The sequence below is a fragment of the Paenibacillus sp. V4I5 genome (assembly GCF_030817255.1).
Taxonomy (GTDB): domain Bacteria; phylum Bacillota; class Bacilli; order Paenibacillales; family NBRC-103111; genus Paenibacillus_E.
The window spans coordinates 5676884-5734554 of record NZ_JAUSZB010000002.1 but is presented as its reverse complement, the minus strand read 5'-3'; the positions used below and the strand labels follow the sequence as shown (position 1 = coordinate 5734554).

42 protein-coding genes (2 of these 42 running past the window's edge) are annotated in these 57671 nt (G+C 45.7%); 5 read left to right on the top strand and 37 right to left on the bottom strand.

The features are described 5' to 3' along the window. The 12 genes from QFZ78_RS28180 to QFZ78_RS28125 form a co-directional block, all read right to left on the bottom strand. A protein-coding gene (locus QFZ78_RS28180) for a glycosyl hydrolase family 28 protein (RefSeq protein ID WP_307552441.1) crosses the window boundary here: on the bottom strand, positions 1-617 show its 5' portion. The gene continues 823 nt to the left of window position 1, outside the view; 617 of the gene's 1440 nt are visible here — the first part of the coding sequence; its start codon is at positions 615-617; the stop codon falls past the left edge of the window. A 596-nt stretch (positions 618-1213) separates the two neighbouring features. Next, on the bottom strand, positions 1214-3061 hold the full coding sequence (locus QFZ78_RS28175) for a glycoside hydrolase family 97 protein (protein WP_307552439.1): 1848 nt from the start codon (positions 3059-3061) through the stop codon (positions 1214-1216). Positions 3062-3275: 214 nt separating this feature from the next. Next, positions 3276-5480, bottom strand: a complete 2205-nt coding sequence (locus tag QFZ78_RS28170; protein WP_307552437.1) for an RICIN domain-containing protein — start codon at positions 5478-5480, stop codon at positions 3276-3278. A 213-nt stretch (positions 5481-5693) separates the two neighbouring features. Then, entirely contained in the window at positions 5694-6581 is an 888-nt protein-coding gene (locus QFZ78_RS28165; protein ID WP_307552435.1) for a helix-turn-helix domain-containing protein, read from the bottom strand. A 169-nt stretch (positions 6582-6750) separates the two neighbouring features. Continuing rightward, a complete protein-coding gene (locus tag QFZ78_RS28160) occupies positions 6751-11484 on the bottom strand; it encodes a discoidin domain-containing protein (RefSeq protein ID WP_307552433.1) in 4734 nt (1577 codons plus the stop codon). Beyond that, positions 11441-12667, bottom strand: coding sequence for a hypothetical protein (locus QFZ78_RS28155; RefSeq protein ID WP_307552431.1), 1227 nt, complete (start codon positions 12665-12667; stop codon positions 11441-11443). The genes QFZ78_RS28160 and QFZ78_RS28155 overlap by 44 nt, the downstream gene beginning before the upstream one ends. A gap of 38 nt (positions 12668-12705) precedes the next feature. Further along, on the bottom strand, positions 12706-14130 hold the full coding sequence (locus tag QFZ78_RS28150; protein WP_307552430.1) for a glycosyl hydrolase family 28 protein: 1425 nt from the start codon (positions 14128-14130) through the stop codon (positions 12706-12708). 87 nt (positions 14131-14217) lie between these two features. Then, a complete protein-coding gene (locus QFZ78_RS28145) occupies positions 14218-15816 on the bottom strand; it encodes an extracellular solute-binding protein (RefSeq protein ID WP_307552429.1) in 1599 nt (532 codons plus the stop codon). Between the two features lie 77 nt (positions 15817-15893). Then, positions 15894-16757 carry a carbohydrate ABC transporter permease gene (locus QFZ78_RS28140; protein ID WP_307552428.1) on the bottom strand — a complete coding sequence of 288 codons (864 nt, stop codon included), beginning with the start codon at positions 16755-16757 and terminating at the stop codon, positions 15894-15896. A 28-nt stretch (positions 16758-16785) separates the two neighbouring features. Continuing rightward, entirely contained in the window at positions 16786-17760 is a 975-nt protein-coding gene (locus QFZ78_RS28135; RefSeq protein WP_307552426.1) for an ABC transporter permease, read from the bottom strand. Positions 17761-17989: 229 nt separating this feature from the next. Beyond that, on the bottom strand, positions 17990-19567 hold the full coding sequence (locus QFZ78_RS28130) for an extracellular solute-binding protein (protein ID WP_307552424.1): 1578 nt from the start codon (positions 19565-19567) through the stop codon (positions 17990-17992). Between the two features lie 79 nt (positions 19568-19646). Beyond that, the gene (locus tag QFZ78_RS28125) at positions 19647-21857 is read right to left on the bottom strand and encodes an AraC family transcriptional regulator (protein WP_307552422.1); all 2211 of its coding nucleotides are present in this window, start codon (positions 21855-21857) and stop codon (positions 19647-19649) included. 404 nt (positions 21858-22261) lie between these two features. Between QFZ78_RS28125 and QFZ78_RS28120 the strand changes: the two genes are divergently transcribed. From QFZ78_RS28120 to clpP, 3 genes are read left to right on the top strand one after another with little or no spacing between them, the layout of a single operon-like run. After that, positions 22262-22846 (top strand): ArsR/SmtB family transcription factor, encoded by a 585-nt coding sequence (locus QFZ78_RS28120; protein ID WP_060649270.1) that lies wholly within the window; start codon positions 22262-22264, stop codon positions 22844-22846. A 13-nt stretch (positions 22847-22859) separates the two neighbouring features. Then, complete coding sequence (locus QFZ78_RS28115; RefSeq protein WP_307552419.1) at positions 22860-23153, top strand: hypothetical protein; 294 nt, start codon at positions 22860-22862, stop codon at positions 23151-23153. 33 nt (positions 23154-23186) lie between these two features. After that, the gene (clpP, locus tag QFZ78_RS28110) at positions 23187-23768 is read left to right on the top strand and encodes an ATP-dependent Clp endopeptidase proteolytic subunit ClpP (protein WP_307552418.1); all 582 of its coding nucleotides are present in this window, start codon (positions 23187-23189) and stop codon (positions 23766-23768) included. A 101-nt stretch (positions 23769-23869) separates the two neighbouring features. Here the strand turns inward: clpP and QFZ78_RS28105 are convergent, their stop codons facing one another. The 25 genes from QFZ78_RS28105 to QFZ78_RS27985 all read right to left on the bottom strand — a co-directional run bounded on the left by QFZ78_RS28105 (position 23870) and on the right by QFZ78_RS27985 (position 55094). Then, positions 23870-24694, bottom strand: coding sequence for a carbohydrate ABC transporter permease (locus QFZ78_RS28105; protein ID WP_307552416.1), 825 nt, complete (start codon positions 24692-24694; stop codon positions 23870-23872). Positions 24695-24718: 24 nt separating this feature from the next. Beyond that, complete coding sequence (locus QFZ78_RS28100; RefSeq protein ID WP_307552414.1) at positions 24719-25594, bottom strand: carbohydrate ABC transporter permease; 876 nt, start codon at positions 25592-25594, stop codon at positions 24719-24721. 71 nt (positions 25595-25665) lie between these two features. After that, positions 25666-26991 carry an ABC transporter substrate-binding protein gene (locus QFZ78_RS28095; protein ID WP_307552412.1) on the bottom strand — a complete coding sequence of 442 codons (1326 nt, stop codon included), beginning with the start codon at positions 26989-26991 and terminating at the stop codon, positions 25666-25668. A 115-nt stretch (positions 26992-27106) separates the two neighbouring features. Next, positions 27107-28567: a response regulator gene (locus QFZ78_RS28090; RefSeq protein WP_307552411.1), complete on the bottom strand. Its 1461-nt coding sequence runs from the start codon at positions 28565-28567 to the stop codon at positions 27107-27109. Then, on the bottom strand, positions 28539-30326 hold the full coding sequence (locus tag QFZ78_RS28085) for a cache domain-containing sensor histidine kinase (protein WP_307552409.1): 1788 nt from the start codon (positions 30324-30326) through the stop codon (positions 28539-28541). Before QFZ78_RS28085 ends, QFZ78_RS28090 begins: the two co-directional genes overlap by 29 nt. A gap of 108 nt (positions 30327-30434) precedes the next feature. Beyond that, positions 30435-31619 (bottom strand): M24 family metallopeptidase, encoded by a 1185-nt coding sequence (locus QFZ78_RS28080; RefSeq protein WP_307552407.1) that lies wholly within the window; start codon positions 31617-31619, stop codon positions 30435-30437. 52 nt (positions 31620-31671) lie between these two features. Beyond that, a complete protein-coding gene (locus QFZ78_RS28075; RefSeq protein ID WP_307552405.1) occupies positions 31672-32154 on the bottom strand; it encodes a hypothetical protein in 483 nt (160 codons plus the stop codon). 17 nt (positions 32155-32171) lie between these two features. Then, a complete protein-coding gene (locus QFZ78_RS28070) occupies positions 32172-32597 on the bottom strand; it encodes a hypothetical protein (RefSeq protein WP_307552403.1) in 426 nt (141 codons plus the stop codon). After that, positions 32594-32740 carry a hypothetical protein gene (locus QFZ78_RS28065; RefSeq protein WP_164484208.1) on the bottom strand — a complete coding sequence of 49 codons (147 nt, stop codon included), beginning with the start codon at positions 32738-32740 and terminating at the stop codon, positions 32594-32596. Before QFZ78_RS28065 ends, QFZ78_RS28070 begins: the two co-directional genes overlap by 4 nt. 16 nt (positions 32741-32756) lie before the next feature. Beyond that, entirely contained in the window at positions 32757-32906 is a 150-nt protein-coding gene (locus QFZ78_RS28060; protein ID WP_164484210.1) for a hypothetical protein, read from the bottom strand. 15 nt (positions 32907-32921) lie between these two features. Further along, a complete protein-coding gene (locus QFZ78_RS28055) occupies positions 32922-33821 on the bottom strand; it encodes a hypothetical protein (protein ID WP_307552400.1) in 900 nt (299 codons plus the stop codon). A 13-nt stretch (positions 33822-33834) separates the two neighbouring features. Next, positions 33835-34767: a hypothetical protein gene (locus QFZ78_RS28050; RefSeq protein WP_307552398.1), complete on the bottom strand. Its 933-nt coding sequence runs from the start codon at positions 34765-34767 to the stop codon at positions 33835-33837. Positions 34768-34769: 2 nt separating this feature from the next. Next, entirely contained in the window at positions 34770-36338 is a 1569-nt protein-coding gene (locus QFZ78_RS28045; RefSeq protein ID WP_307552396.1) for an ATPase, T2SS/T4P/T4SS family, read from the bottom strand. 25 nt (positions 36339-36363) lie between these two features. Beyond that, complete coding sequence (locus QFZ78_RS28040; RefSeq protein WP_307552394.1) at positions 36364-37599, bottom strand: CpaE/TadZ family protein; 1236 nt, start codon at positions 37597-37599, stop codon at positions 36364-36366. Positions 37600-37752: 153 nt separating this feature from the next. Then, positions 37753-38460 (bottom strand): CpaB family protein, encoded by a 708-nt coding sequence (locus QFZ78_RS28035; RefSeq protein ID WP_307552392.1) that lies wholly within the window; start codon positions 38458-38460, stop codon positions 37753-37755. Positions 38461-39222: 762 nt separating this feature from the next. Beyond that, a complete protein-coding gene (locus QFZ78_RS28030) occupies positions 39223-40182 on the bottom strand; it encodes a PfkB family carbohydrate kinase (RefSeq protein WP_307552390.1) in 960 nt (319 codons plus the stop codon). A 4-nt stretch (positions 40183-40186) separates the two neighbouring features. Next, a complete protein-coding gene (locus QFZ78_RS28025; RefSeq protein ID WP_307552388.1) occupies positions 40187-40783 on the bottom strand; it encodes a TetR/AcrR family transcriptional regulator in 597 nt (198 codons plus the stop codon). 27 nt (positions 40784-40810) lie between these two features. Next, positions 40811-41974, bottom strand: coding sequence for a YhgE/Pip domain-containing protein (locus QFZ78_RS28020; protein ID WP_307552386.1), 1164 nt, complete (start codon positions 41972-41974; stop codon positions 40811-40813). A gap of 406 nt (positions 41975-42380) precedes the next feature. Next, positions 42381-46175, bottom strand: a complete 3795-nt coding sequence (locus tag QFZ78_RS28015; protein ID WP_307552384.1) for an S-layer protein — start codon at positions 46173-46175, stop codon at positions 42381-42383. Between the two features lie 443 nt (positions 46176-46618). Next, positions 46619-48379, bottom strand: coding sequence for a heparinase II/III domain-containing protein (locus QFZ78_RS28010; protein WP_307552382.1), 1761 nt, complete (start codon positions 48377-48379; stop codon positions 46619-46621). A gap of 16 nt (positions 48380-48395) precedes the next feature. Further along, the gene (locus tag QFZ78_RS28005) at positions 48396-49994 is read right to left on the bottom strand and encodes a response regulator (RefSeq protein WP_307552380.1); all 1599 of its coding nucleotides are present in this window, start codon (positions 49992-49994) and stop codon (positions 48396-48398) included. Continuing rightward, positions 49991-51748 (bottom strand): cache domain-containing sensor histidine kinase, encoded by a 1758-nt coding sequence (locus QFZ78_RS28000; protein WP_307552378.1) that lies wholly within the window; start codon positions 51746-51748, stop codon positions 49991-49993. Before QFZ78_RS28000 ends, QFZ78_RS28005 begins: the two co-directional genes overlap by 4 nt. A gap of 87 nt (positions 51749-51835) precedes the next feature. Beyond that, positions 51836-53185, bottom strand: coding sequence for an ABC transporter substrate-binding protein (locus QFZ78_RS27995; RefSeq protein ID WP_307552376.1), 1350 nt, complete (start codon positions 53183-53185; stop codon positions 51836-51838). Positions 53186-53307: 122 nt separating this feature from the next. Continuing rightward, positions 53308-54144, bottom strand: coding sequence for a carbohydrate ABC transporter permease (locus tag QFZ78_RS27990; protein WP_307552374.1), 837 nt, complete (start codon positions 54142-54144; stop codon positions 53308-53310). Between the two features lie 20 nt (positions 54145-54164). Continuing rightward, positions 54165-55094: a carbohydrate ABC transporter permease gene (locus QFZ78_RS27985; protein ID WP_307552373.1), complete on the bottom strand. Its 930-nt coding sequence runs from the start codon at positions 55092-55094 to the stop codon at positions 54165-54167. A 243-nt stretch (positions 55095-55337) separates the two neighbouring features. Between QFZ78_RS27985 and QFZ78_RS27980 the strand changes: the two genes are divergently transcribed. Together QFZ78_RS27980 and QFZ78_RS27975 are read left to right on the top strand one after the other, a co-directional pair. After that, the gene (locus tag QFZ78_RS27980; RefSeq protein ID WP_307552372.1) at positions 55338-56450 is read left to right on the top strand and encodes a glycoside hydrolase family 88 protein; all 1113 of its coding nucleotides are present in this window, start codon (positions 55338-55340) and stop codon (positions 56448-56450) included. Continuing rightward, positions 56450-57671 carry the 5' portion of a DUF2264 domain-containing protein gene (locus QFZ78_RS27975; RefSeq protein ID WP_307552369.1) on the top strand. 641 nt of this gene lie beyond the right edge of the window, so 1222 of the gene's 1863 nt are visible here — the first part of the coding sequence; the start codon lies at positions 56450-56452; the stop codon falls past the right edge of the window. The genes QFZ78_RS27980 and QFZ78_RS27975 overlap by 1 nt, the downstream gene beginning before the upstream one ends.

Here is a 57671-nt window from a genome sequence, read left to right as displayed (position 1 = left end):
TCGCTGACGGAGTCGCAGACCATAGAGCCCGCGACCGCCGCTCCGCCGGCTATGTAAACCGTCTTCCGCGACGGGATGCGCAAAATCACTTCCTCCAAATGATGCATGCCCGGCCCGAAATAGAGCGTATGCGTCTCGCAGCCGTCTGTTCCCGCAGCCGTCAGCAGCGCAAGAAGGTCCTCGGTCCGGTGGATGCCCGGCTTGACGAAAGCGACACCCGGCTCGTCAGGGGACGGCGCATCCTGCTCGAGCGGATTGGCAAACAGATGCAAATTATGGAACCTGTCACCGTTTACTTCCACCGACAGCTTTTGCGGGCCGTCAATGGTAAAAGTGATCGTGTTGCCGTTAAGCGTGTAAGAAACACCGCGCGACAACGGACGAATCACGCAGTCGTTTACTGTCCTCTCGTTCTTCGTAACCTCAATCTCAGTCGTACCCGAGCAATCGAACATCGCCATGGAGGCATGCCGGACCTGATGCATGTCGACTTTGACATCATAGACGAAGAGCTGCTCCCATTCGCCGCCCGCCGGTCTTGCCCTGACCGTGAAATCGTGATTTTCCGCTAACCCCGAGGGGCCCGGATACGTAATTAGCTTTGTTTCCTTTGACATGTTGGTACCTCCAACTGAGTTCATTTTGATGTATGGCGACAATGCCCACGCGATCCGCAATCATGATTATTGGATTTTCACGTTGAAAGTCGGCTCGGATGGCGCTTATTATATTTTTTAGGTTCCCTTATTGGGGGCCTTTTTTATATGACAGCATATGGTCCAGCAGAGAAGCCACTCATCCCCAATCGGAAATGAGCGGCTTAAGCTCAATCAATTATCTTAGTTTAATGTTACGATCTTCCACTGCTGGTTGGTGCTGTTGCTGTCGTTGAAAGAAGCGGCCTGACGACCGTTTCCGTAACCTTTAGTCTAACGACAAAACCTTCACACCGGAAGGAGCGAGGTTCAGTTCCCCCTCAGACTCAGGAAATAGTTCCGCCCACCCTGCTGCTTTGATTGTAGTGGCATCTCTTTCCATGATTGTACTACTCTGTTGTCACGGAAGCCGAAGCTTTCAAAAAGCTTTTTGGCAGAAGTTATTGGTCCCATAAGGGATCCAGCAATAACGTGCAGATCCAGCAGGAGCATTGTAGATACCGGTTTTATTGAATATTCCTCCAAATAGAGAAAATGCTTTAGGTTATCTTTGTACATTACATAGGTTTTAAATAAATAGCTGATCCTCCCGAGCTTTCCAAATGAAACTCAAGTATGGAATCCTTGGTAACCTCGACAGATCTAATCCCCACCTTTGTGCGAGTATCAAGTTCCAATACATCTTCATAAATCTGTGCAGTATATTTCTTCCCGGCATCCAGAAAATGTAGAGGAATTTTCACAGCACGGGCTTTCTCATTATTAATGCATCCAATAAACCATTTGCTGTCCTTGCGTCTTGCAATAATTGCATACTCTCCGATCTCACCCGATATTCCGACTGACTCATCCCAAGTTACCGGCATTTTCTCCCAGAATTCAATTTCCTCCTCACCATTCCAATCCGACGGCTTATCATACCAGAACATCATCTGCATAGGACTATACACAATAACGCCCATAGCCAGCATATGTGCATGCGTTACTTTTATCCGTTTATCAAAATAGCAAAGCGTATAATCACCGGCACCTGCCTGAAAACGTACAAAAGGTAAAGTTGTGTTATGTGTAGCCGTGGGAAAATGCTCGTTTCCCCGAATACCCTCCTGTGTAAGCACATTAGGATAGGTACGTGAAAGGCCTGTCGGGCGGTAGGCATCATGTATATTTACCATCAAACCATATTCATGACACTTTTTTACTGCATCTACCAACCAACGTGTCCACTCTTGAGGTCCTACTTTCACAAAACCCAATTTAATGCCCGCTACCCCCCATTCTTTCCATACAGGCAGTGAAGCATCCAAATACGGTTCTGCAGCCGTTCTATCAACATAAAGGAATATCCCTATGCCTTTCTCCTTACCATACGAAATGACATTCCTTAGATCCAGGTCTCGCTCGGGGTCTTCCCTTCTGGGATCGATTGCCTTATTTTCCGAATCAAGCGATCCATACCAGCCTCCATCAAAAAGAACATATTGGAACCCATGGTCTGCACAAAAATCAATACAGTTAAACGCACTTTGGGTAGACAGCAATACATCCCTTAATGCTTTTCCGGGCTTTACATAAGTAAAATCTTCAGCCTTGCAGGGCTCACTTAGATTAAGTACCATATTGCTCCGACATAGCAATTCCGCTGCGTGATCTGCAAGTATGAAAGTTCGCCATGGTGTTGCAAAGGGCGCTTTTCCTTCTACATTTGAAACTAGACTATCCGTTTCGTCTTTGTTTAAAGTAAACCCATATCCTACATAATCATTCTCACTGAAAAGCCCACACAAATGTCCTGACAAATGCACTCTTAATGTGTTTTCGGCTTCTTCATCCTTTACAATCAACATTCTTGCGTAATCTGTCAGCCCTGCTTCATGAATAAGAACATATCCGCCTTCCGGTAATTGCACAGCGAATGGACGTTCACAATAGCCGCTCACATCACCAACTCGTTTTACAGCATATTCCCCTTCTACTCCATGCTCTTCCCATGCAAGACTTCCTTCCGGAAAGGCAAAGCTTGTATCCTCTTGAATAATGGTAAAATTATTTAACTTTTCCTGCTCCGGTATAAAGTATTGCAATGCAGTACCTTCAAAATAGGCACGTAAACGGATTTCCATTCTCCGTCCCAGGTCATCTTCCACGCAAACAGTTGCCTCTTCGAAACTCTCATCAATCTCAGCCCGCTCTCCGTATATAGGTTTCAACGCACCTACCACATTTCTTTTGGTTACTTTTGTTATAGTAAACCTGTCATATAATGGACGGGAATTGGCAAAGTGCAGTCCAAGCCTTGAAGGCAGAACAACCTCAGCTCCGTTACGCTTAACGGTATACCATATTTTTCCGCTACTATCTAAACTTAAGCAAATACTATTCTCTCCATATGATGCTTCTACCATCGTACTTTCACCTCAAAATATATATTCATTCCGTGTTTGAGTAGATCGGATTAACCAAAGGAATGTGGCAGGCTTAGCTTAGCAAATCATGCTCATTTCATCAATTTCAAAATCTTTAATTTTATTTTGATTTCTTTAGAATCTCCAGTTGAAGCATACAAAACCGCTCACCCCGAACGGAAATGAGCGGCATAATCTCAAGCAGTCCGTATACTTAGTTTACAATCTGCCACCTTTGGTTAACGCTGCTGCCTCCTCCATATTGGCCCAAGTCCTCCCCGTTGGTCGTGCGGCCCATCCCGTCCAGAAATAACCCCGTTGCACGGTTTTGGAGCCGTACATTGTTGCCATCTATCGTGACGGACCATTGCTGATTGGTGCTGGTGCTGTAGCTCCATTGTCCGGCAGCGGAGCCGTTGGTAGTGCGGCCCATGCCGTCCAGGTATAGTCCGGTTGCGACATTCTTAAATCGCACATAGCCCCCGCTGATTTCCTCAATCCACCGCTGATTATTGCTGGTGCTGGAGCTCCATTGTCCGGTTACGGAGCCGTTGGTCGTCCGGCCCATCCCATCGATATACAAGCTGGTGGCGGCGTTACTGAATCTAACCGAAGCAGTCCCCGAAGTTCCTCCTGTAGCTGCAGATACGGCAGCGGATTTCGATCCTCCGGCTACTTCTACCTGATAATAGTAGGTCGTATCCGGGGTCAAGTTTGTATCTCGATATAATGTCGCTGCAGTGGGGGCGCTGCTAATCTTTGTAAAAGTGCCATTCGGATCTGTAGACCGGTAGATGTTATAACCCAGCGCATTCGGCACACCCGCCCAGCTTACGTAGATCGTATTCGCACCGGCCGCCGTTGCCGTCAATCCCGTTATAGAGCCTAACGTGATCTTGTTGCTCAAGCCGACCGTCTTGGCCGCATCGGGCGTGTACAGGAGCATGAAAAGCGGATAATCTTTTCCCGCAACCTCAGGCATTCTCGTTTCGTAGGCATAGGCCAAATATTTGTACTTCTCTTGGGTCATATCCCTATTTTCGATATATTTGTAATAGTTATATAACACACTGTAGAACGCATCGATTCTCCCTCTGCCGTCTGCGTTGATCGTATCAAAATATTGAATCGTACTGCTTTGGTTTGCCCATGCAGGCGTCCATAACACATCGTAACCCAGATGATACTTGAGCAGATAAGTTGTTCCTGCCAGCAGCCGGTCGTTCATGAAGTTGAACACATTCACCGCATTGGAAGCCGTAGACCTCGCTCCGGTGACCGGGTCAACCTTCGTGTCTTGGGCATAGATGGTCCGCACCAATGTGGACAGTCCGCCGACATTGCCGTAGGAATGCCCTACATCGCGCCCCATTTCGATGGCCTGCACATGGTAGTCCGCCGGATCCAATGCTTCTCCTGTTCGCTCATTTTGCGTCATCCACCGCATCTGATGCTTAATGGAACCGTTTCTTCCCCCTTGATCGCCTGCGGCATTTACGGTGGCAGCTTCTACAGCCTCATCGTAAAGCTGCAGATTATTGGTGAAGATAGCTCTTCCCATCGTTCCCATTACCGTAAACTGATGCTGATTCATAAAGAATCCATGAGCGTTATAAGTGACGGAAACGATGTCCATGAGATGGGTAAGATTCGCTGTATCCGCATCCGTCCATTTCTCACTCGCCGTAGGCGTATCGGAATAGCGCAGGATTTCCGCCGCTGCCGAGAGCAGATAACTCATCGTAGCAAGACGGAAGTTCGTATGGGTAACGCAATCCACTGCGGCAGAATAACTCCTGATAATTTTCATGGCATTGGCGCGATACGTTTCATCGCCGGTTATATACCACATGATCGCCTGCATGAAAGCGGTTTCGGAATCGGTATTGGCACGCGTTCCTACATATTCGCTGGGATTACTGTAATACTTACCCGTCTCGGGGTCGGTAAACCCCCAAGGTCCTTGAATGTGTTTAAAGATGTAATTATTTTCATAATAGATTCTTGGCGTTTTACTGGATTGGGAGTCGGCGGCAAAGGCATTAAACGCCGTATTCCAAGGCTCATCCCCCGCTCTTACGTGATCGCGCATGTTGTCCAAATCCGCCAGTCTCATCGCGATGCCCGGATGGTGGATGGTTCCCGATACCGTGTTCCCGGAGGAATCGGTATAGGACAAATTTGCAGACGTACTTACTACCTGCGGCTTATAAGAAGTAATCAGCGGCGAAATCGCCGCCTTTGCCGTTTGGCTGCCGATACTGAGGAAGACCGACATCATCAGTGCCAGACAAAGAATGCCGGAAACAATCCTGTGGGAGTTGATTTTCGTCTTGAAGAGATTCATGACATTTCCTCCTTTTTTTAACTGCTCATTGTGGCCTGTTTTGTCTCCGCAGTTTACAAGCGCTTCCTCCATCGCATCCCCCCTTTCAAACGCATTTTAAAATCATTTACAAATATATGGCTATCGTTGGATTGAAAAGCGATGGATGAAAATTCGTCTTATGCTGGAAAAACGTCTTCCTCCTTAAACGGGCACAGGTGTCTTGCCGCCTCCCCGACAGTCTCTCTTCGCGTATTATACCTTTACTTTGAACGCAATAATGGCAAAACAATGTGTAAAAAATGTTTATTTTTTGGTTTGGATGAATCCGGTGCGATACTTCAGCGGTGTAGTTCCGACTTCTTGCTTGAATACTTGAACGAAATAGGATGGATTGGGAATACCTACTTCGGCCCCGATCTGTTCGACCGATTTCGCCGTCGTCTCCAGTAATCTGCAAGCTTGTCTCATACGTTTGGCTGTAAGGTAGTCCTTGAGCGTGGTGCCTGTTACATCATGGAAAAGTTTCGACAAATAAAACTTCGACAAATGCAAGGCTTTGGCGAGATCGTCCATGTGAAACGCTTCCTGATAATGTTCGTCGATCCACTGCATGGCTTTCTGCGCATACTCTTCTGATTTCCTTTCAACCATTGCGGACGACTGCCGCCTCTCTGCGGGGGAACTGCGGATCATACTATCTATCAGGCGGAGAATCAAAATGGCAATCTCTTCAATATCCTCGCCCTTCCCGTCCATTCCCGCAAGATGATAATCTTCGTAATTTTGCTCCACCGCCTCTTCGTAAGAGAGCAGATCAAACGCCTGCATTTTGTGATGACCGCGCCATAAGGCGTTAAAAAAGGCGTAACGCTTGACAAAAGGCCGCAAGAACTTTTCCGCAAGCTCAGGATCGAAGTGAAGTATGGTGCGCGTGTAGGGCTGACTTGGACTCACATTCGCATAGACATGGTGCAGTTGATACGGCCGAAAGAAAAACAGCATGCCCCGGCGGATCGGGAACTTTTCGCCGCCGATGACGACAAGCCCCGTTCCTTCATGAACGTACAACATTTCACAGCATTGGTGCCAATGATAATATCCTTTATAATGGCTCGTGTTGTTCAGCTTGTAATCCCAAAACAGCTTGTTGCCTCCAAAAATAACAGTCTCGAACACGCGTTTCAGTAGCATTCCTCCATACCCGAGAAACGTTCGATAGAGCGTTCCGCTGAAATTCACTATAGCAACGCTTCCATTTTAATTCCGATTATGCTGTACATGGGAATTACCGCCACAAAATCCAATGCCGGCACTGACGTCTTGCTGCCTGTGCCGGCTCGGAATGAATACCTTTTGCTTATTATTTTTGATTGTTCAACAAATACTCAGCATCCCGAAGCAAGTAATCAGCGGCTTTCTCGGTAATATGCTTTCCCCTAAGCGCCTGTACTTGATTCACAAAGGCTGACAGTTCATTCGCAGCCAATTTGCTCTGCAAGCTCTTAGCGATACCCGTGTTATCGATCCAGATATAATCGCCATCGATCCATTTGGCATCCGTAAAGCGTGTGACCAGGGCCTGCATGGACTCTATGCTGGTGGTAGTCTGGAAGACGACCGTTTGAATACCCGTATTACCTGCCATATCACTAGCAGTTACGACCAACGTATGCGAACCGAGCGGCAGGGTGAAGAGCGGAATGCTAGCTCCTGCCTTTACGCTATACGTATCCAACGTGACCGTTGTCTTGTTGCCGTCAACTCCGGACAGAAGATCATCAAGCGCAACGATCGGTGTGATATCCATCGAATCGACGTACGTGCCGTATACCAGACCGGTTACCGTAATCGTCGGCGCTGTCGTATCCTGATCGAAGCTGATCGATTTGTCCGACTCCACGTTGCCGGCGATGTCCGTGGAGCGGTAGCTCACGTTATACTTGCCGTCCTGAGTGATCATGACCGGTTCCGTATAGGCTTGCCAGGTGCTGCCGCTGTCCAGACTATATTCCGTCTTGGCCACTCCTGAGAGATTGTCGTTCGCTGTCAAGGTGAGCGTAACTGGTTGCACGTACCAACCGTTCTGTCCGTTCGGTTCCGCAGGCGATACGGCGGCTGTCGTGATCGGAGTCGTCATATCCACATTGACGCCGACCGTCTGAACATCCCCGGTAATTCCCGCGTCGTTCCGGGGTTGGTAGCTGACCGTATACTTGCCGTCCTGGTTAACCATCAGCGATTCTGTATAGTCCTGCCATGTTTTCCCGCCATCCAGGCTGTATTCCGCGCTGCCGTAAGTCGACAACGTGACGGTAACTGGCGTCGTGTACCAACCGTTCGCATTCGGCTTCGCAGGATCAAGGGACGCCGTAAACGTGTAGATCAAGCTGTCCAGAGCCGTCTTCAGACTGTTGGCGGCCGAATCGACATCACTTTGTGTTGCTTTCGCATTGGCATCGACCGACTTCGCGTTCGATATCGCCGTTTGCAACGCTGCGTAGCTGTCTGCCGTATAATGGTCGGTAACGACCTGATCCGCTTGATTCAGCAAGATCGCAAGCAACGAGCGATCCACAGAGAGGAATTGCAACTCACCTACGTTGGCAAAACCTTTCGGCGTATAATATCGCAGATAACGGTATGCCGTCTGGTTGTCAATCGCATGCGTATACCATTGCTGAACGGAAACGCCACTGATTGTATGCAAGGTGTTGAAATTAACTCCGTCATTGGAGCCTTGGATCAGCGCTCCATTCATTCGGTCTGCAGTACCAGAACGCGGAATAAACTTGATGCCGTTAACCGTTATGGCGTTGCCTACGCCCAAGTCAACAGTTACCCAACCGGCTGCAGTTTTGGTGTCAGGGGACGTGTTCGGGTCGCCGTCAAAAGCGCGCCAACCGTTCGCTGCGGTACTCAACTTGCCGTCCCACGACACCGTATTTGCCGTCACCATAGAAGGTGTAATGGCGATGATCGGCTCCAGTATCGAACTCGCCTGCAGCAATTCATTCAGAATGGCCAGTTTGCCCGCTTCCGGATTGGCCAATTTCGCCTTGATCTCTTTCACTTTTTGTTGATACAGGTAGTAGCTGCCTTTGGTATAGCCGTCCGCTGTCAGCGCGATGGAATCCAGGTAAGCCGCATCATAATCCAGACCGCCATGGAATCTCACTTCCGCCATACTCCCGAACCAGCTGTTCCCATTGATAATGCGGATATACCGGTAAGGGGTATTGTCGGTAATCGGCAAGATCTGCCAATCCTTCGTAGATGCCGCTAACGGAGAGATCGTCGTCCAGTTCGAATTGTCGTTGGAGCCCTGAATGATTGCACCCTTGATCCTGGTGTAATATCCGTCTTGCCTTGCCAGAAGCTCCACATACTTCAATTTCGCTTTAGCGCCTCGGAAGTCAAATTTGACCCACGCCCCAGCTCCGCTACCATTCAAGCGGTAATCGGTAACCGAACCGGGATTGCCATCGAAAAGAGCGTTCGCCGTTGCGATTGCGTCTGCCGGGGATCTGCCGTTAGAATCGGTCACATCCGTAATGGATGTCACATTGCGGATCAAGTCCGATTCATCGGCCAGGATCAAGGAAGATCCGTCGGTAGTCGATGTTTTTGCCGGCGCGTCCAACCCTTCGGATGTTTTGTATTGGATGCCGAAATTCACCGGTCCCGGAGCAGCATTGGCCCCCATCACCGCTTTCGCTGTCCAGTTGATTTGGTCATCCGACATGACCGTCGCATCTTGGCCTTGAATCTTCACGTTCACCGTGTTGATCGGTTCCATCGAAGTGAAGGCCAGATTCACCGTGTCTCCAGGTTCAATCCGGTTAAGTATGGCTTGATCCGAGCTGATGGACACCGTGCTGATCTTCGACAACACCTTGGCCGTTCCATGGAATCTCACTTCCGCCATATTCCCGAACCAGGCGTTCCCATTAATGATTCGGATATACCGGTAAGGCTGCTTGTCGTTAATCGACAATATTTGCCAATCCCTTGTGGACACAGCACTCGAAGAGATCGTTTTCCATGTTGTATTGTCATTGGAGCCTTGAATGACCGCGCCATTGATTCGGGTATAGTATCCGTCCTGCCTTGCCAGCAGCTCCACATACTTCAATTGGGCATAGCCGCCTTGCCCGAAGTCGAATTGGACCCACGATTCGGCTCCGCTGCCGTTCAGGCGGTAATCGGTCGATGATGCAGGATTGTTATCGAACAAAACGTTCGCCGTTGCAATAGCGTCTGCCGGCGATCTGCCGTTGGAATCGGTAACCACAGCGATGGACGTCACATTTTGGATGACATCGGATTCATTCACCAGAATCAAGCGAGACCCGTCGGTTACGAACATCGTTTCCGGGGCATCAGTCCCTTCCGCCGTCTGATAATGAAGCTTGAATGTCACATTGCCCGGCGCCGTACCAGGTACCATAACCGCTTCGGCCGTCCAGTTCAGGCCATCCTCCGAATGAACGGTCGCGGGTACACCCTGAATCGCAACATTCACGTTCTGAATGGCTTCCGTCGATTGGAAGGACAATTTCGCTGTGTCTCCCATGACGATCCGCCCTCCGGAGACCTGATCCGAACCGATGGAGACCGATGCGATCTTGTTGATGACCTCGTGACGCTTCCCGAAGATATGGAACTCGGACAATTCAATGAAGGGAGAGTCGTACGGTTTTTGAATCATTTGGATTTTCAGGAAACGGAATTGCTCATTCTGGAGCTCTGGCGACACCGCCAACATATGCATGGCTGCCGAAACGGGGGTCACTCCCGGCGTCAACCGGGTCCAGTTTTCTTTGTCATTGGATCCGTATATGGTAATGCCGCCGCCGCGTTCAGGAAATCCTCCTCGTGCCTGAATCCCGAACGCACTGGCCGAAACCCGAAAATTGGGCCCCATGTCCATATCAACGTCCCTACCGGCCGTGCTCGGGTCATTATCCATGTAAGTTCCCGTATTGAAGCCCGCAGACAAGAACATCCCCTGATAATTGATGCTGCCGTCGCCCAGCAACGGCGTGGTTAACTGAAGTCCTTGCACGACGCCATGCAGAACCGCCAGCTTCTGATAGAATTCGGCGTCCGTTGCGGTGTTCATGAGGCTCATGGTGTCGTCGTATGCTTCTGTATACGTATCGAGCGTTGCCCAGACATAATCCGTGTTGGCGTCATAGGGCGCAATGACGGCATCCACCGCCGACTGCCGATCATTGGCGACGGTCACCGTGACATCTCTGGTCGATATCGTCGTGCCGTCGGAAGCTTCCACAACGAAGGCATACGTTCCGGCTACCGTAGGTTTCCAGTCAAATGTGCCGGTGCTTGTGTCGAACACGGCGCCTTCGGGTGCATGGACAATCCGATAGGTCACAACATCGGACGTGCCTGCGTCCGTTGCCGAGAAATCTAAATGGAGCGCCGCCTCGGACCCAACATAGGTAAACAGGTTCAAAGCGGTTTTTCCTTCATTAAACACCGGCGGCGTCAGTTCATTGGCCGCGTTGACATTGATATGGTCGATATCGACCGTCGTTCCGTTGCCTATAATCGTGAAATAATTCAGGGTCCAGAGCCCACCGCCTTCAGAATATACATATCTCCATTGCCCCTGGGTATCCGGCAACGTGATCGTTTGGCCCGAGGCTACCAGCTTCGCCGCACCGTTGGTCCGAATCTTGTATCCGAGCACGCTCGAACCGCTGCCGGATTCAACCAAAGCGATTTTGCTGCCGGATTCCGTGGCCTGGATGCGGACGAAGGAAACATCGCCCTCTTGCATGGCGGTCGAGTTGCCGTCCAAGTTGGTGAACCGATCCTCAATCTCTCGCCAATTCGGGTTCGGGTTCACCTTCGGGAGATTTGCCGTTCCCTCGGCCTCGGCTTCCTTAGGGATGTACAGCCAATATTCCCCTCCGGAATCCCGTGATGCCCAACTGTAATCCGTCCTCTTGTTGAACATCTCCGTGTAGTACGGAGCAACTTGCTCCATGTCCAGACCTTGCTCATATTTATAATAATAGTACAGATCATAGGCATTGCCGCCGATTCTTCCCCGATATGAGGTATTCAATACCTGGTAAATGACCGGGCTGCCAATCCTGGCGCATACGCGCCTCTGTCGGGATCCAAGGCGTATCATAGCCGTTCATATACCGGGCAAAATAGTCGGTACCCGCCAGAATACGTTTGCCAAGAAAATCGTACGTGGTAACCGCATTCGCTGCAGTGGAAACCGTACCATCTGCCGGGTCCACCTTGGTTCCTTGGGCCTGCAACAGACGCGACAATATGGCAACATTGATGACGTCGCCGGTGCTGTGAGCCTGATCCCTGCCCATCTCCGTTATCTGCACCTGCGGGTTATCTACCTTCTCGCCTGTCTCCGCATTCGTATCGACCAACCGGAACAATCTCAGGATGGAACCGTTTACGTGCTGGTCTAGAGCCGTCTTATTCACCGTGAACCACTCTACGGCCTCGCGATAGCGCTCCACATTGCCGGTGAAGATATATCCGGAGGTGGATCCGATGAGCGGATACAGATGCTGGTTCATGAAGCGGCCATTCGTATGATTGAAGGTATCGGTGACCGGAACGATCACATTATTCGTGAGCTTGGCCGTATCCTGGTCTGTCCATGCCAGTTCCGGCGTCTGCGTGCTGGTATACCTCATGATTTCCGCGGCGGTAACCATTCGGTAGAGCGGAACGCCCGTGTGAATGTGCGAATCGACAAAATACGCATATTCCGCAGGGTTCTTCTGCTCCCATTTCCGGATAATATTCATCGTATTCGCCCTATAAACCTCATCGCCCGTTATCACATACATAAGAGCCTGCGTATACGCTGTTAAGCCATCCCATATAAATTTTTCGTTATAGCCCTGGCTGCACCAACAGCCTTCGGAAAATTTGGACGAGACCGTCTTGGTTGCAAGCGGGCCTCCCCACGGGTCAGTCGAGTTGGCCATCTGGTTGAAATAGGTTTTCCAAGGCTCCTTATTCGCCCGTATTTGAGTTTGCAAATTCTCAAGTGTTTCCTTGGTCAGCCCGATACCAGGATGTTTGAATCCGCTTTCATCAATGGTTTCATAAATGGTTGGCACATAATCCGTCATGAGCGATGGCGAGGCTGTTTCCGCCGCCGCAGTTCCTGCCGTCAGGGGCAGGAACATGACGGTCATGCTCGCTATAACGAGGATGGAAAGGTATTTTTTCAATTTTAGACGAAAATTAGTATGATGTACCTTCATCTTAACTCCCCCATTCAAATGATTATATTCGACTTGCATTAGGTAAATTCAACGTCATGGGCATGTTCTCCTACCCGAATATTTCCAGACTCCGGATGGAGAAGGTGCCGACCGTTGATTCGAACATTCCGGAACATCACCCCCTTGACGATTCTGGACTCATCGAATCCGGCAATGACCGACGGATTACCGCAGGCTCCGTTGTAAACGATATTGTCGAACAAAATATTTTCCACCCGGTAACCGGGACTTGGATTATATTTGGGATTGAAAAGCACGCGAATATCGATCAATTGTCCGAGCTCGAATGGTTCGACCCGGATATTTCGATAAGTGACATTCCGGACCGTATTGTTGTCGCCGCAATTAATGGACATACAACCCCAATAATAGGGCTGCGGTTCATGATGCTCGAGCACATCGATATTTTCGAAAAGAACGTTCTCGATGACGTCACCTTTTTCGTGATTGCCGTGCCCGCCGACATTCATCGGATGAGCCACGTCCGCCCATAAGATGGAATTGCGGACGGTGACATTCCGTGTGTCCCCCTGGTAACTCCAACGACTGGCGTAAACCGCAATGCAATCGTCGGAATTTCGCATAAAGACATCCTCCACCTCGATATCCGTGCTTGACATCATATCGATGCCGTCCGACCACCCTCTGGTGCTGAATGATTTGATGTTGTTGATCTTGATATGCTCGGATTTCCCGACCAGAACGGTATAGTGAGGCGGATCGATCGCGATGATTCCTTCAATCTGAACGTTCCTGGAGAATAGGATCTCCACTGTGCGGTAATAGGTTGTCTTCTCGAAGTCGGACATGTAGATGACCCCGCGCCCCCGGATCGTCACATCCTGTACATGGTCGCAGACGAACGCTCCGGCCACGACTGCTCCGCCGGCGATATATACCGTCATGCCGGAAGGGATATGAAGCTTCGGCTGTTCCAGGACATGCATGCCGGATTCGAAATAAAGAACAGAACCCTCACGGGAAACCAGTTGTTGAAGCTCATCCGTCTGATGTCTGCCTGGCTGAACAACGACAACGCCGGGATCGGCAGGGTTCGGCGCGTCTTCCTCGATCGGATTGGCGAAAATGTGCAAATTATGAAACCGGTCTCCATTCACTTCGAACGACAATTTACGGGGGCCGTCCAATGTGAACGTCACCCGGTTTTCGTTCACAACGCCGTGAATCCCCGCAGATACAGGGCGGATCTCCACGCTTCGAATGTCCCCGTAATTCTTGGTCACTTCGACTTCAACCGCACCGGCGCAATCGAAATAGACCATCGAGGCGTTCCGCACATCGTGCATGTCAACCTTCACGTTGTAACAGAACAAGGGCTGCCATTCGCCCTGATCTTGTCGAACACGCACGGTATAGTCGGAATTACCTGCCGCCCCCTCGGGAGCCGGGTATGTGATCATTCGCTTCGACGAAACGGTCATCGATATCCCACCTTGCTTTGAATAGTATCAGTTTGACCGGAACACGTGTGACGTGTTCCGGTCAAATTAGATCATGCTTTGTCCAGATTACTTCGCAGCCTTACGCTCTGTATATACCTTGTTGGCTTCGTCCGTCAATTCCTGGCCGCCGGCCTTCAACCATTCCGCCTTGAAAGTGTCGAATTCTTTGTCCGTATCTGCAGCGCCTGTGATTGCCTTTATCAAGTACTTATCCTGCAGCGTCTGAAGATTTGCCCAGTACTTCGCCTTGGCCGACAATACAGCAGGTACAATAACGTCTTTCAACGGCTCATAACCGACATCCAGCTTCGCCTTCAGCTCCCGCAGTTCATTACTCGTATTAAATTTCTGCTTGGCAATATCTACGGCATTAAGCGGGTTGTAGAAGCTGCCGGCGCCGACTTTAGCAGTTGCGGCTTCAGGATCCGTCTTGGCGACGACAAAGTCGCCGTTCGGCTGATCATAGTTTTTGCCCTTTTCGCCGTATACAGTCAACAGCCAGTATTCGTCGTTTGTAGCAAGGAAGTCCAGGATTTGCTCAATCTTAACCCGTTTCGCCGCATCTTTCTCAAGCTGTGCTCCCAAGAGTACGGGGGCTTGACGCGCGCCGTAAGACCAGCTGTACGGTTTGCCGGCCGGGCCTACAACCGGCTTTCCTGCGATGACGTTCTGTCCCTTGTCCGCTGCGGGCTTCGTAATAAACCCGGAGGTATTGACAAAGTTACCCCATCCCATGTTTTCGACCATACCGACCTTTTGGTTGGCGAATTTTTCATTGAGCTGGCCGTTGTCGGTCGTCAGAAACTCGGGATCGATAAGCCCTGACTTATACCACTTGTCCAGAAGCTTGAGCGCCGTGCGGGTTTCTTCGGTGATGCCTCCATACACAACCTTGCCGTCTGCGCCCAGCTTGAACGCGTACGGATTAACGCCGTGAGCAGCGAAAATGGAAGTGAACATCTGGATGGGGAGCTTGCCTCGGGCCGACATACCGTATGTATCCTTCTTGCCGTTGCCGTCCGGATCGTTATTGACGAATTTGGTGAGTACATCCTCCAGCTCCGCAAGCGTCTTCGGCGGCTCATTGTAGCCGACCTTCTTCAGCCAAGCTTCATTGTAACCGGGGATGAAGCTGGAGTTGCCGCTCGGCCACACCTTCGGAATCCCCCAGTCCTTTCCTTTGTAGAAGCCGACATCCCAAGCGCCGGCATCCGTTAATTCCAGCGCTTTCATATAATTCGGCATGTTCTTTTTGAGCTCATCCCGAGAAAGACTGGCAATAACACCTTGGTCAGCCCAAGCGGCCATATCGGTTTCATTCGCATCGATCGGGAAGATATCCGGCACTTGTCCGGAGGCAAGCAGAACATTGAATTTTTCCTTCCAGCCTTGGCGTTCGAACTTAACCGTTTTGATCTTGACATTGAATTTCTCTTCAATCTTCTTCTGCACCAGATTTTCTTCGGATTCCGGGGAATTGAAGTTGTTCGACCAAACAATCTCGATCGGTTTCGCATTGGCCGCCGTTGTCGCTGCGCCCCCGCTAGCTTGCGGTGAAGCAGTACCTTCGGTTCCGGTTTTGCTGCTGCAACCGGTTGTGACAGCAAGCGACATCGACAATACGACGCCCGTCAAGCCCATTAAAATCTTCTTTCTTTGACTCATTGCTTTGTCCTCCCTTTTCATCGTACCTCATTATTTTATTTAAACGGAACGCTTCTGAAGCGCACCGGTTAAACCAACTATCCCTTAAGCGAACCGACCAAGGTGCCTTTGACAAAATATTTCTGAAGGAACGGGTACACGATCAGGATGGGAAGTGCGGTAAACATAATGACGGCGGCCTTGACGGTCTCCGCAGCCATATTTTCATCCTTGGGGGGCAGGAGCGGATCGCTCTCGGCAGCGATGACAAGCCGCCTCAAGAAGGTCTGAAGCACGTACAGCTTTTGATCCTGCAGATAGATCATGGCATCGAACCATGCGTTCCAATGCCCGACAGCGGACCAAAGCGCCAAAGTTGCGAGCACCGGCTTCGACAGCGGAATGACAATGGTAAACAATATCCGCAGGTCGCTGGCACCATCCATTTTCGCCGAATCCTCAAGCTCTTCCGGCATGGTCATGAAGAAATTGCGGAGAATCAGAAGTGAAAACGTGCTGATCAAGCCGGGGATGATCAAGACCCAGCGGGAATCGATGAGTCCGAGCGATTTGATCAAGAGATAAGATGGAATAAGACCTCCGCTAAAAAACATCGTGACGACGATAAACATCATGTAAAAGCTGCGATGCGGCAGATGCTTCTTCGAAAGTGGATAAGCCGCCATCGACAAGGCAAGGAGCGTCAGAAAGGTCCCGACTATGGTACGAAAAACGGTGTTTCCTAAAGCACGCCAAACATTGATGTCTTCCACAACCCGCTCCCAGGCGAAAAACGATATCTCGTGCGGGTACCAGTGCAAGCCAGGCCGGACTGCCTCCGCCGTCGTGCTCAGCGATATCGAGAGCACATGCGCAAACGGATAAAGCATAGCGGCACACACCATAAAGATAAATCCGATCAGGAAAACCTGAAACACTTTCTCACCGGAACTGAGTCTCATGCTTGTTCATCCCTTTCGGGTCATGGAGTTATGTAATTCCTTCCTGACCCAATTTTTTCACAATATAGTTGGCAGATAATACCAGAATCAGTGCGACCACATTTTTGAATATGCCGACAGCCGTCGTCAAGCTGTACTGTGCGTTCTGCAAGCCTACGCGATATACGTAAGTGTCCAGCACATCGGCAACATCATATACGGCAGGCGTATATAACGTGAAGATCTGGTCGAAGCCGGCATCCAGAATGTGGCCTACCCTAAGGATCAACAAGATGGTGATCACCGGAAGAATGGACGGAATCGTAATGTGCAGCGTTTGCTTCCATCGGTTCGCTCCGTCGATGACGGCGGCTTCGTACAATTGCTGATCAATGCCGGCCAAAGCTGCCAAATAGATAATCATGCCCCATCCGACTTCTTTCCATATAGCGGATACCACCAGTGTAAACCGGAACCAGCTTTCATCTGCCAGAAAATAGATCGACTTAAAACCGAGCCCCTTGATGAAATAGTTTACAACCCCGCTTTCCGGTGACAAAAGGGAAATCATAATGCCCCCGAGAACGATCCACGATAAAAAGTGCGGCAAGTACGAGATCGTTTGGGCGACCTTCTTAAACATCGTCAGCCGGACTTCATTAAACAGCAGCGCCAGTATGATTGGAGCCGGGAAACCGAATACGATTTGATAGAAGCTGATCAAAAGCGTATTCTTCATGATTTTCCAAAAGTCGGGGGACATCACAAACATATAATGAAAGTGTTTAAACCCCACCCATGGACTATCCACTATCCCTTTCATTACATAAAAATCTTTAAAAGCCAGTTGAATGCCGTACATCGGTGCGTAATGAAAAACGGCGTACCAGATTAGCACAGGAGCCAATAACAGAAACAAAGCTTTGTTCTTTTTATATTGTCTCCAGGTGTAGCCCCACTTGGATTCCGTTTTTCTTCCGGCCTCTTTGACAGCGCTTACTGCAGTGGCGTTTGCCGGATTCATGTTTTGCATCTCCTTTCAAAGTTTGAGTTGTTGTATCCCTGGCGCTATGCTCCAAATGTAAATGATTGAAAGCGCTTTTTCCATGTCAATTTCATTCGAATTTTTTTGAATTCTTTCAAAATCGGATGTTAATTTCTTTCGAAATGAAAAAAAACAGCCTAAAAATCGGCTGTTTGGGAATAATTGGGGCAAAAACGCGCTATTTTTCCCCGCTGAACATCCTATTCGATTACTTCTTTTGCCGCTGTGCATATACCTTGTTGGCTTCGTCTGTCAATTCTTGGCCTCCGGATTTCAGCCAATTCACTTTAAAATCGTCGAACCCTTTGTCCGTATCCGCTTTGCCGATGATAGCTTTAATCAAATAATTGTCCACGAACGTCTGCAAACTCGCCCAATATTTCGCCTTGGCGGTCAATACGGTCGGGCCAATAACGTCCCTGAGCGGCTCATAACCGCTGTCCAGCTTCGCCTTCAGATCCAGCAATTCCTTGGTCGTGTTATATTTCACCATGGAAGTATCAACATACACAAGCGGGTTGTAGAAGCTGCCGGCGCCGGCTTTAGAGGCCTCCGGTGTCGTCCTTGCGACGACAAAGTCGCCGTTCATATCGTAGTTGACGCCCTTCTCACCGTAAACCGTAAGCAGCCAGCCTTCCGTATTTGTTGCAACGTATTCAAGAATTTGCTCAATCTTGGCCCGTTTCGCTGCATCCTTCTCAAGCTGCACGCCTAACATTACAGGGGCTTGGCGCGCGCCGGCGGAGAAGGCATACGCTTTGCCGGCTGGTCCGATAACAGGCTTTCCTCCAATAACGTGTTGGCCCTTTTCCAATGCGGATTTCGTAATATATACGGATTCAGCGTCAAAATTTTGCCAACCCATGTTATCGACCATGCCGATCTTTTGGTTGGCGAATTTATCATTGAGTTGACCATTATCCGCCGTAATGAACTCCGGGTCGATAAGTCCGGCTTCGAACCACTTGTTCAGGAGCTTGAGCGCAGAGCGAGTTTCTTCCGTGATGCCGCCATATACGACTTTGCCGTCGGCTCCCAGCTTGAATTGATAAGGCGATACGCCGTAAGCCGAGAATACGGAAGTGAACATTTGAAACGGGAGCTTGCCTCGGCCCGACATGCCGTACGTATCCTTCTTTCCGTTGCCGTCCGGATCGTTGTTGACGAATTTGGTGAGCACATCCTCCAGCTCAGCGAGCGTCTTCGGAGGCTCGTTGTAGTCGATTTTCTTCAGCCAAGCTTCGTTGTATCCGGGGATCATGCCTGAATTGCCGGTAGGCCATACTTTCGGAATCCCCCAGTTCTTTCCATTATAGAAACCGACATTCCATGCGCCGGCGTCAATCGATTCCAGCGCTTTCGTATACTTTGGCATATTGTTTCGGATTTCATCCGGGGAAGTGCTGGCAATGATGCCCTGGTCCGCCCATGCGGCCATATCGGTGTCGTTTGCATCGATCGGGAAAATGTCAGGAATTTGACCGGAAGCAAGCAGAACGTTAAATTTATCCTTCCATCCCTGTCGTTCAAATTTGACGTTTTTGATTTTGACGTTGAATTTTTGCTCCAACTGCTTCTGCACATAGTTGTCGTCAACTTCAGGAGCACTGAAGTTGTTCGCCCACATAATCTCGATCGGATTGTCACCGGTCTCGGGCTTCGCAGTTTCTACGGATGCCTTTGGTGTAGACCCGCTATCGCTTTCTTTGCCGCAACCGACCGCGACGAGAGACATCGACAAGACGATGCACATCAGACTAAGCAAAGTCTGCTTTCTTTGGTTCATTGTTTTGTCCTCCCCTTTTAATTTCTTTATTTAGAAATGGAAGAAACAGCCGTTAAAAGGCTGTTTTAAAAAAAAAACGCTAGTTGATCGCATTCGCCGTTGGTTTCGTTTGCCTGTACTGAACCGGAGTAATGCCAAAACGCGCTTTGAATTTAACATGAAAATATTGCAGGTTACGATATCCGACAAGTGCAGCGATTTCCGTAACGGACAACTTATCGTCCTCCCGCAGCAAGCAGGCAGCTTTTTCGAGTCTGATTCGGGTCACGTATTCGGTAAACGATTCGTTCATCACTTCGCCGAACAAGGTGGAAATGTAGGCAGGAGCGAGCGAAGCAACTTCGGAAAGAACGTTTAGCGAAAGCTCTTCGTGCAAATGCTCATCGATATAGGCTTTCAGCTTGAAAATGACTTCCGCTTGCTTATGCTTGACTGAATCCCGCACATGGACCCCAATCCGTTCGGAAAGTCTGCGAATCGATGCCATCGTGTCTGCCAGCGTATCTTTCTTCAGTTCGTCAAACAGATTGGAGGGAGGAACGATTTGCTGCAGCCCCAGCTCAATGATCGTTTCGTACAGTGCGGAAACGAGCTGAAGAAGCGCGAGTTCCACCGATTCAAGCTGCATATTCCGTTCCATCAGAATCGCAGCGAATTCATCGATAAATAGATTAGCGCCCTCTACATCCCCGGCCTTAAGCGTATTCTGAAATGTAGCCAGAGGAATCAGTGGTGGCTTCGGATCAAAAGCGGAAATTTTCGAATGAAGAATGATTGCTTCAGGACCGTACAGAAAGCGATATCGATACGCTTGATGAGCAACTCGATAGGAAAGAGGAATTTTTTCGGGCGATACGACCGAAGTGCCGATACCCGCTCCGAATCGAAGATCTCCCCGTACTTCGTCCTTGATTTTGTCCAATTCCGCTGCTACCATCTCATCATCCATCTCGGTACGTGAATCCAGGAAGTAAATGATGGCCACTTCCTGTGAATTCAAGCAAACAACCTCGTATGGCACGGTGCGATCGAATTGCTCGTATCGCATCTTAAGCTTCTCGCTATCGCCTTCGATGAGTTGGGCATGCACCACCTGATAGCGGCATTCCTGTTGCAGGCCATCCACATGTACTAGACCGAGACTGGCGCCCAACACCAGGTTTTTCATCTCATTCTTTTTGGCCTGAGATTCCAAACTCACGATTTTTTGTCCCATGAAGTTCAACGCACTGCCGATAATCATATATTCATTCGCATGACCGGGGTTCAGACCCGGTTGATACAGGTTGCGAACATGTTGGATCAGCTTTTTCATCGGGAGATAGAAACGTTTGGAAATCAGGTAGGAAAGCGCAAGCCCGAACACGAGCACAAGACAGCAGGCTACGAAAATTTTGGTTTTCATTCGTTTTGAATCCAGCACAAATGAATTCATCGGCCGAACTATCGCATAGGTCCAACCAAGTTCCGACTTCGAGCCGGCGAGATGCGATAATACGATGGTACCGCGCACACTGTCGCTGATCTTTGAGACGGTCTTGCCGGATCCGATGGCTTGCTGAAGCAGCCCGACTTCTTCCGGATTCTCCCCGGCTGTTTGCAGGAGTACATTCCCGTTCGCATCGAATATATAGAACCTCTCGAATGAGGAGGTAATGATTTTAGCTACAGCCTGCTTCAGGTACTCCAGATCGACGTCAACATACAGGTATCCTTTCGGCGAAGAGCTGCCAATCCCATATGGGAGCTTAACGACATACGTCATCACTTGTTTTCCGTCCGGCAATGTGCGGATCATCCACCGGTTCGGAGCAATTTGCGAAAGTTGCCCTATAAAACCGAAGTCCTTGGAGTTTTCAGGATTTTCAATGAAAAGATCGCTGTTTACAACATAATTTCCTTTATGAAAATACACGGTTATATTGGAAGCGCCTTCAGATGTTTTCCTAAAAATGTCAAGATCCTGTTGCAAGGATAAAATTAGATCAAGGTTTCCTACCCATCCATTATCCAGCAAATAATTTAAATTAGAGTTGTTCCGAGTGAAAATGGTGGGTATGACCTTATTTTTTAGATTGTCTTCGTATTTTTGCAGCAAGCTCCGTTCCACATAATCCTTTGCCGTAACGAGACGGCTTTGGCTATCCCTGGCGATTTCGTTCACCATCATCTGATTGGCCTGCGTGTAAAGATAGCCCCCCGCAAGTCCGAGCAGCACGACAGCTAATGCCGTATGCGATAAGATGAGGCGGTTAAAAAAGGTATCTCTATAAAAAGACAAGAATTTCATGAGTATCCTCCCGCACAATCCTTGATACCGTACAACTTCTGAATGTTTATCTTCCATTGCCCTCGGGTAAAACCAATATACCAATCTTTTGCTTGATTTGCCAGAGGTTCGTAGATTGCAAGTGTTGGAAATCAATGAACAAACAACTATACAAATAATAAGCGTTCACCATAGAGTGAACGCCTAATTACTTAAAAACTTTATACTTCAAAACTTTGTTTGTTACATCAAGACTTTATTTGTCATTTCAAAACATTATTGTCTATTTCAAAACCAATTTGTCATCCCCAACAAAAATTAAAATCATCTTCTTCTTTCTTACACCCCGCCCATTGACATTTCATCTTCCACGTAATAAAATATTTTTACGTAACACATACTTTGTATTGGAGGCTATCCACTCCATGCTAAAAGATATTCAAGACAGCTATTACATCGAGTCTCCAGAGCAAGCTACCGTCTTGTTGAACCCTATTCGCGGGGAGATCATTGCTCAGCTGCTGGAACCTGGGTCTGCTGCTGAAGTGGCGCGAACACTCGGGGAAACGGCCCAACGCATTAACTATCACCTCAAAGCTTTGGAAAAAGCAGGCTTGGTTCAACGCGTAGGCACCCGACAAGTGCGCAATCTGGTTGAAGTATTGTACAGAGCGATAGCCAAAACATTCGTATTGGCCGAATCGTTAAGTATGAAGCCTGAAACCTTGCAGAGATTGAAGGACCAGAGCTCTTTGGCTCACCTTGTGACCACATCCGAGCGGATTCGAAGAGATGCTATGCTTCTTATGGAGCAATCCGATGTGGGCGAAGTGATTCCTAGTGCAACACTTCAGCTGCAGGTCCATCTGTCTGATGAACAGCAAAGACAAACATTCGTTGAGGAGTACGCTGCCATGGTGCAGCAATTGGTGGATCGATACTCGGGCTGCAAAGACGGAAATGATGCCTATCAAGTCTTGTTAGCCGTATATCCCAAACCGAAAGAATGAGGAGGCAAACGCCATGAATCATGAACAACAAACAAGTAAACCACAGAATGACGCAGTACCTGCAACACCTGTTATTGCTTGGGAGCAAGCCGCCCAACGTAAGCCTGAAACCTCAGGAAGCAACGTGATCTCGATCGACTCTTATCGTCGTCAAGGTACCTCGCTTAATGAATCGGAAGCTACCTTCACCGTTCGTGAATTTCAAACCACCCATGGCGAAGAACCGATCCGTTTAATCATGGTATCCTCTGGTTTTGGTCAAAAACGTACTGCCCACAGTCATACCGTCCAAAGCAAAGCTTCTTAAAATATAGTACTTAAAAATGAAAGGATGATTCCTATGAGTTTCATACCTATGGTTGTCGAACAATCTTCGCGCGGTGAGCGCTCTTACGATATTTATTCCAGACTGCTCAAAGATCGCATTGTGTTCCTTGGCACGGAGGTTAACGATCAAGTGGCAAATGCGATTGTTGCCCAGTTATTGTTCCTTTCCGCGGAAGATCCGGAGAAAGATATTTCTCTCTACATCAACTCACCCGGTGGTTCCACTTCTGCAGGACTCGCGATTCTCGATACGATGCATTTCATTAAGCCTGACGTTTCTACCATCTGTGTAGGTATGGCCGCATCCATGGGTGCCATCCTCTTAACAGCAGGTGCACCTGGCAAAAGGTTCGCTCTCCCTAATGCCGAGGTCATGATTCACCAACCATGGGGAGGCGCCCAAGGTCAAGCCAGCGATATTCATATTCGTGCCCAGCACATTCTCAAAACACGGCGAACACTTAATCGTATACTTGCCGAAACAACTAAGCAGCCGATCGAGAAGATTGAAATAGACACAGACCGTGATTATTTCCTAACCGCTGAAGATGCGAAAACGTATGGTTTGATTGATAAGGTAATTGAGAAAATCTAATCGTTTATCCTATAAATCAAGATTGAAAAAACCTAGCCACTGGCTAGGTTTTTTTCAGTAATAAATGAGCCCTTCAAGGGAACGTAGTCCTCTAATCATCCTTAACCTTTTACCGCGGAACCCGTAATACCTTGTATGATATATTTTTGTCCAATAAGAAATACAAGCAGCATGGGAACAATGCCAGCAGATGTAGCCGCCATCATCCCGTTATAGTCAATATTGAACTCAAGTATAAAATTCTGCATGCCCAGCGGGACTGTATACAGATTACGGTCAAGCAGGAAAACGAGGGCATTCTCATAGTCATTCCAGTGCCAGGAGAAATCAATAATCGCTAAGGTCGCCAACGCCGGTTTGGCCAGAGGCAGCATGAGCTGAAAGAAAATACGGAAGTGGCCAGCCCCGTCAACAAAGGCAGATTCAGTGATCTCCTGAGGAATCGACATGAAAAATTGTCTCATTAGAAATACCCCAAAAATAGTAAACAAGCCAGGAAGAATGAGTGCCCAGTGCGTATTATAAATCCCTATTTTATCAAACAAAATAAATTTGGGAACAAATAACACTTGCGGTGGAACCATCATCATAGATAAGTAAAACATGAAGAGCAGGTTTCTTCCCTTAAACTCAATTCGCGAAAATCCATAAGCCGCTAAGGCGGATAAGAATGTAGCTCCAACCATGCAAATCAGAGCTATTTTCAACGAATTCATATAATAAATAAGAAAGCTTTCCTTGCCTGTCCATACTTTAAGATGATGTTCAAACGTCACCTTCTGGGGTATCCATTGAATCGGGTACTGGAACACTTCATTAGGTGTTTTAAAAGATGTACTTATCATCCAAAGAAACGGCAAAATCATGAAAAGACCCAGTACCAGCATGGCAATCGTATATAGTAATTTCGTCGATTTTATCTCCATATTGTCTCAACTCCGGTTTTTAACTTAATAGTGAACCCATCGCTTCTGACCGACCCATTGAATCATCGTGATCAAGAAGATGATAGCGAATAAGACCCATGAGATAGCTGAAGCATAGCCCATTTCATAGTAACGAAACGCATTCTGGTAAATAAACAAGGATAAAATCGTTGTACTGCCGCCAGGTCCGCCTTGCGTAACAGCTTCAATCATGCCAAACGTCTTCATCGACGTAATTAAGCCCGTAATCATTAATAAGAACGTGGAGGGACTCACTAGCGGGAAGATAATTTTCCAAACCGTCGTCCATGAGCTTGCTCCATCGATTTTTGCGGCTTCCAGTTGTTCTTGCGGTATTTCTTGAAAGGCAGCCAAATAAATGATCATATTATAGCCAAGAAGAAACCAAATCCAAATAATGTCTATGGCGTACATCGAAGAGGTCGTCGTAGACATCCATCCTGGCGGATTATCAATGCCAATGGAACGAAGAAAGCTGTTAATAGGTCCCTGCGAGGGCTGAAACAAAAGCATCCATACAAAAGCAACAGCTACACCGCTCGTAATGTACGGCATGAAAAACATAGCCCGTAACAGACTCTTTACATACACACTGCGATTCAATACAAGAGCTACAAGAAAGGCCAATCCGATTGAAACAGGGACAGCGGCAAGAAATAAAGCAGTTTTCTTCAATGAAACATAGAATACAGGGTCATGAAATAACCTATTGAAATTATCGAGGCCAATCCATTCGATATCTGGCGATGTGTATTTATAATTCGTGAACATAATCCCCAGCGAAAATATGGCAGGGACGACAAAGAATAATATGACGCCTAGCATATTAGGTAAAATGAACAAGTACCCTAATCTACGTTGTTTTTTTGCCCAGTTCATTCCATAAATCACTCCTTTTTTGAACAAAAAGGGAGGTGCCTCTTTCTTGATGCATCCCCCCATCTTCCTTGCTATTTCTTGTTTTTTGATAAGTAATCGTTATGTCGCTTGACCGAATTCTTAAGGGTGTCATCTAAGGATTGTGCCTTCAAGAAATACTTTTCATATTCTTCTCTTCGCGCATCCACAACCTGTTGCGGTAGCGTTGCTGTAAACGTAGGGAATTTACCGAATACAACCTTTTTGAGCGAATCTACATCATATGTTTTTTCGTTATCTCCAAGGAGCAGTTTAATAGCTTCTTCCACATTCGCATCTTTAGAAGAAGGAATGCGTCCGCCAGCAGCAAGTGGCATCATTCCACCATCCGCATACCATTTCAAAAACTTCCAAGCCTGCTCTTTATTCTTCGAGTTTGGATTAATGGAAATAACGTCGCCAAGTCCTCCCGGATATTTAAAAGTAGACTGTTCTTTCGTCACTTTAGGAACCGTGGCAAAAGCAATCTTGAAGTCGCGCGGGAAATCTTTCATGTTGTTTGAACTGCGGAATATAAACTCTCCAGCTCCCAGCATAGCTGTTTCGCCTTTTAAAAACATCGAATCAGTTGGCATTTTACTCGTCAATTGTTCGCCAAGTAGAGGCATTGATTTATCATTATGCATCATGGTAAACATAGCTTCGTATGCCTTACGAACAGTCGGTTCATCTAGGTTGGATGTCCCATCCGTTTTCGTGAATCCCGCTCCCGCACTGGCTCCATCTATAAAGTTGGTGTATCCGGAGATATGTTCTGTAAAGCCCCAACGTGTGCCTTTTTTGAGCTTAGCCGCATATTGCTGCAGATCAGCCATCGTCCAATCTAACGAAGGAACGGCTAGTCCAGCTTCATCAAGTGCATTTTTGTTCAACCAAACAAAAGATACATTCTTTTTGGTTGGAAGACCGTAATACTTATCTTTTACTTTCCAGTCCTTTGCATCAGCGCCCATTTTATCGTCAATACTGTAGTCTTTAAGTTCACTAAGATCGAGTGCTGTTCCAGCATCAACACGTTTCGATAAAGCTGATAACGTATAGTTGACATATAAATCGATACCTTGATTTGTCGTAAGAGCCGTATCAAGCTTCAGATTACCGGCGTCATCATTGACAAAACGCTCATATTTCACCTGAATATCGGGGTTCTTTGCGTTCCAATTATCAACAACCAACTGTGGACCGGCTTCGGCTGGTACACCACCCCACATCGTAAGCGTGACCGCTTTCTTAGCTTCTGAAGAAGCAGCGGGACTGTTCTTAGCAGCGTTTTCGCCCGATGTACCGCAGCCTGCTGCAACTCCCAACACGACAGCTGCTGAGAGAAGACTTAGCGTTGTTTTCTTCATATTCATCATTTGACCCTCCTGTATTTCATATCCTTACTGGTTACAAATCAACTATATCACCAGCTTTTTAGGGTTCGAAGGAACAATGTATTGTTCTTGTAGCACAAAAGTTTGATTTGATTCTTCATATCTTCGCATTTTGTTGTCTGAAAATACTCGGCGGCATGCCGACTTCTCTCCGAAATATGCGTGCGAAGTAATTCTCATTGGCAAACCCAACGGTTGCCCCGATTTGAGCAACAGGCTGATCCGTGTGCAGCAGGAGGTGACAAGCCTTTTCAATACGAAGCCCCATGATATATTCCGTTATCGTTTTACCGGTTTTTTTCTTAAAAAGAACACTCAAATATTTATCATCCATCGTTGCAATACCAGCAAGCAGCGACAGCGGCATCTCTTCTTCAAAATGCTGATTCATATAAGCAATGACTTTATTGATTTCAGCATGATCCGTAACCTCATAGTTCGCTGCCTTCCATTGTGCCATGTACATATCGATTCTCTGTTTAAAAAGGGGCCCTGCTTCCCTATGAGAAAGAGCCTCAACAAAAGCATTTGGTAAGTCAATTGTCGTGGATGCGAGCTCTGTAAATTTGCGTTCTAAACGCAGCATTATTTCTTTTACACGAAGCAAAGACAGCTCTATGTCCCTCATCCACGACCAGATTTCCTGCCATGAAAGATCCAGTAATCCTTGGTTCATCTGCTCAAAAGCTTGGATTAAGTTCTTCTCCAGCGACCAAGGCAGGTTGGAATAGGCATTAGCCTTCAAGGTTTTGGGCTGGTGGAAGAAAATGCCCGCTCTACCTGCATACCATAGTTCAGTCATTCGAGAAACCATGGTTTTCCAAACCGTGTGAATATCCTCATCTGACAACCGCTCTGAGATTAATACAACGAAATCGCAACGCTGTTCTAAGTCCCTTATTCTAATCTTTGTTTCTTCTGGAGTGGAGCAGAGGACCGTGGTCATCCCCATCTTGGTAAAAAGATGCATCCTTGCATTCATTTCCGTATCGAATAAAGGCAGTTGCAGCAAATCTTTCTTATCGAAAATGGTTTGTCCATGCAAAACAAGGATAAGTAGATTGGGGTTAAAAGAATCCCGAATAAAAGCCGGGCTTTCAATCGTCCGTACCTGATCATTAGGTTCGTTATATAAAATCTCACAGTAATCGTCAATTTCTTGAGAAATAAGACGCAAGTTTCTTTCTAACTCCCGTTTTACCTTTGCCAGTGCCTCAGTCATTTTCTCTGGAGTCAAATAAAGCTTAAGCACATAACCCAATGCCCCTAGCTCCATCGCTTGCTGGATAAACTCAAAATCATTCATGACAGTGAGCATGATGAAGGCTGTTCCTAAATTCTCCTGGCGAACCTGAGCAAGAAGCTCTACACCATTCATGACAGGCATCATAATATCGCAAATAACCAAATCTGGCTGTTTTCTCCTGATGAATTCCAAGGCTTCTTGGCCATTTCCGCATTCCTCTATCACCTTGAAGCCATTTTCCTCCCAGGGCATTCCCTTTCGGATACTTCGTCTCACGAAGGCTTCATCTTCTACCAAGAGAACTGTCCACATGTAAGCTTTCTCCTTTCGAATAGGGTGGAGACAACAAGAACGGAATGCGAATGCGAACTAATGTCCCAATTGGGATGGATTCTATCGCCAAATTTCCTTCTTTTCGAAACAGGAGCACGAGTCTCTCTTCGAGATTTTTCAAGGCAATGCCATTTCCTGAACCGGAGGTTGACCCTGCGTTACCTACTCCAACGCCATTATCCTCCACTTCGATAACGAGCTTATTTTCTTGTTTTTGAACTCTAATTTGGATGCTGCCTGCCCTCTCGATCTTAGCAAACCCATGATAAATACTATTCTCAATAAGCGGCTGCAAGCTCAATTTAGGAATAAGCGCATGGCGAAGCTCAGGGTCAAATGTGATATCCACATCGAATTCACGGTCATACCGAAGTTGCTGAATACGGATGTATCTCTGGGCAAGTTCAATCTCATGCTCTAGATGAATTAAATCCACATCCAATCGCATTCCTGCTTCCAATAACTTGCCGAGCGACTCGCATACTTCAGGAATTTGATGATTACCGATTTCAATGGCAAGCCATTTCACCGTATTTAACGTGTTTAACAGAAAGTGCGGGTTCATCTGTGACAAAAGCATTTGGAAACGCATAGCCTCTTTGTGGCGTTCTTCCTCCTTTAACCGATTAAGAAGACTCTCCACATCTCTGACCATCTTATTAAATGCCTGAATAAAGGTTAGAATTTCACCCTTATAGCTTTCCTCAGGCAATTGAATCTTCAGATTTCGCTTCACGACATCTGACATTTTTCTCTGCAAAAGCTGTAGGGGTCTGGTGATGGTGGTTGAGATCAGAAAGGTCATAACAATAAATAGAACGGCAATAATCAACGTTGTCAAAATGTAGGATTGCTGAAGCTGATTTACTTTATGAAACAAATATTTGGTCGGGATGCTTTTGATCAGATACCAATTCAAGCTCGGAATTTTAGAATAACTAATGATGTGGTCATTCTCGACTTTGCTTCCAGTCGGCTCCCAACCTAACGTATTCATTGGGTTTGGCAGAACAAGAGCATTGGATGTATTGCTGCGCCCATAGATTTCTCCTTCTGCGGAAGCCAATACATACAATTCATCATTAATCGGACTAGGAATAGCGCTTCGAAGCCAGCTTTGATAGTCAACGCCGATTCTTACAACAGCATATACCTGATTATTTTCGTCTCGTAATCCTTTATACAAGGTCAATAAAGAGGGTTGAATACCAAAGGCTGAGGTTAGCCCACCTTCTTCTAGCTGCCACTTGGAAAGGGATTTTCCAAGGAAAGCATCCTGTATCACTGGCATTGCCGAAAGAGCAGCGTGGCTTAATATATGAGTAGGTCCATAGGATGTGTAAACATGATCTTCCGCATCGAGAACCGTATAGTAGACGTAGGAGTTAGCAATAAACACACTATTATTAATAGCATTAAACTTCTCTTCAATTTTCTGTCTTTGCTGGAAAGAAGCATAAGATCCCCCCGCTTCGGGTTTTCTCAAAATCGCAGTTACAAAAGAATCCTGTTCAATCAGGGTAAAGGTCTTCTCTGAAACACTTAATAAACTGCCAAGCGAGGATGTAATTGTTGTCATTTGTTCGAGATTTTGGCTGCTAACTTGTTCTCTCATTAACGTCTCGAACTTTTGAACGTGGGTCATATTTAAGATGATGATGGGCAGCAGAATAACAAGTAGAAAAGCTAAGAACAGCTTGTACTTTAACGTTTGTGGTATGAAATGTCTCAATTTCATTGTCCATTGTCCCCTTATGATGTTCATATGGGTCAAGTATACTTGCTTGTTCATTAAAAACAAAGAGACTGGCATGAATTTCCGCCAGTCTCTCTTATGGAAAATTCGTTATACTCGGAGAATACCGTCCCTCGAAATGGTCAGCTTTTCATACCCATTCTCAGTAATCAAATACGTATCCTCAATACCAACTACCCCGCGACCGGGGAAGGTGAATTTGGGTTCGATCGCGATGACCATGCCAGGCGCCAGCGGGTATTTGAAGCCTTTGGCGAGAACGGGCAGTTCGTCGATTTCGAGCCCAATGCCATGACCAAGGAATTTCACTTGGTCGGCGCCGTACCCCATGAAGTGGGCGCTTAGCCCCGCTTCCTGCACTTGATCCAGCGCGAGCAGATACAGATGCTCGGCAATAACGCCTGGCTGCAGCCTGGCTTCCGTGGCGCGGAGCACCTGCTCCGCCACGTCATAGGCCCGTTGCAGCTCAGGGTCTAGATCGCCGATCACGAGCGTGCGCGTCTGATCAATAAGATAGCCGTCGATCGAGCAGCCGATATCGACGAGGATCGGTTCGCCGCGCCCAATCAGCGCGCGGCCCGAGCTTTGCGGGCTGGACGGGTGAAGCCCCGTACCCCCGGCCGGCCCGTCAAAATAAGTGGGCACCGCTGCCGCCGCGCCTGCCGCTACCATTCCGGTTATCAACTCGGAATTGTATGCGCGCATGCGCATCAGCCCTTGGTGCCCGCGCAGCCGGAGCTGATGCTCGATGAGCGCCATCAGCTCAAACTCCGCCATCCCCTCACGAATGTGGGGGATGACTGCTTCCAGCGCTGCGTCGACGACGCGCGCAGCTTCTCGAGTCGCCGTGACTTCGTCCGGCGATTTGATCATCCGCTGCTCGCGCACGAGCAGCGAGCCGTCCTCCCAGGCCGCGCCGGGCAGCGCGGCCTGCAGCCGCAAGTACAGCTGGACGGGTAACACATCCAGCTCAGTCGCGATCCGCAGCACTCCTGCAGCCGCGGATCCATCCGCGCAGCGCGCGCGAAGACGCTCACCCAGCGTCTTCAAAGACCCCAGCGCTTCCACGGCCGCTGACGCTTCATCCTCCGCTCGGACCAAACTTCGGCGTACGAGGTAAAGCGCGTCTCCCTCCGCCGGAATAAACAAATACCCCGTCTGCATCGATCCGCAGTAGTAATATATATCGACGTTGTTCGTGACCAAAAAGCCGGACCAACCCCGCTGAATCATCTCACGCTGCAGCGCCTGCTGCCTTTGCAGGAAAATTGTCATATGTATCTCTCCTTGTAACCCTGAATTCACACCTCACTCTCTTATTATACATTCAAAACACCATTTCCGCAGAAGACTTAATCGTCCACGTAATCGGCTGCAAAATCGTATACGTCCGCGGAAACTCCATCCGGATGAACATAATCACACCAGGCCGATCCAGAGTTACAGAGTAACCATTTCCCGCATCCACATACGTATACGGAAATACCTCATTATCATTAATAATCTTAAATAATTCCACGACAACCCTGCTGCGCAAGAACGTATTCGGCAACGGATCGTTTACCGCATTTAATCTTAGATTCGCTTGCAAATATTGCATAGCCACAGCTCTAGCCTTCGTCTCATCAATGCTGTGAATACCGCTTGCCAGCTTTACTTGATCACTTTGCTGAGCAGCAGCATGCACCGAGTTATTCAATGCATGCTTCCCGTGAAAAAGCGTATGCATCGCCAATTCCTCGTCCGTTTGCAGCCCATATAGCGACATATAAACGACGCTCATCAAGACTATCAAAAGCAGTTTATACAAGACATCACCTCAGGCCCTCAAGGCACATACTCGCTCATCTTCATGCCTGTTGCCCCCATACGATCTGATCCGGAAGGGACCGTAATTCCCACAAGCTGATCTATAACAAAAAGTCGATGATACGGATACGTCATTTTCAAACTCAGTCCCGTTCCACGCCAAACGGGCATTCCTGGAGCCATTCCCCCGACCCCTGAAGTCGTATTTACCGTGTAAACGAGATCTCCAGGAATGAAGCCTCTTTCCGCCATCCGATCCCTAGAATCCTGAATCATGGTGCTATTAATATAACCATGCCTGCCGTTAGCACCGATTTCGAGCAAATAATCGACTTCTTTTTGCAAAACAGCCTGCCGAACAATAATGACATGCTTATACACCGGAGCAAACATAAACCAACAAAGCATCGTCGCAAATAGGATAAACACTAAAATCTGCTTCATGGGTTAATCCGCTCAATCGTCCCATTGATCCTTGCTCCGCTGTTGCTTACTTGCTTCCGAGTACCTGTGCTGCCACCAACCACACTGTTGTATATGACAATCACCACCATAATCAACATCACCGTAACGAGGATCGATCTCACAGCAAATCTTCCATAACTACGGCCTTAATGCTGTAATATCCGTATTTGCCTGCGTTCCATGCGTCGAAATATTCCGCCTCATCCCTGTCGAACCATCATTAATAATCGATGTAAAAAGTAATGCCACAACAATTAGCATCATAACTGTGATCAATATATTCCTCATAACGTCCCTCTCCCCTTAGTTAATCGCATTAAATAATCGCTGGCCTTCAGCAATCCACGGGTACATGAATACCCGAAATGTGTTCAAAATCGGCAGTCCTGCTAATACAAACAAAAGATAAGACACGGTTTCTTTTTTACTGTCTCGAACCAGTTCCATTTTTTCTTTGTAGTCCTGAATTCTTTGCTTCATCAACTCGTAATAGCTGCCATGTTCATTCAGCCTTAAAGCATTCAGCGTTTCCCCAAAGCTGTGCGCTTCGTCTGTCCCTAGTCTGATTTTAAAATGGTTAATAGCCTCTTCCGAGCCTTGATACCATTCATTCAACATCAACTGAAAGTGCGACCGGATGGAGCGCGTTTGTGAAACACATAAAGATAGCTTGGCATGTAAATTCAGCCCAGAATCGTTGTAATAGAGAAGATGATGACTAATCACGTAAATCTCTCGTACTATTCGATGTGCTCGTTTTTCCTTTAATTGAGCCAGCACCTTTTTATCAAAAAACAAAAAAATGAGTAAGCAAACAGTCCCAACCATGACATAAAGCGGCTGCATATACAAAGTTAGCATCGGATACTCCAGAGCTAAATACCCAACAGCACCGAGCAAAAGTGCGCCGCCCATCCCTATCCTTCTCACACCTTCATAAAGGTTTGCATTCATCCAAATACCGCACCCCAGCAGCAGTTGACGCTTTTCCTCCACGATTTTCGTACTCATACCTAAGCATGAGAACATCCATGAAGGAAGTTTTGTTTCTTGCAGTGCTCTTTTGACATGTAGGGATCTCCACCTCTTCTTACGTGCAGGCATATTCATAAAAAAGTGATAAAAAACGGTCATAAAAAGAAGAAAGAGCAGCAAATTAGAAACCATTTGCAGCATGGCTAGCTGCGTGCTTTCAATAATCACAGAAGCAAACCCCTCACATTCTTCGCATAGATAAGTACATGCCCATTAAAAACGAGACGAAAATGAGGAGAAGAGCATCCAGAATCATATTTCGGCCGCCAGGGTCAACCATATAATACAAATAAGCGTTCTCCGTGTTTACCTTGAAATTAATAAATAGGAATAAGGCAAGAAACAATATCGGCGTAAAATTTGCAATACGTATCTCCAAAAGTCGATTTCTTTCCAACTGATCGAATCGCTGCGCTTTCCGCATATCGACAATCAAATCCTTTAAGCTATCACCGACAAAGCTCCCTTCCGTTAAAGCAACACGCATGACACCGACAAAATAATCGGCCCATGTATGGCCCAAAGTGAGTGAGAAAATGCGCAAGCTCTCTTCCGTATCCCTTTGCGTCATGAGATTACGATATAATTGCTCAAATACGGGCTTGATCGGATAAAGAATTCGATTCTCTTCTAAACAATATTTAAGAGCCATTTTCATATTTTTATTTGGATCCACCATATAGTACTGATAGAACACTTCAACAGCGGGAAGAAACCCCAATCGGGTTTGCAGTCTGACACTAATCAGCTTCAACCGAAGCAGCATATAAGGAAGTGAAACACAGATCGAAGTAACGATAATGACACCTTTTAACGTCTGAAAAAACAACATCCCCGCCAAAAACCCTACTAAAAACAAAACGAAACTGACTGTCATAATGCCTCGCATGCTCATTTTGGATTCGACGGATTCCATCATTTCCTTTATATGCTTAAATAAAGTACTCCTATTTCCCAAATATTCGCTGAATCTAGCGACGAACGTGGAGGTTTTGACATAATGCAGCCTATATCTGGCTTTGCGTTGTCGGATAAGTACGTGTAAAAGCGATTGAATAAGTACAAAAACTAGAACAAATAACAACAAGAGAAAGACATATTTGGCGAAAATCATTGCTAATACTCGCCTTCTTTCTCAATAAATCCGAGTTCCCTCAGCAAAGCAAACCCCTCTTTGTCGTACTTACCGATTTTCCGCGATGCATGAAGCGACAATTTCCCGGGAAATGTCCATTCATCTGTCGACTTGTCATAAACTGCGAGATCCGTAACACAAACCTCCTCTTTTTCATAACGATATTCGACGATTCGCACAATTTTTCTTTTTCCATCAACGACAGCCATCTCCATACCGATTTGTGTCACAAACTCTGTAATCCGTTTTGTTAGTCGAAGTGGATTCATCCCCCTGCCATCCAGCATACACATATCTGTAATCGCATCAGGCACATCCTCAAGTTCACTCACATGAACCGATGTAATACTGCCCTCGTGCCCCCGCGTACAAGCCCTCACATAAAGATTGGCGTCATCATCCCGAATTTCAGCATGACAAATACGCTTTGGCGATTGCCTCAATGCCAATTTAAAAGCTTGCAGTCCAGAATGCAGCGGATCTTCCTCGTCAATTTCGTATTCGACGATATTTTTATGCGGAAAATCGCGCTTTAAATTCAACTCGAATCTTGATTCGATCGTAATAATTCGTTCATTATCGTCCATTTCGGCAATAATCGCTTTGATTAAATTGGTCTTCCCTGAGTTCGTAGGACCAATAACCACCATATTGAAATAAGATCGGATCAAGCTTAGAATCAGCGTTTCCATCCTTTTATCCATGGTGGCTAATTCTGCAGCAGCAAGGGACGCCAAATCAAACCTTTTAATCGTATAAAAACGAATCGTTAATGTCGGTTCAGCCGTGAACCCGAACCCAGTCATCGTAACGCGGGATCCGTCCCGTAGAACAACCTCAGCCCATCGCTTTCTGGGATTCAAAGTGTCATTGTTAAACAGAACCAAATTCTGCTGAATCCTCTCTAATTCACGCACAGATGGCAACGAATAGGCAGACGGCATTGCCATCCCACCGCGCACTTCAAAAATCTGTCTACCCACAACCTGAATCTCTTCAAGTCCCTCCTTATGCTTTAATACAAGTTCAAGAACGTTCAGCCCAATGATCTCTGCAAAAATGGCTTCAGGTAAAGTCGTGTAACCACTCGTCCTCGGAGGCACATCCGAAAGCCTTCTTTTCGAAACCAGATCATGGATAATCGCAAGAAGCTTGCCTCTATCCTCCTCATAACCAAGAATCGCACGATTCAACGTCTCGTTATACAGCTGCTTTTCGGCCTCCGTCCTGCCCTTCATCGAAACAAGTTCACTTCGAATATCCTGTACCCATTGGTTAAAAAGAGCATCCCCCTGCATCTGTCGTTCTGGTCTTTCTACACCGATAGCCCCAATACCCAAACTTGCTCTTGGACTTCCTTCGCCATCTTCCTCTTCTCCCTCAGAGCCCAGAGTCCGACCTCCCTGATCTGCCCCAAAACCAGATCTCACCGAGCTATAATCTGATCCTCTTTTCTTTTCCAGCTCAGTACTTGAAGTCAAATCAACCACTGCGCCCTCGCTTTTGCGTTCATGCATGTATGTAATGATTGAAAACCTTTCCTCATTCACTCCCCTCACCTCTTCCCAGCTTGATTTAAGTTGCAGCTCGTCTGCCTGTTATGATCTTCTGCAGCCATGTTACTTGTCGTAAACTCACCTTCCTTGGCATCTTATAGTAGTCAATAAATTTTCGAGAAACCGCCCTAACCTCCTCATGCATGGCGTGGGTCGGCACGAACATGTCCAACAGCTTGCCTTGATTACAACGAGAAAGCGCATCAGCATGCCGAGATACTTGACCAATCAGATGCAGCTGGGTTTCCTTGCGAATATCTTTAATCGTGAACTCGCTATGCTTGGCATGTCGATCCGTTTGAACAGCCATTAACTCAAAGCCATCCGGCTGAAGACCAAAAACAGCGCCAACCTGCCTAATCCACCTCGAAAAATCCTCTTGAAAATGGGCGATATCCGCTGTCGTTACCACAATTTTGCTATCTGCTTCCAACAGTCCACAAACCGTCGCCGCATTGTCCCAATAAGCGCTCACTTCTATGATACATACATCAAAAGCGCCTCGTGCCACACGCAACAAATGAATAATCTCCGATGGTGTAAAAAACTCCGCCTGCTCTCGAAGCATATTCCCATATAGGATATACAGCCCATGTGCCTCTTTCGGTTTATCACATACCTGCTGCAGCCTTTCCGGTGTGAGACTTTGCGCCTTCAGCTCCGCTCTCAGACCATCCAGCGTAAAAACATGCTCATCTCGACCTAAATAACGATGAAGTTTGGAGCTTTTTAGATTGAGACACAAATATCCGACTTTCATAGAGGTCTCTAAGGCTAGCGCGTGCGCTACACCAAATGATGCTAACGTCGTGCCTATATTTGGCGTTGAGCCGATGAAAGTAATTAACTTCCCTGACGATTGTTGATTCGCATGATCTTCCCCAGAACCATCAGCCCAAGCCCGAATATCATCAGCAATAACAGCGGTACTGCGCCCTGGCTGGACATAATCAAGCTTCATCAGCTTGCACATCTTCAAATATTTCTCATTTATGGAAGCGTCGTGATAGTTCGAGAGCAGAACAATAATCTTTAAACCTGCGTACTGGTGTTGCAACTCCTCAAGGAACTCTTCTAAATCCCCAAAATCCATCTCCCGATCCGAAATGATCGTATACGAGTAGGGTATCTCCGTTAATTTACTACGTAAATCATCCGCAGCCGAGCAGATCATCCAGTTTAATGGCTTAGAATAAACCACATTCGTAATCTCATCAATTAATCGTTGATCCGTTGATAACAGTCCTATATGCAAATCTCATACCTCCTTTCATTTCTCGCCGACCTCATACACGCTTTCTTTCTCCTGCCAACCTGATACCCATTTCGTTATTTTCTCACCAGCTGCCCTTCTCATTGTTTTTCCAACCTCATATTTTCTTTCCCCTGCATTCCACCTTACTCCCCCTCATTCCCCTTCCAAAATAGAAGAAGAACTGAACGCGATGACTAACCTCGCTTTCTTCGAGCTGCATAATTGATCAATCTGAAGCCACTCACTCTCCGCTAGATTAAGGTTGATCTGGTCAATAGCACCGTTCGCTTCCAATCGGGAAGCGTACATCTTTTCCTTATCGCCTTCCACCTTAGAGAGCAGATTAGAACTCTTCGGATTATCCACTTCCACATTCGCAGAAGACTTCACGGAAGCTACCGTAATTTCCTTCTCATCAAAAAGCCTGCGCGAGCTGCCATCAGCGCCAGACACATAAATACGCACCCGATCCCCGGCACGAATTCCATTTGAAACCGACAATAAATATTCCTTGGGAATTTGAAAAGTAGCCTGCTGCTCATTGGGGAGCAAATGATAACGATTCACCTTCCACTTCAAAATAGGCTCCTGCTTACCAAGAGGTATCAACGTCTCCAGCCCAACCACTTCCGCCAGCTTCGTCATCATGCCTCCCGTGTAACTGCCCTTCTGAACAGCTCTAAATTCCACCATATCCTCACGAATCAGGACACCGGCCCGAACAAAATCCTTCGGAACCACAACCTGAACAGTCTGCTGCAGCTCGACCTGATTCACCTGCATGACATACACCCCATATACAAGCAATCCCGCCATAACCGCAGCAACCAAACTAATAAGCAGGCTTCTCCTGCGATTCAAAACCTCACCCCCCTTTTTTCTTGCAAAAACAAAAAAGAACGCAAACCCCGGATACAAATCCGAAATCTGCGTTCTTCGCAAATCAATACATTCTTGATATAAAGTTCAAAAGCTACAACCTAAAAGTATCACATAAACTTCCATTTTTCAACATATATTTACAAGCTATGGTATCTTGGGGAGTAAACCTATTTCACAAGCCCATATCTGGGCACTATCCCTTAGACTCAGGAACTATCCGCCCACCAACTTTGAATTCCCAATTAATTCCATACACTGTGGCAGTCTCTATCTTTGATCATCAATCTATAGACACTATCCCCGCGACTCAGAAACTATCAGTCCATCAACTTTGATCTTTCAATTCCTACCACAGCCAAGGCAATCTCTATCTTGTAGCTCCTGACAAATTAATCCAAATGAACCTCAAATACCACTATCCCTTAAGTTGATAAACCAAGTCATAGGTGTCGACCATACAGTCTTGAGGCTCTAACACCAACCGAGGAAGTGCTATCTTGCTCATTCAAATTTAGACACTATCCCCACGACTCAGAAACTCCAAGTTTTGTCTCTTCTTATGCCACGTTTTCCATCATTCTACTTTTGTAGATACCACAGAAAAGGCATCTATCAAACATATGAAGTAGTCGGCTAACAACATCTAACATCTGAGGTGAAAGAATTCGCCATAACCAATTTTCCTGAGTAAAGGGGATAGTGATCTTTGTAGATACCACAGAATCCAGAACCACACCTCACCTATTGAACTTCGTCCAGCGTAGGGAGCGCAGGAATCGCCCCCCTGCGCGTCGTTGTAATCGCGCCTACGCGGTTGGCAAAGGCGAATACCTGTTCCACGGCTCCTGTTTCAGCTAGTACATCAACGATGGTAGCTGGCGTAGCGCCAAGCGATACCAGCTGATAAAGCATGCCGCCGACAAAACTATCGCCGGCGCCAGTCGTGTCCACGGCTGCCACAGGCGTGCCGGGGATGACGACATCCTGCCGTGCGGTCACGACACGGCAGCCCCCAGGGCCTAAAGTGATGATAATCACTTTAGGTCCGCGCTGCAGCAGCTGCTGCGCACCTGTGGTCGCGTCAACGCCGAGGAGGAATTCGACTTCCTCCTCGCTGACTTTGACCACATCCGCAAGCGGTAGCTGCGCAAGGATTTCTGCCCGAGCTGCGTCAGCGCTCGGCCACAGCGCCAGGCGCACATTGGGGTCGTACGACACCAATGCGCCAAATTCTCTCGCTCGGCGCGCTGCGTCCAGCGTCGCGGTGCGGCAAGGCTCGGCGATCAGTGATACCGAGCCGAAATGATAAACCGCGGCGTCTTCCAGCCACTGTGCCTGGACTTCGTCTGCGCGCAGCAGCATGTCCGCCGCCGGGTCGCGGAAAAACAAGAAGTCGCGCTCCCCATCCGCGCGCAGTGAAACAAACGCAAGACCGGTCTTCGCCTCATCGGTCTGCACTACTGCCGTATGCACACCGACTTCGTCTAGCGTGCGCACCAAAAAATCGCCGAATGGGTCACGGCCGATTTTCCCGATAAACCTTGCGTCGCCGCCCAACTTGGCGACCGCCGCAGCAACATTGGCCGGCGCTCCGCCCGCCGCCCGCTGGAAGCTCGTAACGTCAGCCAACGCTTGCCCGTTCACCTCTGGTACGAAATCAATCAAAAGCTCACCTAAACATACGATATACGTTTTACCCATTCCATTAATCCCCTGTCGTTTGATATCCTAATGCGTTCATCACATAGGTGGTTGTTTGCGAAATTAACGTCTGCATATCCGGCCGCTCCTCTGTAAACAAAAGCTCAAAAAACTCCCTCTGCTTATAAAAAAATATCGAGCCCAGCACAAACATTAGTGTGCTATCCAAGGATTCATAATGATAAATCCCATCCTGTCTGCCTTTTTCCAAAAACTCTCTGACCTTTTTCCATATGGGATAAACCAGCTCTCTTATCTTCTCAACACGTGGGGTTATCGTAATGATCTCCATCTGCAAAAGAGTAATTAACTGAGGGTCAGCCGTTCTAATCTGAATAACTTCTTGTATGATGGTTCGGATACCAAAGACGGGGTCCTCAATAGCAAAGAAATCATCTAGCTTATGAATTGGGAAACCCTGCTTAAATATCTCATAGAAAACGCTCTCTTTTCCACCAAAATAATAGGAAACCAGAGCCACATTGGCCCCGGCCTCCTCACATATTTGACGAACACTAGTCGCATCATAGCCATTCTTCGCAAACAGCTTCTTCGCTGCCAAAAGAATTTTCATTTTCATATCTAATTCTTGTTCAGCCATTCTATCAACGCCCTCCTCGTACTTGAGCTAAGCGGTTTGTGGACGTTGTTCCATAGCAGGTACTGCCTTTGCCTTTTTCACAGACACAACCAAGATATCAATGACTAGTGCAACTGCGGCAATAAGAAACAAGAAACCGACTTCTTTTGCAACACCTGGCCCACCAAACAAGATATTCATTAACCCATTCACTGCATAGGTAGCTGGGAAAGCATTACTGATTGTATGATAAAAATGCGACAAAAGCTCCCTTGGCACAATGGCACCCGAAGACACCAATTGCAAGGATAACATTGCGATGTTAAATAGCATACCTGCGTTCCCAAACAATGTCAAAAACATTTGAGCGACGAGCGCAAAGGTGAGTAAGAATAAGGTTTCGAAAGCCCAGAGGGTTAAAAAGCCTTTCTCCACATGCCCGCCCAAAGCAACGACCATCGTTGTACTAATCAACCCCACAACAGCGACGGCTACAACAGTAACAACGATACGTGCAGTCATTTTGCCCATTTTATTAACAGATGCACCCAGTATATTCGTAGATACATTAAAGTTCATTCCCATGATCATCGTACCCACAATAGATGCAAGCACGAGCATCATAGGAAGCATCTGATTCGGCATATCCTTTACTTTATTGGTACTTTGAATGTCCGAAGTCACCTTAGTTGCGAGTCCTTGAGCTATTTGCCCTGCTTGCTCGGCTGGTAATTTCGGATTCATCTGTGTTAGAACTGCTGATGCCCCAGCTGCTACAGCCTCTTTGTTCACAGATGCCGTGACATTCCCGGCTACCGCTTGCATCACGGACTTCGTCATAGAAGGATTAGACTCATTAATTGTATATGTAATGGGTACCGTCTGTCCTGGTGTTTGAAGCTGTCTAGAGAAATCAGCTGAAATATGCATAACCATCTGAACCTGACGATCATTTAACAGATTTAGCGCTTGTTCTTTAGAAGCCACTATCTCTGTTTGAAACGGAAGGTTTCCTTGCAGGTTCTGAACAATTTTGCTCCCCAAACCTTGATCTTCATTGACGATCGCGATCTTTAATTGGCTCGTGTTATCGGATACTCCCGCATAACCCGTCATCCAAATCAAACTAAACAACAACTGAAACGTAATGGCTGTGATGATCCCTACCTTCGTCGTTGCTTGTTTTAAAAAAGCACCAAGTGCTTGTTTCATTTTAACCACTCCTCTTTGTTAAACGATCGTTTAAATATTAAACGTTTGTTTAAATTATAGAATGGAGCTGATAAACTGTCAATACAAGATCAACTGACTAACGACAAGAAAATACCTTCATTAGCGACAAGAAATTCGATTTATTACGCGCTCTTTTTCGGGCTTCCGTCCTACTTGCAAATGGTACGTCATGTCAGCGAATTCTCACGATCATCGAGGATATCCAAAGCATGCTCTCTTATGTCGCAAATCAGGTCCATTGATTATCATAACAAAAAAACCTAGGATAAGCAGATTTTAACTACTTAGTCCCAGGTTCGATAAACCATTGCCTTGGAAGTGCTTTTTAGCTGTTAGGATAAAGGGCTAGAATTAAGTCTATCTCCAAATTTACAATACCGCTTACTTAATCGCTTGTTATTTCAGTTAATCCTTCTACTGCTGCCTGTAAAGATGATTTTGCTGCAGCAACTTCCTCTAGTGTAGTTTGTGGATTTCTTAACAAAGCTTTTGCTTCTAATAGTGCTGAATGGAAGGTTTTCCAACTTTCCTTGGTGTAGTTTTTTGGTTCTTTATCTTGATTTGCATCATACAATTGCTGCAGTTTTACTTTATTTACTTCAACTTTATTTGTGCCCGTAATTACATCAATACCATCCAAAACAAATGTACCGCCTTTAACAACAATTTTAGCACTGTGATTGGTTTCTTTTAGTCCCCGAATATTATAAGATGTTTGTCTGTCTCCTTTAGAATAAATTCTAAAATTCTCATCGATTAATTGATCATCGATATACACGTCAATTAATGCATCCGGAGTCGATCCGAATAAATTAAACCCTGATCCTTCAAAGTCGAAGATCATACTACTGTTAGGGCCATCTGCTTTAGGCGTACTGTAGATATTGACTCCACGGTAATCCATAAAGTCTTCTTTCCTTACATTATTTTTCAGAGAAACTTTTAATGTATGCGGTTTTTCTTCCAGGCCTCTTACCGAATACATCACGCCGTCGGGATTTACGCTATAGTTACCCGCATCCATACCATCAAGTTCGAAATTATATTGTGACTTTACGCCAGTCCCAGCCAGGTAATCAATGCCTGTCCCCATGAAGTTAATCAACAAATACGGATCATCATTAAAATGCGCCCAAGCATTCGTATCATTCGAGCCCCAGGTACCAGTCTTTCTAAATGCATAAACTGTATTTGTTACACTCCCTATTTGTGTTTCATCTGATATTATATCCTTTGGACCTAATTTTTTAACTGCCATAACAGGGTCAGTAGTTTCGATTTCTGCTTTGGTAAAGCTTATATACTTTTCTTTTGCTATTACTTTAAGTGTGTGTTCTTTATCTTCAAGATTCTCTGCAGACCAGACCACTTGATGAATTTCGCTATTATTCACATAATTTGCTTCACCGACTAATTCACTATCTAAATAAACATCTGCTTTTCCATTTGACGGATTCGTTATACCAAATAGCCTGATTTCAGTACCCTTAAATTTAATTTCAAAAGAAGCCCCCGTTGATCCCCAAGTATTCACACTGTTTGATGGCCAGTTTCCGGAATAGAATACTTTGTTTAAAGTCCCTGGTACCTTTGTTGAGTCCCTGAATCCTACAGTGACTCCGTTCCAAACAGGAACATCTGTTTTTGCAGTCATTTGCGTGCGGTTAAAATGCGCATATCCCGCTTGTGTATACTCCCATTTTCCAACATACCCGATTGGGTTCAATGTGTCCGTATTGTTCAAAGCTTCTTCTTCCGTAACGAATTTCTTTCCTTGTGCACTGTCATATTTATCTGATTCATAAGTGTATCCTTTAATTGGATCTACACGTAAATTATCGATTAGGGTTGTATAATAACCGGACCCTAACGCAACTCTTCCAGCCATTACAGTAGAATCAACGTCAGCATATGCAGCGATTTCTTCTCCATCCAGATAAAGTGTAAATACATTTTCTTTAGCTTCAAATGCTAAATTATGCCAAACCTTGTTATCGAAATGTTCAATAGTTCCACTGTTTACAACTTTCCCAAGTTTAAGAATCTCGTATCTTCCATCCGAATATACACGTGCATTGTATGGAGCATGGGAATCTGTACCACCGGCTTTCACTTGTCGTACCCCAATTAAGGCATAATTACTTCTTCCTTGTACTTCAGGTGTATGCGTATCTAATAAAAAGTCATAAGAAACTTTATAATTCACCCAGCGATGATCACCCAGAGTGGTGGTTGGGTTACTGTTAGATGCTGATCCGTCTTTGCCGCCCCAGACCGCCCAATCTGCTCCAATGATGTCAGGAGTGATTTTCTGTTGTAACATATTTCCATGGGCCTTTGCATCCGGAATTTCCAGATCAGTAATTGCTGCACTTCCACCAGATAGCGGTTTAGTTGCTTTTTTAACAACTTCAAAAGCGGCTGTCTGGTCAGTGGTATAACGCGGTGTACCTCCGCGACGATCAACATAATCTCTGCTTTTTTCATCGGTAGAATATTTATCGTATTCAAAATCATCCGTATATGGTAGAGGTAGTATAGTGTCTTTCGATGAATCAACTGGTTGTGATTGATATTCAAAACCTTCAACCTCAGATTTTTTATCTAATGTTGAAATGGTCACGACGGAATACGGTTTCACTTCAACTTCATATACACCATCTTTTGGTGTGATTCTGCTGACATTTTTAAACCAGTTAGCATCATAATTTTGACCTTCATCTGCCCCGCGTGTTTCCCAAACATAGACCGGTGCATTCTCTTTTCCATTTAGATTTTTAGGATTAATCTTATATTTACGTGTATTCTTTGTATTATTTGCAAAAATTGTTGTGTAATCATCCGTTTCCGGATCTTTTAATGTCATATAATTCTGAGTACTCGTATCGACATCTACACCGCCATCGAAGAAAGCTCCATCACTAAATGTTGCATCTTTAACATACATCCAGCGCTCATTTTCGGGTGTGGTGTGATCGTCATATCCGACAAAGTTCATAACATGACGAACTCCTTGCAACCCGCCATCCACTTCATAAAAACCGGACCATGGATCATACGCACTAATCAGGTGCTTCGGATTATAGGAAGAACCTTCATAGAAGGCTGCAACCGAAGGTTGAAAATCAAATGAAACCGCATTAAGCGGATTGCTGCCAGCTCCTGTCCACGAATACACGGAAATAATACGCGAAGTTACATCAATAATCCCTGCTTTTCCTCCGAGCCCTTTATAATTTGGTTCCATATTTTCACGATAACGAGCATTTATCATTGGTGCAATTCCCTCGGACACCCAAACTTCTTTTGGCTTTTTGCCTGCAGCAATCAGTTTATTTTGCAATTGAGTCAATTCATTTGAGCCAGTCAATCCGTAATGGGAACTGATTACATCAATTTCATCAATCAAATCCGGATTACCCAGCAGTGCACGACTGATTGTTGCCGTATCACGATAGCCATCTGCGGCAACAAGCTTAATATTTTTGTAGTCTGCATCATAATTTGGCTCTTCTTTGATTATTGAAGTAAAGTATTTCAGCCATTCAACCTCATTTTTTCCATTATTATTTTGAGATCTTTCATTTTGAGAGATCCCAACATAATCTATTTTAAATCCATACTCATCATAAACGGCATCGATTGTCTGTTTGTACCATTGGTATCGATTCTCATATTCATGGTTTGCAGCACCATTCCATGTCCAACGCGGTTCACCCCATCGTAAAATTTCGGTCGTGATATCTGGGTTGATAGATTTTGCATCGGCGGCAAATTGAAACCCTGCTCCTCTGAGTACGTTTGCTGGTTCATCTGCATAACGCATGGTTGCGGGCTCAGTTCCTGAAGATGAATTAACATCAGCACCTAACTCTACTTTGACGTGCGTTAGTCCAGCCCCTGTTTCTTTGTTAAACAGCTTATTCATTATTTCCCAATATGCTTTCGGATTCTCTTCTTTGTAATCTAACAGCAAACGAGATGTATTATTAGCTGTTACCGTTCCAAAACCTTTAAATCGGTTATATTCATCTACATTGTTTCCATCAATTGTAATTATTTTTGTAATACCTTCAGCTTTAGATTCATTTGTATCCATAAAGACAACTGACCCAAACAGCATGGAAGTAACACATAAATAACCAACGATCTTTTTAATTTTTTTTCCTTTAATTATCATTTATTAATCATTCCTTTCCATTATCCTAAATGAAACTGCTTTTCCAACAACTGTGTTTGGAAATGGTGCAATGGCGATTACTATCTAATGGATTTTTGTTTTTTAATATACAACTATATTGAAATGATTAGAAAGCGCTTTCATTTTTTGAACTGTTCTTTACTTTAATAGTTATCCTTTTCTTTCACATTAAAACAATACCTTCTCTTATGTTCCCCCTCTCTTTATTTAAGTTTCAAATATAGTATTGTTAGTATTTTTATTATTTCATATTATCTTTCGTTTTTTATGCTATTATTTTGACTTTTTTGATGTTATCTTTACAAATGAGTACAACTTTTCAGCCAAACGAACGGGAGTTGATTCATAACGATCAACTCCTAGTAGAGATGGCAGCCATTGGACTAACGATTTCTCTAATTCCCGAACGGATTCAAGCTGCACTACATTGACTGTAAATCAAATCGAAACAGCTCAATGCTCTCTTTGTCATTGTTGTTTCTGCTTAGTTTTGTCATGTATACGATGTCACGTTTACCGGCATGGTCTTGCTGTTGAATTATTTCCATTTTCGTCTGAAAGCGAACCGGATCATAATGGAGCGATAAGTGGACACGAGAGTCCGCCCATATGATAGTTCCCTGTGTGATCTCAGGGCAGATTCGACTAATAAACCTCTCTTCAACCTCTGTTGCATTCGTATTCACGAAATCGATTCTATCTTCTATATTTAATACGAATGCGTCCGGACATTCCCCACATTCCCACATAAACCTCCTGATAAAGCCCCCCAGCTCCGCTTCCAAGGGATATGCATGTGTCAAATCAAGCTCTATCGTGGAACCCCTCTCTGTTTCCTGAACGTCGATCACCTTAGCGCAGAACTGTTTGCCGGCAGCCTGATAAAAACCATTCAATACAGGAACGGAATGACCGGCGGAGGAGTTATTCAGAATCGAATATCGGCCTTCACCGAAATAGTCACGGGTATAGAATCCGCTGCCTAGATCACACAATATATTCATACCACCCCCATGGATGATAAAATGGCCCAGATCATTATGGTTATGGGGCTCTCCATTGTGCCCAGCTTTTGTGGAAAAAGCAGTTGTATAGCTGTCGGTCCCTCTCCGGTCAATATACCAGCCTAATGTATTTAATTGGGTTAACCCTGTAGAAAAAGGAGCGCTTTCGGCTGGCATACGAGTCTCGGTCCAAGCAATGTTACGGATTAAATGGGCCCACCTGTAGCATGGATCATCATGCAAACCGGGTACGCTTTGGCTCATGACGGAAGTACATTCACCAAACCGCTTTCCCAGATATCCCAACAATCCTGTCTGGATGGCCATTCTCTCCGGGGAATCCGAGTAATTGGCAAATACCCCCCCTGACAAATGAACCGCTTCCGGAAATGTTGCGATTGCTCTTATTTTATCCAAATCCAACAGATCATCTAGACCCCTGGAATATTCACTCAGCATGTCTGCGAAGTAAACAAAATAACCAAAGCCGTACTCCCAATAACCGATTCCTTCTGCACAGCCACCGTCCTCCCCGTAACCGGACAAGAAGCAATTCATCGCCGCTTTCATCCTTTGGATCATTTTCGCCAGCCGATCATCATCCTTAACAAGAAGCAGCGCTGCCATTCCAATTGTTCCTCCACATACAGCTGCCCAGTTATGCTCGGCTGTCTCCCAATGGAGCAGCTTATCACTGCTGAAAACCGGCTCAAACACCCGCCGCTCCACTTCCATTCTGACCCGCAGCTGAATATCGCTCGACAATTTGTCTTGCAAAAGAATCACAATTTCCGCCAGCGTATGAGCCGTTTCCGCTGCGAACAGGTCCACCGTGAGCGGAGAGCTCACTGAACTGCCAGCCGGCAAATGCGCAGGCAAACACCACGTATATTCGTTGCAAATGTCCCAAATGACATCTTGCAGCGCTTCGCAATGAACCGGATTATCCGATGCCAAACTAGTCAAGGCGAGTGCAGAGAGGATTCCCCTACGGCCAAAATACACACGTTGATACTGCTCACGCTCGCCACTGTTTTCGAATAAACGAAACAATGAATAAGTCAGCTTTGGCATCCCCTCCAACACGTAGCGTTCTGTTGTTTTTAGTACCTCTTCCCGTAGATGCGCAAACTTTATGTCATTAACCAATCTCTCTCGAATCAGCTCAGCTTTCATCATCTCAATCATTTCCCCTTTATTTCAACAATCGATAATCTTTCGGTGAGTATCCGCTGTGGGTCTTAAAGAGCTTAATGAAGTAGCTGGTATTGTCGTAACCAAGGGATTCCGCGATCTGTTCTACGGTAATGCTGGACTGATCTAGTTTCTCTTTGGCCTTCTCCATCTTGACCCTTGTCACGTATTCGATGAAGGTTTCTCCGGTTTCACTCTTGAAAATTCGACTGAAATAACTAGGGTTCAAATTCAACGTCAGCGCGGCTTCTTCCATACTGATTTTCTCATGCAGCCGTGCTGTAACGTACTTCTTTGCTTCATGGATTTCAAGCCTTTGCGAGCCCTGCTTGATTTCACCTGCCAGATGAATCTTATCCCTAATAAACGTTATAAAAAACTGTTCAATCTCATGAAGCGTATCCATCTGTGCGACATATTGATGCAATGGTCCAACGGCATGTTGGTCTTGGAAATGTTGCAGCGAATTGTACTTTAAATCAATATCCATCATCAACTTCAAGGTCCAAGAGCGGACCGAATCTGCAGTGAAACGCTCATCCCTCAAAAATTGCATCCATTCTTTGACGACGATACCGTAATCCTGGGATTCTAAAGCTATCAATTGCCTAATCTCATCGATCGCTTTCTGGTAATAGGGAAAAATATCCGCTTCGGAGGTTTTAAATGGAATCCACTTATAAATGCTGCCCACTGATGCATAAAACCGCTGATCGTTGGCAGAAACGAGAGTTGTCATGTTCTTTTTCAATTCAAAGAGATTTGCAGCCGGCTCGTAAGTAACAGCAGAGACCGTAATTCCGATTCGCTCAAACGCACGAAGAAGCGTTGCCAAATAACCACGAATCACCTCGTAGGGATTGATCTTCAAGTTTTTCACAAATGGGAACAAGAGGAAGGATTGTTTGGAACTGTAACGAAAACTAACGCCAAGCCGCGGCGCATCAATGATTTCATTGACAATATTATCGAATGCAAAAGTGAACAGTTCTTCTGTTTGAAACCGTTCTTTTACTTCTAAATATCCGTTTAGGTAGAGCAAAACAGGCATGCAGGGCTGAGTAACATCTTCTATCCCGAAATGTTGGAGCTCCAGAAGCAATTTATGTTCATTGATAATGGGATTGCTGATGATATTTCGAATAAATTCATTTTTGATAGATGAAGTATTTTGGTCAAGCACACGGACCAAACGATCGTTTTTTTGCCGTACCGCTGTACGTGCTTGAATACTTTCGGAAAGCTTCCGTAAAATTCCGGTAAGCTCTTCCGGCTGTAATGATTCTTTCAAAATATATTCTTTTACGCCAGCCTTAAGTGCTTTCTGCGCATATTGAAACTCATCATGGCAGGACAATATGATAACCTCGAGATCCGGGTTGTTAGCTTTGACTAATTCGATCAATTCAAGGCCATTCATTCTCGGCATCCCAATGTCCGTTATGAGTACATCAGGCATTTCTATTTCACTATGCTCCAAAGCCTCACGGCCATCTGAGCACAGGGCAATCACCTCTAACCCCAATTCTTCCCATGGGATTGACTTAGAGAGAAATTCTATAACTGGATAATGATCATCCGCAAGAATGACTTTAATCATGATGGCAACCCCCTAATTAGCGGAATGGAAACAGATACCACCGTACCTTGATCCAACTCACTTTCAATCTGCATCGTACACTGGTTGCCAAATAGCATGAACAAGCGGTTGTAGACGTTCGCCAACCCTATACCCGACATACCGCTTGAAGACTCGGCAATTAATTCCGATTTGCTCTTCTCCAGCTTGTTCATTAATAAGCCAAGCTCATCTTGTGTCATACCGCTGCCATCATCCTGGACTCTTACTATTAAGCGTTCATTGCGTATTGCCGATTCGATCGTGATGATTCCTGCACGATTTTGCAAGCCATGCAGCAATGCGTTCTCAATGATCGGCTGTAATAAAAACCTCGGAACCCATACATTTCCGGTTTCCTCGGCGATCAAGATTTGATCATGGAACGGTTCTTTTAATGTAGATTTCATCAGGTCCATATATTGTTTAGCGATGACGACCTCTTCGCTTAAAGTTACCATTTTATCTTGTTTCTGTATCGTCATACGGAGCAGTTGAGATAAGGAACTGATCAAATCAGCATTTTCCCTATCGCCATTCAACATAATCCGCATCCGAATCGAATTTAATATATTGAACAAGAAATGCGGACTGATCTGCGCTTGCAGCATTGAAAGCTCCGCTTTCCTCGCTTGCTCCTGCTCCCCATGGATCTGTATGACCATCTGTTCAATTCTGTCTAACATTTGGTCTAAGGATCTACCTAGCTTGCCGATCTCATTAGAACCTCTTACTTCCGAACGAATGGACAAGTTTCCGGATTCAATGCTAGAAACAACTTGTCCTAAACGGACGACGGGCTGGGTGAAACGACGCAGCATCCATACTAAGATTCCAACGAAAACAGCTACGAATCCGATTTGCCATAAAAAATTGGCTTGATAAAATTGATTAATACTTTTGGTAGCTTGGTTATATGGCATTAAGCTCACCAATGTCCAGTCATCGAAAGGCAGTTTAGCTGTGGCATAAAGATTAGGAACTCCATTTATATCTATAATAGGTCGATCAATCGGTTTAAGCAGTTCTTGATAATAAGGAAAAGATTCTCCCAAATTTTCTTTTCCGGAAATGATAGTTCCATTGCGGTCCAACAGCATTATATTTTGTTCGGTGTAGCTTGAGAACACAGATCGCATCCGATTTTCGCTTATGCTTATAATGACATAAGCATATGGCTTGATAAGTGATGTCCGGAGCGTTCTGACGAATGTAATCACATAAGGATCTGTATTTTTTTCGATGTCCAAATAATTACGATGAAAACCCAGCCAATAATTCTCATAAGCCCCCAACTGATATAACTTGCTAAACCAAGGCTCCTCCATAAACTGTAAGGGATTGAAGTCTTTATATAACAAATAATTGGAGAAGAACCTTTTATCCGTAGTCAAAACAGTTACGAAAACGCCGGACTTATCATGCGTCAAGCTATGCAATTTATCTGTTACATAGTTTTCTGAACTGGTATACGTAGGAATCTTCAGATATGGCGTTAACTGAGAATCAATTTGAATATTGTTCGCAACACTGAACATCCCCTCTATTTGGGAATACAATTGAGTTTTAACCAGCTTCAATGATTCCTCCGCATTGGTAACAGCCTGCTTCTCAATGAGATCCTTGGTGAAGAGATTACTAAGATAAAGAATAATGGCAAATGGAATGATCAGGCATACAAGTGAGGATAGTATGATCTGCTGCCGTAGCGATGATGTTAATCGAAACCCTTTCATCCTCTGTCACATTCCTCTCATTTGTAATATGCCCCATAAATTAGGAAAACAAGGACCTGGTGAACAGGTCCTTGTTTAAGCATAACATTATTTGCTGTTTGCTTTTATCAAATCTTTAATTTTCGTCCTGGCATTTTTGATCGCATCATCCACAGATTGATTGCCTAGCAGCATCTTCTCTTGCTCGGTAGTCAACGCTTTTTCCAGTTCTGCTTGGTACGGTACTGGGATGAAAGGAGGAGCAGACTTCGTTACGTCCAGAACATACTTGAGCGATTCTTTATCCACTAGCTTATCAGCATTTGCGCCAACTGTCATCGAATCGATCAACTTGTTCATATCTGCCTTCTTCCAACCGGAGAGGTATTTACCTTGAAGCACAATCCCTTCCGTTGCCATCCATTTCACGAAAGTATAAGCCTCTTGCTTATGCTTCGAGCTTGCACCTACAGCAAGGAAATCGCCGTCTGTCTTGCTTGCAATCGGATCACCTTTTTTAGCCGTTGGATAAGGAGCGAATACGGTCTTAAATGTTTGTTTAATCGGACCTTCGCCTGCAGCTTCAGGAATCATCCACGAACCAATTTCGATCATGCTTGCCTGTCCGTTCATGTACACATTTCGGTAATGAAGCTTTTGGCTGATTGTATCTGCATAAGGGATTGCAGAGCCGTCCTTCATAGCGCGATCACGAAGCTGTAGGCCTTGACTGAACAGATCGTTATCTACATTCTGTGTACCGTCTCTCTTGATCAAGCTATTGTTATCAATTTGACCCATCAGAGGCAGCATCGCATAGTCTACCCAAGTGTGAAAATAAGTACCATAACGCTTTTGGGCACCCTCGCCTTTAGTCATTTTCTTAGCATAATCGAGATATTCATCCCAAGTCCATTCTTTCGGAACCGGAAGTCCAGCCTCGTCCAAATGAGTTTTATTCAGCATGACGAAATATTGGTTTACTTTCCCTGGAAGCGCATAATACTTCCCATTAACTGAATAGTCTGATTTGAACTCGTCCGCATACTTAATTCCGTCTTTCGTCAAGTAATCGTTTAGAGGCTCCAGAAGCCCAATAGCGGCGCGTTGCGCAAAGTTGCTTGGCGAGTTCAAATCAACGATGTCAATACTTTCACCAGAAGCTGCAGCAAGATCGATCTTTTTCATCGTTTCATTCGCATCATTAACGACACCTACGACGGATTCGATTTTGATATTCGGATATTTCTTATTAAATTCCGCGAACAACATGTCAAACTTCTCTATTTTTTCATCATACCAATGATAAAATTTCAGTGTTACTTGCTTAGGCTGCTCGGTTGCTTGTCCTTTATCTGCAGGCTTTGCGGTATCTTTGTCTCCTGATGCTCCACATGCGGACAGCAGGCCAGTCATCATAACGGCACTAAGCGCAATTGCTGTTAATTTAATCTTCATTCAAGTTGCCTCCCTTTTTCTAGTTAATTGTCGTTTGTCAGCGTTTACAGCTTGAATATATCACTTGGGTGGTTAAGTAAAACAGATAAAAATTTTTCTATTATAGAAATATTTTTTCTCTTCTAGCCCTTTACCCCTCCAACAGCAATACCTTCTATTACTTGTTTTTGAGCCACTACGAAAATGATTAGCAAAGGAATGATCGCTGATACGGCACCAGCCATAATAAGCGAATAAGTTTGGCCGCCATAGGCGTCGGAGAATTTTTTGAGAGCGATTGGGATCGTATACAAGATATCCGATTTAATAAAAATAGTCGGGTTTAGGAAGTCATTCCATGTCCATATAAACCTTAGAATGGCGTATGTGGCTACCGCTGGCCTTACAAGCGGAAATGCAATAGAGAAGAAAATTCGAATATGGTTGGCTCCATCCATCTTTGCCGATTCAATGAATTCATTATGGATGCCCATATAAAATTGCCGCAGCATAAAAGTTCCTAGAACACTAACGCTACCGAGCAGAATTAGTCCAAGATGACTATTAAATAGCCCGAGCCAGCGATATAAGACAAATTGCGGAACTAGAAAGGCTTGGTGTGGCACCATATAAGTAGCCAAAACGATGATGAAGATGATCTCTTTTCCTTTAAAATTAACTTTCGAAAAACCGTACGCGGCCATACTGGAAATCAATACAGATAACACCGTCGTAATAACGGAAATCTTAATGGAATTAAAATAATAGAGTGCAAACGGGTACTTTCCGTTCCAAACCTCCGTATAGTTCTGTATTATGTTCCACTGAGTAGGAATCCATTGAATTGGAAATATGAACACGTCCGCTTCAACTTTGAAGGAGGTGGAGATCATCCACAAGAATGGGAGAAGGAATATGACGCCGAATAGCAGCATGATTGCAGTAACAAGCAATTTGCCCGGTTGTAGGGTTGGTTTCATAGATATTATGCTCCTTTCTTCTAGTAGTTCACCCATTTTTTCTGAGCAACCCATTGAATCATTGTAATCGCGAGAGTGATGATTAGAAGCATGATCCCCATGGAAGAGGCATACCCTGTCTTCAGATTAACAAAGGCCGTTTCAACCAAATAATACACCATTACATTTGTCGAATCTGCCGGACCGCCTGAAGTAAGAACCGCAATCAAATCGTAAATTTTAAACGTACCTATAATGCCGGTAACCAGTAAGAAAAAAGATGTAGGAGAAAGCATAGGCAAGGTAATTGAATGCAATTTATGCCAAGTGGATGCTCCATCAATATCCGCTGCTTCGTATAAATCCTGAGGGATGTTCTGAAGGCCGGCCATATAAATAATTAAACTAAAGCCAATACCGCTCCACACTTGAATCATCATCACGGAATACAGCGAAAACTTGATATCCGCTAACCATTTAGGCGGATTGTCCACGCCTATTGACATTAAAAACTGGTTTACAGGCCCGAAAGATGGGTGGAACAATACTTGATACACGACTGCAATGGCGACAATAGTTGAAATATAGGGCATAAAATAAATGACCTTGAAAAACCCTTTTAAATAAACATGTTTGTTAATTATAATGGCTAAGAGCAATGAAATCAGCATGGTAATAGGGATTGTAATCATTAAGACGGCATTGTTTTTCATGGATTGGAGAAATATCGGATCATGAAACAGCCTGATGAAATTGTCCAGCCCTACGAATTTGATTTTATCGATTCCTGCAATGAAGTTCCATTCTGTCAGACTCAAGTACATAGTTGCCAGAATGGGCAACAAGGTAAATATGGTTAAGCCGATCAACATAGGCCCGACAAAAAAGAAGCCCATTGCCGTTTCCCTCCGTTGTTCAACATTCCGTTTCTTCCTCATAACCGGGACTTTAATTCCAGCCGTATCGTTCATTTCAGCACCTTCTCTCTTGCGATTGTTAATCTTAGTATAAGAATTAATGCCATGAAAGACATGCCATGATTTTTGCATTTTTCAAAAAAATTTGTTCATGCAAATAACACTTCACTCTAATATGAGTAAAATTTGTTTCAATTCCTACAATATACTTCATTATTAGAACGGCACAATTTCTACTATAATATGATTAAAAGAAATTCTTAAAATCGCCCTGAATGGCGGAAAGGTTGGATAATAATGAAGCAAGAAGAACTGCAACAGGTTTGGCAACGTATTCAGAGCAAAGTGGACGGAATGATAGAGGATATCGGAGACCGCTGCCCTCATGTAGCCCGTGTCGACGGCCACTATGACCATATGCCCCTTGACTGGTGGACATCAGGCTTTTGGCCGGGAATGCTCTGGATTCTTTATGATATGACGGGTGAACAACGCTACCTTAATGCGGCTACCCCCTGGGATGAGAAGCTTGAGAAGCTTTTTATAGAAGAAAATGATCTGTACCACGATGTCGGTTTTCAGTTTTTGCCAACTGCGGTGGCTAAATATCTAATTACTGGTGACCGTGATGGCAGACGCAGGGGACTTGCAGCTGCTAATTTCTTGGCAGGCCGTTATAATCCTGTAGGCCGGTTCATTCGCGCATGGAACGGAGATGACCAGACAGGGTGGGCAATTATCGATTGCTGCATGAACCTGTCTCTGCTTTATTGGGCATCCAAGGAATCGGGTGATCCTAGATTTGCCCATATTGCCAATGCTCATGCGGATACGGCGCTTACGCATTTCCTCCGCCCTGATGGCTCCAATTATCATATTGTTTGCTTTGATCCGAATACCGGAGAAGTGGCTCGTACCGATGGCGGACAAGGGTATGGTCCTGATTCTGCCTGGAGCCGAGGACAAGCATGGGCGCTTTATGGAATGGCGAATATCTACAAGCACAACGGTGAAAAGCGATTCCTCGATGCAGCAGAGCGGAGCGCCTACCATTTCCTAGCTTCACTACCTGAAGATTCTGTTCCCTATTGGGATTTCCGTCTTCCGAACACAGATGGAGAGCCGCGGGACTCCTCAGCAGCGGCAATAGCAGCTTCCGGCCTTCTGGAGCTTGCTGAAGTATCGGAACCCATTGTAGGAGCCTCATTTAAGAAAGCGGCTGTCCGTATTTTGGACGCATTGACTAATTCCTATTCAGCGTTAGATCAAGTCAACCATTATGCGATTTTGAAAGGAGCTACGGGACATAAGCCTGAAAATAAAAACATCAATGTATCAATTATTTATGGAGATTATTATTATCTGGAAGCGATGGCCAAGCTAATGGACTGGAAGCGGAGGTTTTTCTAATGGCTCACCAGGTGGTCCATCCGATCAGCCTTAACCCTTTGCAAACAAGGGATGATCTAATAGACGCAATAAAGCAGCTCTGCGACCCCGTCAAACCTTATTACAGCAAAGGCCGCTCACGGTTGAATCTCGCGGGAAGCGGTGCTGCCTATCCAGATGAGTTAGCAGGTTTTGAGGGCTTTTCCCGTCTCCTCTGGGGGCTTGTCCCCCTGCTTGCGGGAGGGGAATCTTATGATATTTGGGATATCCAGCTGGAAGGCATTAAGCATGGAACGGACCCTGAGCATGAAGAGTATTGGGGTGATCTGAACAATTACGACCAGCGTATGGTAGAGATGGCTGCTTTGGGTATTGCTCTGTGTCTCACTCCTGATACGATTTGGGAGCCTCTAAACGATCGGGAGAAGCATCATTTGGCCGCTTGGCTCAGTCAAATCAACCAATATCAGCTCTGGAATTGCAACTGGTTATTTTTCCTCGTGCTGGTCAACTTGGGGCTCAAATCCGTAGGCATGCCTTATGACCAAGTACGCATGGACCAGTGCTTGAATACACTAGACTCATTCTATTTGTCGGATGGATGGTATTCGGATGGTGAAGGTGGCCACAGCGATTACTATGTTCCGTTCGCTATTCATTATTATGGGCTTCTCTACGCTAAAATCATGGAATTCGAGGATCCTGAACGTTCCCGTCTCTATAAAAGCCGAGCGGTTGATTTCGCTCAAGATTTCATTTATTGGTTTGCGCAAGATGGCTCCGCCCTGCCTTATGGTAGAAGCCTTGCTTACCGATTCGCCCAGTCTTCGTTCTGGAGTGCCGCTGTATACGCAGGCATTGAACCGTTTCCTCTGGGCGTGATGAAAGGGCTGCTTCTGCGAAACCTGCGTTGGTGGTTCAAGCAGCCGATATTTAACCCGGACGGCACATTAAGCGTCGGATATGCCTATCCGAACTTAATCATGGCTGAGAACTACAATTCTCCGGGATCGCCTTATTGGGCGCTCAAATCATTCTTGCCTTTAGCGCTTGGCGGGGATCATCCGTTCTGGACTGCGGAGGAGCTGCCTTTACCGCCGTTAAATAAAATTTCGACGCAAGCGCCCCCTCACTTGGTGATTTGTAGACAGGAAAATCATAATCATGTACTGGCCTTTAATTCCGGTCACCTATCAACCAATGAACATACTCACACCTCTGCAAAATACGAAAAATTTGTTT

Excerpts from the sequence above, each read along its gene's own strand:
- QFZ78_RS28145 (WP_307552429.1), bottom strand. The coding sequence starts at position 15,816 with ATGAGTCAAAGAAAGAAGATTTTAATGGGCTTGACGGGCGTCGTATTG.
- QFZ78_RS28050 (WP_307552398.1), bottom strand. The coding sequence starts at position 34,767 with ATGATTTTCGCCAAATATGTCTTTCTCTTGTTGTTATTTGTTCTAGTT.
- QFZ78_RS28005 (WP_307552380.1), bottom strand. The coding sequence starts at position 49,994 with ATGATTAAAGTCATTCTTGCGGATGATCATTATCCAGTTATAGAATTT.
- QFZ78_RS27985 (WP_307552373.1), bottom strand. The coding sequence starts at position 55,094 with ATGAACGATACGGCTGGAATTAAAGTCCCGGTTATGAGGAAGAAACGG.
- QFZ78_RS28115 (WP_307552419.1), top strand. The coding sequence starts at position 22,860 with ATGAATCATGAACAACAAACAAGTAAACCACAGAATGACGCAGTACCT.
- QFZ78_RS28070 (WP_307552403.1), bottom strand. The coding sequence starts at position 32,597 with ATGAAGCAGATTTTAGTGTTTATCCTATTTGCGACGATGCTTTGTTGG.
- QFZ78_RS28000 (WP_307552378.1), bottom strand. The coding sequence starts at position 51,748 with ATGAAAGGGTTTCGATTAACATCATCGCTACGGCAGCAGATCATACTA.
- QFZ78_RS28175 (WP_307552439.1), bottom strand. The coding sequence starts at position 3,061 with ATGGTAGAAGCATCATATGGAGAGAATAGTATTTGCTTAAGTTTAGAT.
- QFZ78_RS28155 (WP_307552431.1), bottom strand. The coding sequence starts at position 12,667 with ATGAAGGTACATCATACTAATTTTCGTCTAAAATTGAAAAAATACCTT.
- QFZ78_RS28150 (WP_307552430.1), bottom strand. The coding sequence starts at position 14,130 with ATGACCGTTTCGTCGAAGCGAATGATCACATACCCGGCTCCCGAGGGG.
- QFZ78_RS28020 (WP_307552386.1), bottom strand. The coding sequence starts at position 41,974 with ATGAAACAAGCACTTGGTGCTTTTTTAAAACAAGCAACGACGAAGGTA.
- QFZ78_RS28025 (WP_307552388.1), bottom strand. The coding sequence starts at position 40,783 with ATGGCTGAACAAGAATTAGATATGAAAATGAAAATTCTTTTGGCAGCG.
- QFZ78_RS28010 (WP_307552382.1), bottom strand. The coding sequence starts at position 48,379 with ATGATGAAAGCTGAGCTGATTCGAGAGAGATTGGTTAATGACATAAAG.
- QFZ78_RS28125 (WP_307552422.1), bottom strand. The coding sequence starts at position 21,857 with ATGAAATTCTTGTCTTTTTATAGAGATACCTTTTTTAACCGCCTCATC.
- QFZ78_RS28105 (WP_307552416.1), bottom strand. The coding sequence starts at position 24,694 with ATGGAGATAAAATCGACGAAATTACTATATACGATTGCCATGCTGGTA.
- QFZ78_RS27995 (WP_307552376.1), bottom strand. The coding sequence starts at position 53,185 with ATGAAGATTAAATTAACAGCAATTGCGCTTAGTGCCGTTATGATGACT.
- QFZ78_RS28120 (WP_060649270.1), top strand. The coding sequence starts at position 22,262 with ATGCTAAAAGATATTCAAGACAGCTATTACATCGAGTCTCCAGAGCAA.
- QFZ78_RS28170 (WP_307552437.1), bottom strand. The coding sequence starts at position 5,480 with ATGGAGGAAGCGCTTGTAAACTGCGGAGACAAAACAGGCCACAATGAG.
- QFZ78_RS28030 (WP_307552390.1), bottom strand. The coding sequence starts at position 40,182 with ATGGGTAAAACGTATATCGTATGTTTAGGTGAGCTTTTGATTGATTTC.
- QFZ78_RS28100 (WP_307552414.1), bottom strand. The coding sequence starts at position 25,594 with ATGAACTGGGCAAAAAAACAACGTAGATTAGGGTACTTGTTCATTTTA.
- QFZ78_RS28080 (WP_307552407.1), bottom strand. The coding sequence starts at position 31,619 with ATGACAATTTTCCTGCAAAGGCAGCAGGCGCTGCAGCGTGAGATGATT.
- QFZ78_RS27990 (WP_307552374.1), bottom strand. The coding sequence starts at position 54,144 with ATGAAACCAACCCTACAACCGGGCAAATTGCTTGTTACTGCAATCATG.
- QFZ78_RS28165 (WP_307552435.1), bottom strand. The coding sequence starts at position 6,581 with ATGCTACTGAAACGCGTGTTCGAGACTGTTATTTTTGGAGGCAACAAG.
- clpP (WP_307552418.1), top strand. The coding sequence starts at position 23,187 with ATGAGTTTCATACCTATGGTTGTCGAACAATCTTCGCGCGGTGAGCGC.
- QFZ78_RS27980 (WP_307552372.1), top strand. The coding sequence starts at position 55,338 with ATGAAGCAAGAAGAACTGCAACAGGTTTGGCAACGTATTCAGAGCAAA.
- QFZ78_RS28140 (WP_307552428.1), bottom strand. The coding sequence starts at position 16,757 with ATGAGACTCAGTTCCGGTGAGAAAGTGTTTCAGGTTTTCCTGATCGGA.
- QFZ78_RS28130 (WP_307552424.1), bottom strand. The coding sequence starts at position 19,567 with ATGAACCAAAGAAAGCAGACTTTGCTTAGTCTGATGTGCATCGTCTTG.
- QFZ78_RS28015 (WP_307552384.1), bottom strand. The coding sequence starts at position 46,175 with ATGATAATTAAAGGAAAAAAAATTAAAAAGATCGTTGGTTATTTATGT.
- QFZ78_RS28090 (WP_307552411.1), bottom strand. The coding sequence starts at position 28,567 with ATGTGGACAGTTCTCTTGGTAGAAGATGAAGCCTTCGTGAGACGAAGT.
- QFZ78_RS28135 (WP_307552426.1), bottom strand. The coding sequence starts at position 17,760 with ATGAATCCGGCAAACGCCACTGCAGTAAGCGCTGTCAAAGAGGCCGGA.
- QFZ78_RS28085 (WP_307552409.1), bottom strand. The coding sequence starts at position 30,326 with ATGAAATTGAGACATTTCATACCACAAACGTTAAAGTACAAGCTGTTC.
- QFZ78_RS28095 (WP_307552412.1), bottom strand. The coding sequence starts at position 26,991 with ATGATGAATATGAAGAAAACAACGCTAAGTCTTCTCTCAGCAGCTGTC.
- QFZ78_RS28060 (WP_164484210.1), bottom strand. The coding sequence starts at position 32,906 with ATGAGGAATATATTGATCACAGTTATGATGCTAATTGTTGTGGCATTA.